At 50.4% G+C, this 57671-nt stretch carries 60 protein-coding genes and 4 tRNA genes (1 of these 64 only partly in view); 5 read left to right on the forward strand and 59 right to left on the reverse strand.

The genetic code is table 11. The features are described from left to right. The 9 genes from recN to nusB all read right to left on the reverse strand — a co-directional run. Positions 1-1564 carry the 5' portion of a DNA repair protein RecN gene (gene recN, locus DW922_RS07185; protein WP_118726176.1) on the reverse strand. The gene continues 101 nt to the left of window position 1, outside the view, so 1564 of the gene's 1665 nt are visible here — the first part of the coding sequence; its start codon is at positions 1562-1564; its stop codon lies beyond the left edge, outside the window. An 18-nt stretch (positions 1565-1582) separates the two neighbouring features. Further along, positions 1583-2035: an arginine repressor gene (gene argR / locus DW922_RS07190; RefSeq protein WP_118720198.1), complete on the reverse strand. Its 453-nt coding sequence runs from the start codon at positions 2033-2035 to the stop codon at positions 1583-1585. A 12-nt stretch (positions 2036-2047) separates the two neighbouring features. Beyond that, a complete protein-coding gene (locus DW922_RS07195) occupies positions 2048-2875 on the reverse strand; it encodes an NAD(+)/NADH kinase (RefSeq protein WP_118720196.1) in 828 nt (275 codons plus the stop codon). An 11-nt stretch (positions 2876-2886) separates the two neighbouring features. Next, positions 2887-3696: a TlyA family RNA methyltransferase gene (locus tag DW922_RS07200; RefSeq protein WP_118726177.1), complete on the reverse strand. Its 810-nt coding sequence runs from the start codon at positions 3694-3696 to the stop codon at positions 2887-2889. A 20-nt stretch (positions 3697-3716) separates the two neighbouring features. Then, a complete protein-coding gene (gene dxs, locus DW922_RS07205) occupies positions 3717-5639 on the reverse strand; it encodes a 1-deoxy-D-xylulose-5-phosphate synthase (RefSeq protein WP_118726178.1) in 1923 nt (640 codons plus the stop codon). 82 nt (positions 5640-5721) lie between these two features. Beyond that, positions 5722-6609 (reverse strand): polyprenyl synthetase family protein, encoded by an 888-nt coding sequence (locus tag DW922_RS07210; protein ID WP_118726179.1) that lies wholly within the window; start codon positions 6607-6609, stop codon positions 5722-5724. Further along, a complete protein-coding gene (xseB, locus tag DW922_RS07215) occupies positions 6596-6847 on the reverse strand; it encodes an exodeoxyribonuclease VII small subunit (protein ID WP_243032105.1) in 252 nt (83 codons plus the stop codon). Before xseB ends, DW922_RS07210 begins: the two co-directional genes overlap by 14 nt. Positions 6848-6906: 59 nt before the next feature. Continuing rightward, complete coding sequence (gene xseA / locus DW922_RS07220; RefSeq protein WP_118726180.1) at positions 6907-8136, reverse strand: exodeoxyribonuclease VII large subunit; 1230 nt, start codon at positions 8134-8136, stop codon at positions 6907-6909. 1 nt (position 8137) lies between these two features. Beyond that, positions 8138-8590 (reverse strand): transcription antitermination factor NusB, encoded by a 453-nt coding sequence (nusB, locus tag DW922_RS07225; protein ID WP_118720192.1) that lies wholly within the window; start codon positions 8588-8590, stop codon positions 8138-8140. Positions 8591-8889: 299 nt separating this feature from the next. Between nusB and DW922_RS07235 the strand changes: the two genes are divergently transcribed. Continuing rightward, positions 8890-9321 carry a DMT family transporter gene (locus DW922_RS07235; protein ID WP_118726181.1) on the forward strand — a complete coding sequence of 144 codons (432 nt, stop codon included), beginning with the start codon at positions 8890-8892 and terminating at the stop codon, positions 9319-9321. Positions 9322-9402: 81 nt separating this feature from the next. Here DW922_RS07235 and DW922_RS07240 read toward each other — a convergent pair whose 3' ends face one another. From DW922_RS07240 to DW922_RS07345, 22 genes are all read right to left on the reverse strand, one after another. Then, complete coding sequence (locus DW922_RS07240; RefSeq protein ID WP_118726182.1) at positions 9403-10440, reverse strand: cytidylate kinase-like family protein; 1038 nt, start codon at positions 10438-10440, stop codon at positions 9403-9405. 15 nt (positions 10441-10455) lie between these two features. Continuing rightward, positions 10456-11802, reverse strand: coding sequence for a sodium:proton antiporter (locus DW922_RS07245; RefSeq protein WP_118720184.1), 1347 nt, complete (start codon positions 11800-11802; stop codon positions 10456-10458). A 361-nt stretch (positions 11803-12163) separates the two neighbouring features. Further along, positions 12164-12499 (reverse strand): Asp23/Gls24 family envelope stress response protein, encoded by a 336-nt coding sequence (locus DW922_RS07250; protein ID WP_118531089.1) that lies wholly within the window; start codon positions 12497-12499, stop codon positions 12164-12166. A 212-nt stretch (positions 12500-12711) separates the two neighbouring features. Next, a complete protein-coding gene (locus DW922_RS07255; RefSeq protein WP_243032106.1) occupies positions 12712-13509 on the reverse strand; it encodes a SpoIIIAH-like family protein in 798 nt (265 codons plus the stop codon). 15 nt (positions 13510-13524) lie between these two features. Next, complete coding sequence (locus tag DW922_RS07260) at positions 13525-14097, reverse strand: stage III sporulation protein AG (protein ID WP_243032109.1); 573 nt, start codon at positions 14095-14097, stop codon at positions 13525-13527. After that, positions 14000-14593 carry a stage III sporulation protein AF gene (locus tag DW922_RS07265; protein WP_182436873.1) on the reverse strand — a complete coding sequence of 198 codons (594 nt, stop codon included), beginning with the start codon at positions 14591-14593 and terminating at the stop codon, positions 14000-14002. The genes DW922_RS07260 and DW922_RS07265 overlap by 98 nt, the downstream gene beginning before the upstream one ends. 46 nt (positions 14594-14639) lie before the next feature. Continuing rightward, positions 14640-15839 (reverse strand): stage III sporulation protein AE, encoded by a 1200-nt coding sequence (locus DW922_RS07270; RefSeq protein ID WP_118726183.1) that lies wholly within the window; start codon positions 15837-15839, stop codon positions 14640-14642. Beyond that, positions 15836-16222, reverse strand: a complete 387-nt coding sequence (locus DW922_RS07275; protein WP_118720176.1) for a SpoIIIAC/SpoIIIAD family protein — start codon at positions 16220-16222, stop codon at positions 15836-15838. The genes DW922_RS07270 and DW922_RS07275 overlap by 4 nt, the downstream gene beginning before the upstream one ends. Positions 16223-16230: 8 nt before the next feature. Then, the gene (gene spoIIIAC / locus DW922_RS07280) at positions 16231-16425 is read right to left on the reverse strand and encodes a stage III sporulation protein AC (RefSeq protein ID WP_118720174.1); all 195 of its coding nucleotides are present in this window, start codon (positions 16423-16425) and stop codon (positions 16231-16233) included. 12 nt (positions 16426-16437) lie between these two features. Further along, positions 16438-16962, reverse strand: a complete 525-nt coding sequence (locus tag DW922_RS07285) for a stage III sporulation protein AB (RefSeq protein WP_243032120.1) — start codon at positions 16960-16962, stop codon at positions 16438-16440. A 2-nt stretch (positions 16963-16964) separates the two neighbouring features. Next, positions 16965-17930, reverse strand: coding sequence for a stage III sporulation protein AA (spoIIIAA, locus tag DW922_RS07290; protein WP_182436872.1), 966 nt, complete (start codon positions 17928-17930; stop codon positions 16965-16967). A 118-nt stretch (positions 17931-18048) separates the two neighbouring features. Beyond that, a complete protein-coding gene (locus tag DW922_RS07295) occupies positions 18049-18795 on the reverse strand; it encodes a hypothetical protein (RefSeq protein ID WP_118726184.1) in 747 nt (248 codons plus the stop codon). A 40-nt stretch (positions 18796-18835) separates the two neighbouring features. Next, positions 18836-19315 carry a 23S rRNA (pseudouridine(1915)-N(3))-methyltransferase RlmH gene (rlmH, locus tag DW922_RS07300; protein ID WP_118726185.1) on the reverse strand — a complete coding sequence of 160 codons (480 nt, stop codon included), beginning with the start codon at positions 19313-19315 and terminating at the stop codon, positions 18836-18838. After that, positions 19312-20298: an alpha/beta hydrolase gene (locus DW922_RS07305; RefSeq protein WP_118726186.1), complete on the reverse strand. Its 987-nt coding sequence runs from the start codon at positions 20296-20298 to the stop codon at positions 19312-19314. Before DW922_RS07305 ends, rlmH begins: the two co-directional genes overlap by 4 nt. Positions 20299-20374: 76 nt before the next feature. Beyond that, the gene (locus tag DW922_RS07310) at positions 20375-21841 is read right to left on the reverse strand and encodes a hypothetical protein (RefSeq protein ID WP_195715023.1); all 1467 of its coding nucleotides are present in this window, start codon (positions 21839-21841) and stop codon (positions 20375-20377) included. 18 nt (positions 21842-21859) lie between these two features. Further along, positions 21860-22558 (reverse strand): response regulator transcription factor, encoded by a 699-nt coding sequence (locus DW922_RS07315; protein ID WP_118726187.1) that lies wholly within the window; start codon positions 22556-22558, stop codon positions 21860-21862. A gap of 15 nt (positions 22559-22573) precedes the next feature. Then, positions 22574-23356, reverse strand: coding sequence for a helix-hairpin-helix domain-containing protein (locus tag DW922_RS07320; protein WP_118726188.1), 783 nt, complete (start codon positions 23354-23356; stop codon positions 22574-22576). Positions 23357-23572: 216 nt separating this feature from the next. Then, positions 23573-24574 (reverse strand): glycoside hydrolase family 25 protein, encoded by a 1002-nt coding sequence (locus DW922_RS07325; RefSeq protein WP_118726189.1) that lies wholly within the window; start codon positions 24572-24574, stop codon positions 23573-23575. A gap of 178 nt (positions 24575-24752) precedes the next feature. Beyond that, positions 24753-27185, reverse strand: a complete 2433-nt coding sequence (locus DW922_RS07330) for a homocysteine S-methyltransferase family protein (protein ID WP_118726190.1) — start codon at positions 27183-27185, stop codon at positions 24753-24755. 157 nt (positions 27186-27342) lie between these two features. Next, entirely contained in the window at positions 27343-27996 is a 654-nt protein-coding gene (locus DW922_RS07335) for a vitamin B12 dependent-methionine synthase activation domain-containing protein (protein ID WP_118720162.1), read from the reverse strand. Positions 27997-28082: 86 nt separating this feature from the next. Then, positions 28083-28940 (reverse strand): methylenetetrahydrofolate reductase [NAD(P)H], encoded by an 858-nt coding sequence (gene metF, locus DW922_RS07340; RefSeq protein ID WP_118720160.1) that lies wholly within the window; start codon positions 28938-28940, stop codon positions 28083-28085. A gap of 28 nt (positions 28941-28968) precedes the next feature. Further along, positions 28969-29373: a hypothetical protein gene (locus tag DW922_RS07345; protein WP_118726191.1), complete on the reverse strand. Its 405-nt coding sequence runs from the start codon at positions 29371-29373 to the stop codon at positions 28969-28971. Positions 29374-29594: 221 nt separating this feature from the next. Here DW922_RS07345 and DW922_RS07350 point away from each other — a divergent pair, with 221 nt between their 5' ends. Further along, on the forward strand, positions 29595-30557 hold the full coding sequence (locus DW922_RS07350; RefSeq protein ID WP_195715024.1) for a LysR family transcriptional regulator: 963 nt from the start codon (positions 29595-29597) through the stop codon (positions 30555-30557). Between the two features lie 10 nt (positions 30558-30567). Here the strand turns inward: DW922_RS07350 and DW922_RS07355 are convergent, their stop codons facing one another. The 21 genes from DW922_RS07355 to DW922_RS07455 all read right to left on the reverse strand — a co-directional run bounded on the left by DW922_RS07355 (position 30568) and on the right by DW922_RS07455 (position 47710). Then, complete coding sequence (locus DW922_RS07355; RefSeq protein WP_118720154.1) at positions 30568-30756, reverse strand: hypothetical protein; 189 nt, start codon at positions 30754-30756, stop codon at positions 30568-30570. Positions 30757-30765: 9 nt separating this feature from the next. Beyond that, the gene (locus DW922_RS07360; protein ID WP_347560278.1) at positions 30766-32073 is read right to left on the reverse strand and encodes a UxaA family hydrolase; all 1308 of its coding nucleotides are present in this window, start codon (positions 32071-32073) and stop codon (positions 30766-30768) included. A gap of 21 nt (positions 32074-32094) precedes the next feature. Next, positions 32095-32433 carry a UxaA family hydrolase gene (locus tag DW922_RS07365; protein WP_118726193.1) on the reverse strand — a complete coding sequence of 113 codons (339 nt, stop codon included), beginning with the start codon at positions 32431-32433 and terminating at the stop codon, positions 32095-32097. A gap of 12 nt (positions 32434-32445) precedes the next feature. Beyond that, on the reverse strand, positions 32446-33192 hold the full coding sequence (locus DW922_RS07370) for a PIG-L family deacetylase (protein WP_118726194.1): 747 nt from the start codon (positions 33190-33192) through the stop codon (positions 32446-32448). Between the two features lie 259 nt (positions 33193-33451). Further along, positions 33452-34732: a S41 family peptidase gene (locus DW922_RS07375; protein WP_243032113.1), complete on the reverse strand. Its 1281-nt coding sequence runs from the start codon at positions 34730-34732 to the stop codon at positions 33452-33454. An 89-nt stretch (positions 34733-34821) separates the two neighbouring features. Continuing rightward, positions 34822-36141 carry a M23 family metallopeptidase gene (locus DW922_RS07380; RefSeq protein ID WP_118726196.1) on the reverse strand — a complete coding sequence of 440 codons (1320 nt, stop codon included), beginning with the start codon at positions 36139-36141 and terminating at the stop codon, positions 34822-34824. A gap of 2 nt (positions 36142-36143) precedes the next feature. After that, complete coding sequence (gene ftsX / locus DW922_RS07385) at positions 36144-37052, reverse strand: permease-like cell division protein FtsX (RefSeq protein ID WP_118720148.1); 909 nt, start codon at positions 37050-37052, stop codon at positions 36144-36146. Then, positions 37042-37728, reverse strand: a complete 687-nt coding sequence (gene ftsE, locus DW922_RS07390) for a cell division ATP-binding protein FtsE (protein ID WP_118726197.1) — start codon at positions 37726-37728, stop codon at positions 37042-37044. The genes ftsX and ftsE overlap by 11 nt, the downstream gene beginning before the upstream one ends. Before the next feature lie 2 nt (positions 37729-37730). Further along, positions 37731-38819 carry a helix-turn-helix domain-containing protein gene (locus tag DW922_RS07395; RefSeq protein ID WP_118726198.1) on the reverse strand — a complete coding sequence of 363 codons (1089 nt, stop codon included), beginning with the start codon at positions 38817-38819 and terminating at the stop codon, positions 37731-37733. A 192-nt stretch (positions 38820-39011) separates the two neighbouring features. Further along, positions 39012-39602 (reverse strand): class I SAM-dependent methyltransferase, encoded by a 591-nt coding sequence (locus DW922_RS07400; RefSeq protein WP_118726199.1) that lies wholly within the window; start codon positions 39600-39602, stop codon positions 39012-39014. A gap of 10 nt (positions 39603-39612) precedes the next feature. Beyond that, on the reverse strand, positions 39613-40446 hold the full coding sequence (locus DW922_RS07405) for a S1-like domain-containing RNA-binding protein (RefSeq protein WP_118544063.1): 834 nt from the start codon (positions 40444-40446) through the stop codon (positions 39613-39615). Between the two features lie 166 nt (positions 40447-40612). After that, complete coding sequence (locus DW922_RS07410; protein ID WP_118726200.1) at positions 40613-41335, reverse strand: acyl-ACP thioesterase domain-containing protein; 723 nt, start codon at positions 41333-41335, stop codon at positions 40613-40615. A gap of 247 nt (positions 41336-41582) precedes the next feature. Then, positions 41583-41654 (reverse strand) — tRNA-Gln (locus tag DW922_RS07415). 28 nt (positions 41655-41682) lie between these two features. After that, positions 41683-41754 (reverse strand) — tRNA-Gln (locus DW922_RS07420). Between the two features lie 28 nt (positions 41755-41782). Further along, positions 41783-41854: transfer RNA gene (locus DW922_RS07425), tRNA-Gln, on the reverse strand. 28 nt (positions 41855-41882) lie between these two features. Further along, positions 41883-41954, reverse strand: a tRNA-Gln gene (locus tag DW922_RS07430). A 140-nt stretch (positions 41955-42094) separates the two neighbouring features. Further along, positions 42095-43726, reverse strand: a complete 1632-nt coding sequence (locus DW922_RS07435) for a hypothetical protein (RefSeq protein WP_118726201.1) — start codon at positions 43724-43726, stop codon at positions 42095-42097. 6 nt (positions 43727-43732) lie between these two features. Beyond that, positions 43733-44263, reverse strand: a complete 531-nt coding sequence (locus DW922_RS07440) for an RNA polymerase sigma factor (RefSeq protein WP_118721398.1) — start codon at positions 44261-44263, stop codon at positions 43733-43735. 114 nt (positions 44264-44377) lie between these two features. Further along, complete coding sequence (locus DW922_RS07445) at positions 44378-45565, reverse strand: cation diffusion facilitator family transporter (RefSeq protein ID WP_118726202.1); 1188 nt, start codon at positions 45563-45565, stop codon at positions 44378-44380. 35 nt (positions 45566-45600) lie between these two features. Then, the gene (truA, locus tag DW922_RS07450) at positions 45601-46452 is read right to left on the reverse strand and encodes a tRNA pseudouridine(38-40) synthase TruA (protein WP_118726203.1); all 852 of its coding nucleotides are present in this window, start codon (positions 46450-46452) and stop codon (positions 45601-45603) included. A gap of 91 nt (positions 46453-46543) precedes the next feature. Next, positions 46544-47710, reverse strand: a complete 1167-nt coding sequence (locus DW922_RS07455; protein WP_118726204.1) for an aminotransferase class I/II-fold pyridoxal phosphate-dependent enzyme — start codon at positions 47708-47710, stop codon at positions 46544-46546. Between the two features lie 309 nt (positions 47711-48019). Here DW922_RS07455 and DW922_RS07460 point away from each other — a divergent pair, with 309 nt between their 5' ends. Continuing rightward, positions 48020-48850 (forward strand): deoxyribonuclease IV, encoded by an 831-nt coding sequence (locus tag DW922_RS07460; RefSeq protein WP_118726205.1) that lies wholly within the window; start codon positions 48020-48022, stop codon positions 48848-48850. 3 nt (positions 48851-48853) lie between these two features. Here DW922_RS07460 and DW922_RS07465 read toward each other — a convergent pair whose 3' ends face one another. From DW922_RS07465 to DW922_RS07495, 7 genes are all read right to left on the reverse strand, one after another. After that, on the reverse strand, positions 48854-50248 hold the full coding sequence (locus tag DW922_RS07465) for an MATE family efflux transporter (RefSeq protein WP_118726206.1): 1395 nt from the start codon (positions 50246-50248) through the stop codon (positions 48854-48856). Further along, positions 50238-50840: a cytidylate kinase-like family protein gene (locus tag DW922_RS07470; RefSeq protein WP_118544105.1), complete on the reverse strand. Its 603-nt coding sequence runs from the start codon at positions 50838-50840 to the stop codon at positions 50238-50240. The genes DW922_RS07465 and DW922_RS07470 overlap by 11 nt, the downstream gene beginning before the upstream one ends. Before the next feature lie 262 nt (positions 50841-51102). Further along, positions 51103-51615, reverse strand: a complete 513-nt coding sequence (locus DW922_RS07475; RefSeq protein WP_118726207.1) for a GNAT family N-acetyltransferase — start codon at positions 51613-51615, stop codon at positions 51103-51105. Positions 51616-51768: 153 nt separating this feature from the next. Next, positions 51769-52398 (reverse strand): flavodoxin family protein, encoded by a 630-nt coding sequence (locus tag DW922_RS07480; RefSeq protein ID WP_118726208.1) that lies wholly within the window; start codon positions 52396-52398, stop codon positions 51769-51771. A gap of 147 nt (positions 52399-52545) precedes the next feature. Next, positions 52546-53382 (reverse strand): bifunctional 5,10-methylenetetrahydrofolate dehydrogenase/5,10-methenyltetrahydrofolate cyclohydrolase, encoded by an 837-nt coding sequence (locus DW922_RS07485; protein WP_118726209.1) that lies wholly within the window; start codon positions 53380-53382, stop codon positions 52546-52548. Positions 53383-53490: 108 nt separating this feature from the next. Next, complete coding sequence (locus DW922_RS07490; RefSeq protein ID WP_118726210.1) at positions 53491-54120, reverse strand: cyclodeaminase/cyclohydrolase family protein; 630 nt, start codon at positions 54118-54120, stop codon at positions 53491-53493. Between the two features lie 172 nt (positions 54121-54292). Further along, positions 54293-55726 carry an aspartate ammonia-lyase gene (locus DW922_RS07495; protein WP_118544076.1) on the reverse strand — a complete coding sequence of 478 codons (1434 nt, stop codon included), beginning with the start codon at positions 55724-55726 and terminating at the stop codon, positions 54293-54295. Positions 55727-55970: 244 nt separating this feature from the next. On the opposite strand from DW922_RS07495, the gene DW922_RS07500 reads away from it, so the two are divergent. Together DW922_RS07500 and mscL are read left to right on the forward strand one after the other, a co-directional pair. Further along, a complete protein-coding gene (locus tag DW922_RS07500; RefSeq protein ID WP_118726211.1) occupies positions 55971-56900 on the forward strand; it encodes a LysR family transcriptional regulator in 930 nt (309 codons plus the stop codon). A 226-nt stretch (positions 56901-57126) separates the two neighbouring features. Then, complete coding sequence (gene mscL / locus DW922_RS07505) at positions 57127-57594, forward strand: large conductance mechanosensitive channel protein MscL (RefSeq protein WP_347560280.1); 468 nt, start codon at positions 57127-57129, stop codon at positions 57592-57594. Positions 57595-57671 lie beyond the last annotated feature (77 nt).

The following is a 57671-nucleotide window of genomic DNA, read 5'->3' on the forward strand; positions in this document are numbered from 1 at the left end:
CCGTCACCGTATCCTTCTCATTCAGGCGCAGAATCCGTGTTTTTGTGCTCTCACCGTCTGTCGATTTTTTAATCTCAAAATGGCAGTCGGCCATGGATGCGATCTGCGGCAGATGGGTGATACAGATCACCTGGTGGTTTCTGGATATCACAGCCAGCTTTTCCGCAACCTTCTGTGCCGTGCGGCCGCTGATTCCGGTATCGATCTCATCGAAAATCAGGGTTGGAATGTCATCGCTGTCTGCCAGCACCGTCTTGATCGCCAGCATGATACGGGAAAGCTCACCACCGGATGCCACCTGTCCAAGGGAACGTTCCGGTTCGCCGGGGTTTGTGGAAATGACAAACTCTGCCTCATCAAAGCCATTTGCCGTGTAGTGCGGCAGGCGGCGAAATTCCATGGAAAAACGCACATCCAGAAAATTTAAGTCGATGAGTCCCTCGCGGATCTTTTCGGTCAGCTTCTTTGCTTCCTCCATGCGGACCTTTGACAGTTCCTCGCTCACCGCCTCCAGGCTTTCTTCTGCCTTTTGGTATTTCTGTTCCAGTCTGGCGCGGTACTCGTCAAAATGCTCCAGCTGCTCCAGACAGTTTTTCTTTTCTTCCAGGGATTTCTGGATCTTTTCTATGGTTTCCCCATATTTTGCCTGCAGTCCACGGATCAGGTCCAGCCGCTCCTGGGTTTTCTGAAACGATGCTTCATCAAAATCAAGCTGCTCTAAGTATTCCCCGATCGCATGGTGGGCATCCGACAACACAGCCTCCGCATCGTAAAGCTGGTCCTGTATTGCTTTTAATTCCGGATCAAATTCTGCCACCTCGCTGACCTCGTGCAGGGCATTTCCCACACCTTCCGAATCTACCGCACGGTATGCAGCTGAAAGATTTTCGATGATCCGCTTTGCGTTTGCATATTTTTTATAATTTGCCGCAAGAAGTTCCTCTTCCCCTTCTTTTAAACCGGCATTTTCAATTTCTTCAATCTCAAAACGCAGAAAATCGGCTTCTCTTCTGCGGCTCTCACTATCTGTATCAAGCTGCTCCAGTTCTCTCTTAAGACAGGTATATTCCCGATACAGGGATTCCGTCTGTAATTTCAGCTCAAGAACACGGGATTTTGCGTAGATATCAAGAATTTCCAGATGCTTTGACGCATGGAGCAAAGACTGATGCTCATGCTGTCCATGAATATCGATCAGAAGAGATGTGATCTGTTTTAACCTGGCCGCCGTAACCGTCTCATCGTTAATACGACTCATACTGCGGGATGGCATGATCTTGCGGCTGATGATCAGGATGCCGTTTTCATCGGGTACGACATCCAGCGCACGGAGCGCTTCTTCTTTTTGCGGATCCACCGAAAATACAAGCTCCACATAAGCATATTCCGCACCGCTCCGGATCATCTCTTTCGAAGCTTTCTGGCCAAGCGCCAGATTGACCGACCCGATCATGATGGACTTTCCTGCACCGGTCTCGCCGGTCAGGATATTTAAGCCATCTTCCAGTTCCACATCTGCCGCCTCGATCAGCGCCAGATTTTTTACATGCAGTTCCAAAAGCATTTCTGCACCTCCTTTTGCCTAACGGGCCAAGATCAGTTTTTTCAGTTTTTCCATCAGCAGAATGGTATCGTCCACGCTGCGCACTGCACACATGATGGTGTCATCTCCTGCGATGCAGCCCACGATCTCATGAAAGTGGATCTCATCCAGCGCTGCTGCAACCGCCATCGCCATGCCAGACACTGTCTTGATCACAAGGATATTCTGCGCCATATCCATGGAAACATATCCATCTTTTAAGATGCGGATATATTTGTCACTAAAAGCGGTCTGGTTCTGCATGACCATATAGCGCTGGCGTCCGTTTTCAGACTGTATCTTTGTCAGCTTCAGTTCCCGGATATCGCGGGAAACCGTTGCCTGCGTTACCTTATAGCCTTCCTGATTCAGACGCTCTGCCAGCTCCTCCTGGGTTTCAATCTCATATTTTCCGATCAGTTCCACAATTTTGCTGTGACGTTCCAGTTTCATTTATTACCTCCGTTAGATGCGGTCCATTTTCTGTCTGATATTTTCAAGGAATGATACATTTTTTAATTGGATCAGCGTTGTATACTGCGGTGCGCGGCAAATTTCCAGCCGTTCCCCGCAGTGGAGCGGAAATGCCTGATCCCCGTCAAATACAGCCGAGTACGACTTTCTTCCAGTCCAGTTTACCAGGCGGATGCTGACACGGTCCTCCGGGGAAAGCACGATGCTTCTCGCATTCAGGGAATGGGAGCAGATCGGGGTCAGAAGCATCAGCTCGGCCCCCGGCGCCACGATCGGTCCACCGGCTGACAGATTATACGCAGTAGAACCTGTAGGGGTTGCCGCAATGATTCCATCTGCCATATATTCGTTGAAAAATACTCCATTCACATAAACCTGGAAATGCAGTACCTGCAATACATCCTGCCTGGTCAGAACGATCTCATTTAAAGCAATGCCTTTGACTTTTTTTTCTGCCCCTACGACACTGCCTTCCAGCATCATGCGCTTTTCCAATGTAAAAGAATCTGTCAAAAGAGCATCCAGTACCGGATCGAGGGCTTCTTCCCTCGACACCTGGGTCAGGTAGCCAAGATGTCCCATATTAATTCCCATCATGGGAAGATCGAGACTGATCAGATCTCTGGATGCCTGGATCAGGGTACCATCTCCGCCAAGTGTGATCACACACTCCGTGTCAGACGGAACCTGATCCGCCCTTGTATATCCCCGGTTATGCGTGCAGTATGCACCGCGGCGGATCAGTTCTTTTTCTATTTTTTCCGCTGCATCCAAAGCTCCTGGTTTCGACGGATTCGCGATCAGATAAAAATGTTTCATAAACTCTCCTGTTATTTGTCCAGTTCTCCGTGAGCCGCATCGACAATGGCTTTTGCGTCGACCTGATACTCCGTGTAGGTTTGTCCATCTGTATGATTCTGAAGATAAAGCAGATATTCGATATTGCCCTCCGGCCCCTTGATTGGGGAATATTCCAGATTCAAAATTTCAAATCCAATGCTCACCGCAAATTCGATCACCTTCTCAATAACTTCCAGATGCGTGCTCTTTTCACGGACCACGCCCTTCTTTCCAACCTTCTCCCGCCCTGCTTCAAACTGTGGTTTGATCAGGCAGACGATCTGTCCGTCATCGGCAAGAAGCGCCTTCACCGGACCTAATACCTTCGTCAGGGAGATAAAGGAAACATCGATGGAAGAAAAGTTGAGCTTATCTGCGATATCTTCCGGAGTTACGTAACGGATGTTGGTCTTTTCCATGCATACGACCCGCGGATCGTTGCGGAGCTTCCAGTCTAACTGGCCGTGTCCTACATCGACCGCATAGACCTTCACTGCGCCATTTTGCAGCATGCAGTCGGTAAAGCCTCCCGTGGAAGAACCGACATCCATACAGATCTTATCTTTTAATTCCACGCCAAAATGCGTCATGGCCTTTTCCAGCTTCAGGCCGCCGCGGCTGACATATTTTAATGTTGCGCCGCGCACTTCGATGTTTGCAGTCTCCTCAAACATGGAGCCCGCCTTATCTTCCTTCTGTCCATCTACATAAACAATGCCCGACATGATAATGGCTTTCGCTTTTTCTCTGGAAGCGGCAAGACCTTTGTTCACGATCAGGATATCCAGTCTTTCTTTCATGTATCTTCCTCTTTCTGTTTCTATTTCTGATTTTCCTGCATTATTTCATGAGACTGCGCCTCAGACAACCTCTCATCCAGCGGTTTCCACGCGTTTCGCATCGTGCGGATCACAGAATCACTGTCAATGCCCAGCCCCTCGCGCAGGACTGACACATTGCCATGCTCCACATACGCATCCGGAAGTGCGATATTCAATACTTTAACCTGTGGGTAACGCTCCTGCACATAAGCCTTCACCTGCAGGCCATAACCGCCCTGAAGCACATTCTCCTCCAGTACCACAAGCAGCTCATGGTCTGCTGCCAGCCTGTCTGCCAGATCATAATCCACCGGCTTGATAAAACGGCCGTTGGCAAGTGTGCAGTTAAAACCTGCGTCTTTTAATTTTTCCCGCACATGCTCTGCCGTGCTGACCATGCTGCCGACTGCAAGCAGGGCAATGCGGCTGCCCTCGTAAAGCAGTTCCCCTTTTCCGTACTCAACCGGCTGATTGAAGTCTTTTAAGCCGCGGTAAGCCTGCCCACGCGGGTAGCGGATCGCGATCGGGCCATCGTAATGGCAGATTGCAAACTCCAGCTCCTGCCGAAGCTCCCACAAGTTTTTCGGAGCCATAATGCTCATATTCGGAATACAGCTTAAATAGGACAGGTCAAAAATGCCCTGATGGGTCTCCCCGTCACTCCCGACCAGTCCCGCCCGGTCTAATGCAAAGACCACCGGCAGGTTCTGGATACAGACATCGTGAAGCACCTGATCAAAGCCTCTCTGCAAAAAGGAGGAATACACGGCAACGACCGGTTTTAAGCCGGCTGCAGCCATACCCGCCGCAGAGGTTACCGCATGCTGTTCTGCAATTCCCACATCAAAGAAACGGTCCGGATACTGTTTGGAAAACGCTTTCAGACCGGTTCCATCCGGCATGGCTGCCGTAACCGCAACCAGTCGTTTTTCGGTTTCCGCAAGCTGACAGATTTCCTTGGAAAATACATCCGTGTACGTCGGATAAACCTTTTCCTTCAATGACTTTCCGGTTGCAATGTCAAACGGATCGATTCCATGGAACCGGGACGGATTCTTTTCTGCCGGTGCATACCCTTTTCCTTTTTTCGTCAGGACATGGACCAGCACCGCATGCTCCATTCTCCGGGCTTCCCGGAATGTTTTTACCATGGCTTTGATATCGTGCCCGTCCACAGGTCCCAGATACGTCACGCCCATATTTTCAAAGAGCATTCCCGGAATAACTAACTGCTTGATGCTGTCTTTGGTACGGCTGATCTGCTCTACCAGTCCGGCACCAACCACCGGAACTTTTAACAAGGTCTCCGATACATGGCGTTTCAGCGCATTATATCTGGTCCCGGAACGCAGACCGCTTAGATATTTTGACATGCCGCCCACATTTTCTGAGATGGACATGTTATTGTCGTTTAATACAATGATAAAATTCTTTTTCAGGTGAGCCGCATTGTTCAATGCCTCGTAAGCCATGCCACCGGTCAGGGCTCCATCGCCGATCACGGAAATGACTGCATAATTCTCTCCTAACAGATCCCGCCCCTGGGCGATGCCAAGACCTGCAGAAATGGATGTGGAGCTGTGTCCGGTATCAAACGAATCGTACGGGCTTTCCTTGCGTTTCGGAAACCCGCTCATTCCCCCGTACTGCCTCAGTTCATCAAACATTTCCCGGCGTCCGCTTAAGATCTTATGGGTATAGGACTGATGCCCCACATCCCAGATGACTTTATCCTTTGGCAGGTCAAATGCCAGATATAAAGCAATAGTCAGCTCCACCACACCCAGATTGGAGGCAAGGTGTCCGCCGGTCACACTGATCTTTTCGATCAGAAACTGCCGGATCTCTGCCGCCAGGGTCTTAAGCTCCTCCGTGTTTAATTTTTTCACGTCCCACGGACCTTCAATGTGTTCCAGAATCATGGTTTTTGCAACTCCCTGTTTCTTTCCTAAAGTAATTTGTAACTGCCTGATATCCCCCAGTTACAGTATTTACATATAGCTCTTATTTTTTCCGTTCCACCAGCATCGTGATCAGGTTTTCAAGGAACGGATTTTCACCTGGCAGCTGTTTTAGCAGCGTTACCGCACGGGCAGAGATCTCTGCCACGTCTTCTCTTGCCTTGTCCAGGCCAGCCAGCGTTACATACGTAGTTTTCTGGTTCTTTTCATCGCTTAAGACCGGTTTTCCGAGTTCTTCGCTGGTGCTTGTCACATCGAGGATATCATCCTGGATCTGGAATGCCAGACCGACAGCAGACGCAATCTCCTCTACGCGGCTGATCTCTTCTTCAGATGCACCGCCCAGAATAGCTCCGATCATCATGGAAGCCTCCAGGAGTGCCCCGGTCTTTAAACGGTAGATAAAGTCCAGCTTTTCCTGCGGGATTGGTTTTCCGGTCAGCTCCACATCGACTACCTGGCCGCCGATCATACCGTAGATGCCGGTTTTTTCTGCCAGAACGCCAATCGCCCTTGCGGCACGGTCCGGATGAGCAGTCATGGCAAAGGCTTTGGATGCTGTCTCAAACGCATAGATCATCAGCGCATCCCCGGCCAGCACAGCCATGTCATAGCCGAATTTTTTCCAGGTTGTCGGAAGTCCCCTGCGCAGCTCGTCATTGTCCATGCACGGAAGGTCATCATGGATCAAAGAGGAGGTGTGGATCATCTCCATGGCTGCCATAAAGGGCTCTACTGCCTTTTCCGTCCCGCCAAACAGACGGTAGGTCTCCTCCATGAGCATGGGACGAAGGCGCTTGCCGCCGGCCCGAACACTGTAATTCATGGCTTCAAAAATCGTCTTCTGATGCCCCTCTTCCTCCGGGAGATAGCTCTCTACAACTTTCTCTACCTCACCGGTCCTCTTTTTCAGTTCCTCATGCATCTCCATCTTCCTCAGTCCCTCCCTGCAGGATGATCATCTGTTTTTCTACTTTATCGATCTTGTCGTTGCAGGCCTTCACCAGCTTCATGCCTGCCTCATAGCAGGCAAAGGATTCCTCCAGCGTGCTGTCCGGTGCCTCCAGCTTTTCCACAAGCCCGTCCAGCTCTGCAAAGATCTGTTCTATTGATTGTTCCATGTCTGCTGCCTCTCCTTCTGCCGTTGCTGTTCCCATCTGTGTGCCCATCAACTGATTTTCCGTTTAGGAACTTCCTGCCTGCGCACAGTAACAATACCGGCCGTTTTTCATGTCTCCGGTGGGCATGTTTCCGGGATTTCATGTTCTTCTGTCTCCAGCACCCTTGCCCGGACCGTTCCATCCGAAATACGCAGGGTAATGGCTTCTCCCGGTGCCGTCTGGCGGACACTCTCTAAGCGTTTTCCCCTTTCATCGGTTACAAAGCCAAAGCCAGCGCTGATCCTTTCTAACGGGGACAGCCCGTGAAGACGACTTCCCAAAAGAGCCAGCCGGTGGCGTGACCCGGTTACCTTCTGTTCCATGACCTGCCTTAAGGCATCCTGGATATCTGCCAGACGCTGTCTCTGCTCCCGCAGTGTGCGCTCCGGATCATGGAGCAGAAGCTTTAGCCGGTACTGCTCCGCCCGGTAGCGGAAAAGCTCTGTTTTCCGTTCCATGGCCTGCCCGAGTGCCTCCTGGTAAGACAGCCGTGCCGCTTCAAACTGGCGGTAATCGAACACAGCCAGCTCTGCCGCTGCCGACGGGGTCGGTGCCCGCAGGTCTGCCACATAATCTGCAATGGTCACATCGGTCTCATGCCCCACTGCCGAGATGACTGGTGTCGCACAGTCAAAAATAGCCCTCGCCACAATTTCTTCGTTAAACGCCCACAGATCCTCGATGGAGCCGCCTCCGCGGCCCACGATCAGTACGTCCAGCCCCAGCTTATCTAATGCGCGGATGCCTCTGGCGATGGAAGCCGCAGCCCCTGCACCCTGCACCAGCGCCGGATATAAAACCAGCTGGGTATAAGGGTTTCTTCTGGCTGTGATATTCATGATATCCCGGATGGCTGCCCCGGTCGGTGCTGTTACCACGCCAACCCTTTTTGCATAATCCGGAATGGGCTGCTTATACTCCGGTGCAAACATGCCCATCTCCTCCAGCTCATCGCGCAGCTTTAAGAAGCGCTGGTATAAGTCACCGCGTCCCTCCTGCTCAATCTTTCTGGCATAAAGCTGGTATTTCCCGTCGCGCTCGTAGACCTCGACCGACCCGGTCACTACTACCTGGAGACCTTCCTGTAACTGAAAAGAGAGACCTTTCCTCTGGCCGGCAAACATCACTGCCGACAAAGTTCCGGTCCCGTCCTTCAGCGTAAAATAAATATGTCCTGATGTGTGATACTTGCAGTTTGAGACCTCGCCCCGCACCGTGATCCGGCTGAGGGCAAAGTCCTGGGCAAACATATTTTTGATGTAGGAATTCACCTGGGAAACAGAATAAACACTGGCCATATTATGCCTCGGTCACCAGCTTCGCCAGAACACCGTTGATAAACGCCGGTGAATCCTTTCCGCCGAATTTCTTTGCAAGGTTTACTGCCTCATTGATTGCAACCTTGGAAGGTACCTCGCTGTCATATAACATCTCGTAGAGAGCCTGGCGCAGGATGGTAAGCTCTACCTTTCCCATACGTCCGGTCTTCCAGCCCTGTGCCACCTCGTCGATGCGGGCATCTAACTCCGGGATCTTGCCGGCAATGCCTTCCACACGGTCTGTCAGGAAGGTGCGGTCTACCTCTTTCATGTCGACGTTGTGGACCACCTCTTCTTTTCCGTTGTCGGCTACGTCATCCTCCTGTGGGGCGTCAAAGTACTGCTCCACCTGGTCTTTTATTTCTTCTGCCGGGTAAAACTCTACTCCGAACAGGATCTTAAAACAATGCTCACGCATTTCTCTTCTGGTCATCTATCCTTTATCCTCCTGCTTGCAAGGGGCACAAAACCGCCGTCTCTGCACTGTCTGCAAAGCCATCTGGCCGCACCACTGCCAATCTTACGCATTATCATACCACATTTTTTTCAGTTTCACAACGCTGTTTCCTTTCATCGCATAAAAATCGTTGCCGGGCAGCTGCTGTTCATGCCTTGCACAGACAGCAACGCATAAAAACTGCCGCATAAGACACACTATCCCATGCGGCAGTTCCGTTTTGTTCTTTTGCGGTTCACGCATTGCGCAAACTTTTTTCTCCAGGAGGTACTGTTATGTTTGGATTTTTTGTTGCCCTGATATCCGGCGCCCTCATGAGCATCCAGGGCGTGTTGAATACCGGCCTGACCCGGCAGACCGGAATCTGGCTTTCCGCCGGATGGGTCCAGCTCACCGCGTTTTTCACCTGCATGGTATTCTGGATCTTTTCCGAACGGGTTCCCGTCTCTGCCCTGTTTACCGTTCGCCCCTGGTACATGATGCTTGGAGGCATTTTCGGAGCCTTCATCACTTACACGGTAATCCGGAGCATGGACGGCCTTGGCCCGGCCAAAGCAACGCTCTTTATTGTCGTGACACAGATCATCGTGGCTTATGCCATTGAACTGTTTGGATGGTTCGGGGTGGAAAAAGCCGCGTTTGAGTGGAGAAAAGCCATCGGCGCCCTGATCGCCATCGGCGGGATCGTACTGTTCCACAGCAGATGAGCTTCCTCCGGCTGCTACACACGGAGCCCGCCATCTGCTGTTTCGCAAACGGCCGGCACCGGTGCCTTTTCATGGGTACACTTACTTCGGAGCGTTCATCTTTCCTTCCCGGTCCAGCATCCTGAGGATAAAATCGACTGAGCCGTCAATTCCGTAGGCTGCACTGTTTAAGCACAAATCATAGTTTGCGGCATTGCCCCATTTTTTTCCGGTAAAGAAGCGGTAATAATTCTGGTGCTGGCAGTCCAGCTGCTTTAACAGATGCTTTGCCTGCTTCTCATTTAAGCCCGGGTGCACCTCCATGGTCCGGCGCAGGCGCTGCTCAAACGGTGCTGTGATAAAGATGCTGATGTGCGGGATGCGGTTATTGGTTAAGATCACATCCGCACAGCGTCCCATCACGATAAAGTCTTCCTTCTTTGCCATATCGCAGATCAGGTCACTCTGGTTAAAGAATACGGCATCTCGCTTGTTCAGGCCGTGGTAGCGGTTAAACCCGGTTGCCCAGTCCTTCAATGTCAGCTTCTTCGGTTTTTCAAAAGCAGCCTCCTGGTCGGCTTTATCAACAGCCTTGCCAGGATATCCGGCTCTGTCTACCACTTCATCCTTCTCCGCTTCCAGCCGTTTTAAAACCGCGGAGAAGATTTCTGCATCATAATAATTGATTCGCAGGCGGTCTGCCAGGGTAAAGCCGATTTCATTCCCTGCACAGCCATACGTGCGGCTGATGCAGATGACCAGATGGTCGTTTCCCGAAAACCGGTGTTCCAGGTTTAAAGCATTTAAGCTGGCCATGTTCTGGTCCAGAACATCACCGCCGCCAAAGCTGGTCGGCATCGCAATGATCTCATGCAGAATGCTTGTGTATTCCCGCATGATCATGGAACGGCTCTCCTTATCCGGGATAGTCCGCGCCATGTTACTGATCAGTGCAAGCTCACTTCTGATCTGGTGCCCGCTGTCGCGCTGCATCATTAACTGTACCAGCTCCGTCACGCAGCGTTCCCGGTCACGGTTGAACACACGGCCAAGGGAAGATCCAAGACAGCTATAAACCTCTGCATCCAGATCGTAGATGCGCTCCGCAAGCTCGCGGAGACTTTCCTGTGTATATTCCATAGTCTCTTTCCCTCCTTATAAAAAGAATACCAGCATGTCCAGAATAAATACCGGAACCAGAAATGAAACAGACCAGAGCAGGTACCCGAAAAACGAAGGCATGCGGATACCGTTCTCATCCGAAATCGATTTTACCATAAAGTTCGGTGCATTGCCGATATAGGTATTGGCGCCCATGAAGACTGCACCGCAGGAGATTGCCTCCAGCATGGCGACCGGAACGGTACCGAGGATCGTCGGCATTCCTTCCGTAAAGCCCAGCGCACCGGCTGTCGTGAGGAATACCAGATAGGTCGGTGTGTTGTCCAGAAAGCTGGAGAGGCATCCCGTTGCCCAGAACATCTCAAACGGCTTGGTCAGTCCAAGGCTTGCGCCGTTCGCCTTTAAGATCATAAGAGCCGGCTGCATGGTGATGAAAATACCGACAAACAGTATAGCAACCTCATGGATCGCACCCCAGGTAAAGTGGTTCTTTCTGCGGATTTCCGGGCTGGTTGTCTTAAAGGACAAAAATGCTGCTGCCAGGATGATCACAACCTCGATCAGGGCCGGGTAAGTCAGTGTCACTTCCCCAAACAGATGGATTCCGCGCACAGCACCCTCTGCATCCTGAAATGCTGCCATGCCCGGAAGGGTTCCGCTTAAGATCACGGCTGCCACGATCATAACCAGAAATACCAGGTTGTGAAGTCCCATAATGTGAACCTCGGTACCCGGCTTGCTGATGTCAGGCTTTAAGCCCTCTGCAATGTCCTTCCGGTAAGCGCGAAGGTCCAGGAAATAAAAGACCGTCAGCAGGATCACTACATTAAATAAAAGTACCGGTAACAAATGCAGGCTCCAGAAAAACGGGACTCCACGCATAAAGCCCATCAGAAGCGGCGGGTCGCCGATTGGGGTCAGGCATCCGCCGATATTGGAGATCAGGAAAATAAAAAATACCATGATATGGCTTCTACGTTTTCTCCACGCGTTCATCTTAATGACCGGGCGGACCATCAGCATGCTGGCACCGGTTGTTCCGATCCAGCTTGAAAGCATGGTTCCGATCAGCAAAAGGCCTACATTGATCCGCGGGGAACCGGCAAGGTCTCCCTCCAGGGTAATATTACCCGAAACGCAAAAAAGTCCGAACAGCAGAATGATAAAGGTCAGGTAATCGTCTACGATACACTCTAACACCTTCTCAAAAGCCTGTCCAGGGCCATAAACAAATGCAAAGGGCAGCACAAACAGCAGTGACCAGAATACGACCGCATGCGGCTGGTGTGCTTCCCACCATTCTGCCTTCACCAGCGGAAGCACCGCGATGCAAAGCAGAAGTCCTGCAAATGGAATACAAAATGCAAGATTCATCATCATTTCCTCCTTTGTCTGTTGCTGTTGCGTAAACACACGGCAACGTTTGTCTTCCTGTTTAGTCTCCAGCCTCGCGCACCCAAAATACGCTGCAGCTGTTCTCTTTTCGGAAACAGTGATGGATTATAGCACCTTTCTTACCAAAATGTAAGCATAGATATTTTATTATCAGTTTTCTTTACGGTATCTTTACACAATGGACCAGCCAATCAGCAGGCGCAGCACTAGCGCCCCTGACATGCAGCTTAAAATAAACTAATGAAAAAAGGACCAATCCTCACGGACGGTCCCCTTTTCCTGTTTTTCGTAACTGTACAGTACCTTCACAGTCACGGTTTTTCTTTTGATTCCTTCTTCTTTCTGCCTACTGCTCGTTAATGTTGACTCCGGCAATACGGATATTAACATCCAGCACGGTGAGGCCGGTCATGTTTTCGATCGCAGACTTTACACGGTCCTGGACACGCTCGCTCACGTCCGGGATGTTATAGCCGTACTTGATGTTTAAGGAGAGGTCAACCGATACATGCTCCTCGGTCACATCTACCTTCACACCCTTGGACAGGTTCTTCATGCCAAGCTTACCAACCAGCTCGTTGGTGATGTTTCCTGCCATGGAGTCCACACCGTCTACCTCGGTCGCTGCGAGGCCTGCAATGATAGCCACCACTTCATCTGCGATGCGCACCTCGCCCATCATCTCTTTTTCATATAATTTATGCGTATTTCTTCCTTCTAACTCTGCCACAGTATTCCCTCCTCAGATCAGACAGGTTCCTGGCTGCATTTCTGTTTTTCCAGCCTGCCGCCCGGAATCTCTTTTGTTTATAGTATAGCAAATCTGCCCTGTTTTGCAAAGAGTATTTTCAGTCCAGAAAATCCCTGCCTGCAAACAGCAACTGTACCGTAGCGTCAGTCTTCCAGGTTTAAAAGCGTGATAATGATATTTTCTGCCCCAACCTCCGTTTTTCTTTTCACAATATCCTCGATCTGTGCACGCTGCTGGTCCGTGATGGATGGTGCATTGATCACCACATCCACCTTTCCGTCACTTAAGCTTACGACCGGGTCTGCAAAACCACGGGCCTGCAGAAGGGTTTCTGCCGCATTTTCCTTTTCTGCGACCGCTGTCATGGCGATCATGTTCTGGATTGCCTCCTGCTTGGCAGCCTCATCGATACTGGTATTGTTGATGATGGAATTTAAGGCTTCCTTGTTTCTCGCCCGGATCTGCTCCCGGTTCAGCTGCACATTTGCTATGTAGTCCGACACCGTCAGCCCGCTGGTTAAAACTGCCTCCCCAGGGTTTTCCATACCGGTTTCCTCCCCATCCCAGCTTTCGATCTCGGCAAGGTCACTGCCAGGCTCCGCCTCTGCAAGGGTTTCGCCCTGTGAAAGCGCTCCTCCCTGCATTGCTTCGGCCTGCAGCATTTCTCCCTCCGCCTGAGGCTGTGCCTCTCCGGTCACATCTGCATAGCTTTGCCCGGCCTTCTGGTTTTCTGCCATCAGCTCTTCCTCTGAGATATCAAAGGTCCCCGCCTGGTATATCCCGTTCCCGCTGCTGGCCTCAAGCTCCCGTTTTCCCGCATAATTCAAATATCCGGCAGCAGCGATCATGATGGCCAGGGTCGTAATGATGATCTGGTTTCTCCGGAACAGCTTTTTCATATTGATATCCTGTTTTGGTGTTCCTTCCCGTTTCAGCTTCATACCGACGCTCCTTTTTTACTCCACCCGCTTTAGCACTTTTATCTTATGCGCCGGAAGTCCGAATAATGACTCCATGGCTTCCGAAATTTCCGCCCGCACGGAGGCACTGCCGCCGCCGGACGCACTGATGACGATACCGGAAATCTCCGGATAGATTTCTTTTGCCACGACCGGCTCCTGGCCGCTTCCGCTTCCGGTCAGTACTGTGCTGTGCTCCTGGTCCATGCTTTCCACCACGCGGTCTGTTCCACCTCCTTTTTCCGTTGTCGTGGATCTGGAGCTGCTGTTATCCACCTGGATCACCTTTTCCGAGGATGCTTTTAATACGATCATGACATCGACCTCACCAACGCCCCATACGCCACGCAGGATTTCCTTTACCCGCTGCTCCAGCTCCTGTTCATATGCTGCTGCATCCTGCTGCGTCACCACAGACTGCCCCTGCGTGGCAGCTGTTTCCTTCGATGCAGGAAATGCGATCTTGCTGTTTTTATTCCCTGCCGGAAATGTCAGAATGCACAGGATCACCCCCACCGTCAGCAGAAAGATCCACCGGTCTCTCCCCTGCGGCAATTTCAATTTCCACATACCGCTCCTCCAGCCCATAATACTCCTGAATCTTGTTTGACAGCTGTTTTTCTTTGTCTGTGTCAGACTGCGCCGGAAGTACTGCAAAGATCCGCATGACCTTGCAAAAGCTTTCCCCGTCCTCCTTCCTGCCGATCTGTACCCTGCAGGAAAGAAGGGAAAGCCCGCAGTCTTCTGCCAGTCTCCGGACATCCTGACCGACCGCCTCCTCGTATTGTGCCAGAAGATGCTCCATGCGCTCTTCCCCCGCCGCATCCAGTCCGTCCGGCAATTGCCCGGCTTCTTCCCGGACGATCAGGCCCTCATAGCTGCGTGCCAGGATTTCCTCCAGGCCAGAGCTCTCTGCAAAGGGCTCCACTGCCAGAAGGACCAGGACCATTCCCGCAAACAACCGGATATATTTTCCATACTTATCTCCCGGCAGCAGATTTTCCAGCACCGACAAAAACAAAAAAAATGCAGTCAGGTTCCGGATCCATTCATAAACTGCTGCCACACGCACGCCTCCTTCTGCCATTTTCAAACATATTAAAATTGCTTCATCAGGATGCCAGATATGCTGCATTGGTTCCCTGGCAGATCAGCGCCAGGGTCACAGCAAATAATAAAAAACCTGATGCCGCTACCGTCAGAAGCAGCTTCTGTGCCTCCGCGGCCCCGCCAATGCAGGCCACCAGACGCTTGTCTGCCACCGGCTGCAGCACAGCCGCTACCCCACGGTAGATCAGATACAGCACAAACAGCCTTGCCAGCGGCCAGACAGAAAGCAGGAACAAAACCAGGACTGCTGCGGCCCCCAGCGTATTTTTGATCAGCACACCGGAGCCAAGCATCAGCTTTGTAAGTGCACCTGCCCCATCCCCAACACCCGGAATTGCCTGCAAAAGGCGCTGGACCCCAGCATTCCTGATAGAATCCGCATAGGGAAGCACCATCCCCTGGATCAGCTGAAAGCCGATCACAAGACCGATCAGCGACCGGCTTGCCCACAAAATCCCGGTCTTAAAAAGCTCCAGCAGCTTAGACAGCATATCCTCCCTGGTCATAGAACCTGCCACTACCGCCAGAAAATAAATCCGCACAAGGGGAAGCAGCAGCCCTGCATACAGCCTTTGCACCCCTGCGATCAGAAACAGGGCGGCCTCATACCATGCAGCCGAGGAAAGCCCTGCACCAGACCAGACCACTGCCGCAAAATAGGACGGAAGCAGAACCTTCATAAACTGGATCTGGCGTTCCAGCACCTTCGCCGCGGCCCCTGCACTCTCCCCAAACACGGCAGCAAGGATCGCAAATGCCAGCAGATAGGTCAGGAAAAATCCGGTTTCTGCCATCTGTCCGCCGGAAAACACATCGGAAAAGCCGGCAAATAGGGCTCCGAAAAGGCCCAATGCCAGAAGCCGTCCCGCCATACGGTTTTTCCCCTGCAGTTCTCCCAAAAGCTCTTGTCTAAGTGCCTCCATACAATAAGAAAGCAGCTCCTTTGTATTCCCTGCTGCCAGTGTCTCTGAAAGCTCCCGAAACGAAGCCTGCCGCCCGGAGGTTTTCAATTCCTGCTTTAAGTACGCCTCAATTTCTTCCATTCCGGTAAGCCCGTCCCACACAAGTGCAGACTCTGCCGCTTCCTGCGTTTTCACGGCTTCCGCATGCATCTCCATCGCCCAGGCACGCCCATAAGGAGAAAGCAAAAGCCCCAAAAACACGAGAAGCAGGATGCAGCCTCTGCATACCTGCCGTCTCATGTCAGAAGTCCCTGCAGCGTATCCAACAGGGCCAGGATCACCGGAAGGCTCACAGCCAGAATGGAGAGCTTTCCGAAAATTTCAATCTGGCTGCCCAGTGCGCCATACCCGGCATCCTTGCAGATTCCGGAGGAAAACTCCGCGATGTAGGTAATCCCTGTCATCTTCAGGAGCGTATTCAGATACACCGGATTGATGCGGATCAGCTCCTGTATTTTCTGCAGTCCATCCAGGATTCCCTTTAATCTCATACTTCCGTAGAAAAAGATCACACAGGCCGCAGCCATCACCAGATATATCCCGTATTCTCCCTTCAGGCTTTTTAGCTGGACTGCAAAAAGCACTGTCATGATCCCGATGATCCCTGCCGTTACAACTGTCATGCCGCCCCCTATAATGCAAACAGATTTTTCATGGTTTCAAATAGATCATAAATGTACGGCACCAGCCAGAACAGTACCAGCACAAGGCCGGCCAGACTGGTCAGAAATGCCTGTTCTTCCCGTCCGCTGTGCCGGAGGACCTGGCAGATCACCGATACCAGGATCCCAACTGCGGCAATTCGGAAAATCAGATTTACCCCCATAGGTACCCTCCATCAGACCAGGATCACAGCCAGAAACAAGCCTCCCATGATTCCAAGGCTCGTATAAAGACGGCAGCGCTCCTGCCTGTGCTCCCGAAGGACCCCAAGCTCTGCATCGACCTGCTCCAGATAAAGAAGCAGCGTGCGTTCCTGGGTTTCCCGGTCTAAAAAGCCAAGATGCTCTCCCAGTGCAGCCAAAGTCTGCCTGTCCGTCTTGGAAAGTGCCGTATCGTTCATGCGAAGGACCGCCTCCTTCCAGATACTGTTAAATGGTTCTCCTGGTTTTTCTGCCAGGCTGGCAGCTGTCTCCAGAAACAGGCTTCCCAGTGCCCCACCAGAGCGTTTTCCCACCGTTTCCAGCGCCTCCGGAAGCGGTGCACTGGCATATAATATCTGTCCTTTCAAGAGGAACACCATCTGCTTTAGCTGTTCCAGCTCTGCGATACGTTTGCGGTAATGGCCTGCAAACCAGATCCCGCAGCCTGCCGCTCCCCATAAAATGCAGGCAGCTCCCAAAAGCTTCATCCATCCCTGCATACTCAAAAGCATTCACCTCCCACCGGGTACAGCCTGCAGCCTCTGGAATCGTAGATTTCCCCAATATTGCCTACCTTTCCCCTGTTATTCAGGATCACATAACGCTCAAACCATTTTTCGAGGACCATTTTCCTGAGGACCGGTTTTTGCTTAATGTCCTCAATGGAGCTTCCATGTACGGTCGCCACCAGCTTGCAGCCGCAGTTCATTACGTATTCGATCGCCTCCAGATCCTCCCGGCTTCCGATCTCATCCACCGCGATCACCTGGGGGGACATCGTCCGGATCAGCATCATCATTCCCTGTGCCTTGGGACAGCAGTCTAGGATATCGGTCCGGATCCCCAGCTCATTCTGTGGGATTCCCTGGTAGCAGGCTCCGATCTCAGACCGCTCATCGATCACCCCGATGGTCAGTCCCGCATGTTCCGGACTCCCGTTTGATACCTGCCGGATGATATCCCGAAGGAGCGTGGTCTTTCCGCACCGCGGCGGTGAAATGATCAGCGTATGGAAGATCATGTCCCGGTCATACAGATACGGAAGCACTGCCGCTGCACAGCCCTTTACCTGATGCGAAAGCCTTACATTGATGAAAGAAATAAACTTCATGCTCCGGATGCCATGTCCATCGGTGATGGTCTTTCCTGCAATGCCAATGCGGTGCCCACCCTGGATCGTGATAAAGCCCTGCCTGATCTCCTCCTCAAATGCGTATAAGGAATAGCTGCTCATATAATCCAGGGTTTCCTTCAGCGCTTCCCTTGTCACGAGATACGCTTCCTCTGCCTTCATGCTTAAATTTCCTTCCGGTGTGATGTAATACTCCCGGTTGTTGCAGATCATCAGAAGCGGTGCATGGACCCGCAGGCGTATTTCCTGCACCTGGTCGAAATCCACCATGACCTGCTTTAAGATCACCCGGATATCTTTTGAAAAGATTTTGATCAGTTCTTCCCGCTTATCCAAAAATCACCCCTCCCCTACATAATATATATGAGGGAAGGGGTGATTTATACCCGGACCTTGTCTGTGTTCTTTTATTTTTAGCTGCTTATGCGCTGCACAAACAGCAACCGGTTTTTATTTACTGCTGCAGTGCCCCGGAAGCATCAAAACGGTAAGCGGCACCGTCAATGGTGTATTCCCCGACTGCCATGGCTCCGCTTCCTGTGCAGTAATAACGGCTTCCATTCCAGTCGATCCAGCCAGTCTGCATATATCCCTGTGCATCGAAGAAATACCAGGTTCCGGTTGCAGGCTCCTGCCACCAGCCACCCTTCGGATAGCTTCCGTCCGCATTCTGGTACCACCAGCGTCCGCTTCCATCCTCCTGGATCCATTTTGCCTGGCGTACGATAGAAGCCTCTTTCTCCTCCGCAGCTGACCCGTCTTCTTTTTTACCAGGTCCGCCATTCTTTAACTGGGAGGTGCTTCCACCATTCTTGATCATATCCGCAAAGTCTGCTGAAACATAGGTTTCCTCAGAATCCTCAGACCAGTAACCATCCGTGAATTCCTTGGAATTCGATTTCGCCAGCGCACGTACCCGGAAGGTATAATCGCCTTCTTTTGTCATCTTTTTTTCCATGTCAAAAGAGTCCTTCTTCGTCTTGATGCTCTCCACCTGGCTTTCATTGCAGTAGAGACGGACCTCATACTGGTAAGCATCGTCTATCTTTTCCCAGTTGGCTGTAGTTCCGTCATCGCCCCAGTAAAGGTCTGTCACGGTGTCCAGTCTGGTTTTTGAGGCTGCAAACGCAGTAGCTGCCCCCATCACGGTCAGAAGACCTGCTGTTACGGCCAGCGCGATCTGTTTTTTCCAGTTTTTCATATGAATCCCCTCTTTTATTTTATTTATTATTTTTTCAGTCTTATTTATGGTATGGCTCTTTATGGATGATCCGGTAGCTGCGGTAGATCTGCTCTAATAAGATCACCCGCATCAGCTGGTGCGGAAATGTCATTCTGGAAAAGCTTAAGCGGTAATCGGCCCGGTTCAGCACGGCCCCGGAAAGCCCCAGAGAACCACCGATCACAAAGACCAGCTGGCTGACGCCGCCAATTCCAAGCTTATCGATCTTCTCTGCCAGCTCCACGGAATCGAGCATCTTTCCGTCGATTGCCAGCGCAATGACAAACGCACCGTCCTTGATCTGCTCCAGGATCCTTTTTCCTTCTTTTTCCTTGATCTGCTGCTCTTCTGCTTCACTCGCTTTATCCGGCGTTTTTTCATCTGCCACCTGGATGATCTCAAGCTTGCAGTACCGGCTCAGACGCTTCGCATACTCTGCGATTGCATCTGTATAAAACTTTTCTTTGATCTTTCCTACTGTCACCAGTGTGATTTTCATGCTTCGCTCCTGCTTCTCTCCCGCCCGGATTTTACCCGTTTGACGGTTTTTCCTTCTTTTTTCCGTTCGATCCGGTAGATCACCTCTAGAAAACGGCCGACCTCCTCCCAGGCATCCCGGCTTTCCGGGATCAGCCGCAGCGCCATCTGGAATACATGGAACATGCCCTCATAAACCGTTACCCGGAGCTTTCCATGCGCCTTGCGGACCTTATCGGCCGCCCGCAGGGTATCGTCCAGGAGCACCTCCTCACTTCCCACCTGGAACAAGACCGGCGGAAGCTTCTCAAAGCTGCCAAACAGCGGGGAAATATACGGATTCTTTGGATCTTCCGAACCGATATAGCTGCTGTGGAACAGCATATTATCTGTCGTGCCGCCAAACTGGGGATCCCGGTCAAAATTCGTTTGGTACGATGCCCCGCTGTTGGTCAGGTCGGTCCATGGAGACATGACCAGCACTCCGGCCGGAAGCTCCATTCCATGGTCACGCAGATACATCACCAGGGCGAGCGCAAGACCGCCGCCCGCCGAATCCCCTGCGACCACGATCTTACCGGCCTCGTAATGCTTTTCCCCGATCAGCCACTGGTAAGCCGCCACGGCATCCTCAAGGGCAGCCGGGTATGGGAATTCCGGTGCTACCCGGTAATCGGCCGTCAGCACATCACCACCAAAGCTTCTTCTGGAATACTGTACAGCAAAATCACGGTAAATATTCTTCATGGGACCTATATAGCCGCCTCCGTGAAGCTGCAGCACAACCCGTCCGGTACAGACCCCCGTGGGACGGAGATACTCCATCTTAAAATGCTCCATACCAATGATCTCGTATTCGTAATCCGGCGGGCAGACCCATGCAGGCTCCTTAGGGTCCATCCGGTATTCCCCGGTCTGGATCTTGTGCCCCATAGCGGAATCCATCATATTTTTCATCATGTCCCGCACCAGTTTTCCACGCAGGCTTATTTCTCTGTTTTTCAAACTAGTCTACTCCTTTTTAAGCCCTGTCCTATTTTCTAAGCATAACTGTTTGGTACCTTCCCAGTTACTCCTAAGCTTATATATGCAGGCGCCGTTTCAATTCCTCTTTCCAGCTTCTGCGCCCGCTTACATAATCACGGATTCCCTTTGCCGCATCAACTCCGGTATTTCCTACCTGCTTTGCCATGCGGGTTGCCTTTTCCTCTGCACCTCCCCGGCGGATCAGTACCTTGCGGATCCGCGGATAGATTTCCCGTTTTGCCGCAGCAGAAAGGTCATTTCCCTCAAAGCGGACCGATACACCGTCCTCCTTCAGCTTGCCAAAAAACTGCTTCTGCAGACGGCTGTCCGCAAACACGGAGGTAAAGGTGATCACCATTTCATCCTTGTAGGCGCACACCGCACATTTGACCGGCTGGCGGCGGGAAACCCCGATCATTAAATGGAACCTCTCGATCAGGTCTGCATATTCCGGCTCCATGGAGACCGGACCAATGTTCGACAGCGTCATGGTGTAGGCGCGGTCCTTTAAGCGGAATACCAGGGAAAGTGCCGGAACTTTCAGAAAGAGCGGAATGGCACGCAGATACCACTTTTTCTCATTCGAAACGTTGTAAGCAATGCTCTCCGCCAGCTTTTCTTTATCGATCTTTCTGTCCATCTGGCTGCTAACCTTCTGGAGCAGTACCTCAAATGGGATATCCGGATTGCGGAAAAGCCAGCCGATCATGGTAACGGCGAAGAAGTTTGCCATGGTATCGGAGCCGAAAAAAGCGCGCAGATTGATCGGCAGGTTTAAAACAACCGCCCTCTTACTGCTTCTTCCGCCTAAATATTCCTGCCAGATCGACCAGATCAGGACTGCTGCCAGATATTTGGTAATGCTTACGCCATGCTGCCTGCAGACCTTCTTTAGCTGGCTGACCGGAACATAACCATGCAAAACCTGGCCACTTCCAAGCGGCAGATAATGCCCCTCCAGCTGATAGGCCGGCTTCGAACTGTAGCTGCGCGGCTTTCCGTCGTCACCATGCTCTAAATAGCTGTCCTGCACATGGAATACTTCCTGTTTCCGGATGTTTTCATCGTCCCAGGTCATAAACTGGGAAGCGCCCGCTGCCAGTCTTAAATACTGCCTGGTCAGGCACTTCAGGAAATTTACCGCTCCCAGCCCGTCTGTCAGCGCATGGAATACCTCCAGATTGATCCGTTTTTCGTAATAGGTTACCCGGAATAAAAAGCGCTGGTTCCCATGCGGATCAATGAACCGGCAGGGATAGGTATTCTCCCGCTTTACCTGCGGGATCCTGTCGTTTTCCTCAAAATAATACCAGAAAAGCCCCCGGCGCAGCTTCACCCGGAAATTCTGGATCTCCGGCAGGATGTCTGTCAGTGCCTGGCTTAGGATCTCCGGGTCCACCTTTTCTTTTAAGGTAACCGAGATCCGGAATACCTGGCTTACATTTTCATTTGCGATGACCGGAAAAATCTTTGCGGTATTATCCAGCCGTCTCCAACGTTTTTTCCATATGTTCTGTCCCATACTGCTCTACCTCTTGTTCTAGGCTCTAAAATAATAGCCGACGCCCCACTTGGTATGCACGTATTTCGGATCGCTCGGGCTTGGCTCGATCTTCTCGCGCAGACGTCTGACATGAACATCTACCGTGCGCACATCGCCAGATTCTGATGCCTTATTGCCCCACACAAGAGCCAGGAGGCTTTCCCGGGAATACACCTTATTCGGGTTGCAGACCAAAAGCTCCAGAAGATCAAATTCCTTTGCCGTCAGATTGATCTCCTTTTCCCCGATAAAGACCCGACGGCCCTCACGGTCAAGCTTTAAGTCCCCGGCAGTGACCATCTTGTTCTCTGCCTCTTTTCCCTTACCGGATTTCTTGGAATTTCTCCGCATGATCGCTTTGATGCGGGCTTTCACCTCAAGAATATTAAACGGCTTGGTCACATAATCGTCGGCACCGTATTCCAGTCCCAGGATCTTGTCCATATCCCCGCCCTTGGCAGTCAGCATGATGATCGGCATCTCGGAAAATTCCCGGATTGCCTGACAGACCTCAAAGCCATCGTACTTCGGCAGCATGACGTCCAGAAGCACAACATCGTACTCCGTCTGCTTCGCAAGATTGATTGCCTCTTCTCCATCGTATGCGCAATCCACATCCATTCCGTCCTGTTCCAGACTGAAACGAATGCCCTTCACGATCAGTTTTTCATCATCAACCACCAGAATCTTTGCCATGTTCTCACCTATTCCCTATACTGTAATGTTATCTTTAATTTTTTGAAAAGCCGTGTCCTTGATGCCCGGCACCTTCATGATATCTTCAATTTTTGTAAAACCGCCTGCCTCCTGCCGGTAGCGGACAATGTCCTCCGCCCGGGAAGCGCCAATGCCTTTTAGCGTCATAAGCTCTTCCAGCGAAGCCGTATTGATGTTCACCAGCATTTTCTGGCTTCCACCGTCCGTACCTCCGGCTCCATTTCCGGCTCCGGCAGCGCCTGAAGTTTTCGCACTGCCAGCCTGAGCCTTCGCCTGCCATAACGGGTCCTTTGCCTGAGTCTTCGACGGAACCTCCAGCTTCATGCTGTCACAGACCGGCTCTGCCAGATTCAGCCAGCTTTCCGCAGCTTCCCCGGTAAAGCCTCCGGCCAGTTCAATGGCCTCGTAAACCCGCGCGCCCTCTAAAAGTGTGTAAACACCCGGGTTATTGACCTCTCCGCAGAGGTAGACGTAGCAGAGCTTCTGGTCTGTTTTTTCTGATCGTTCTGCCACACCAGATACCTCTGTGCTCCCAGACTGGCCTGCATTTTCAAACTCGCCTGCCTGTTCAGACCGCCCTGCATTTCCAGACTCGCCTGCCTGCGTGAGCCCGGAAGCTGTTTCTGCAGCTTCTGGCGCTTCTTCCGCCATGGAATCTGCTGACGGATCCCACCCTCCAGAAGTCCTGCCTCCGCTGCAGCTGTAAAAGCACCCGGCCGCCAGCAAAAATACAGCCAGCAAAAGCCATTTTAAAATGGCAGATTGTTTTTTCTTCATGTTCTTCTCTCCGTTTCCAAAGAGAATCCCAGATTCAGCCTAGTACTATTCTACCGAAAGCCGTCCACAAATACAAGCGGTATTTTCCGCAAACCGGGCTCACTTTTATAACAATATCACACAGTAACGAACAAGGGCCGAAAGGTTTCGTCCCCGCCATTCGGCGGGGACGGAACCTTCCGGCCCATTTGGACTTACTGTGAGATATTGTTTAATTTACGATTCGGATGGCGATTTGGTCAGCTGGCTCTCATCCTGTCCGGTTGCCGGAGTTGGGGAGGTGCTGGTCTGGACCGCTCCTCCTGCCTGGGTGCCAGGGCCGGTCTGGGTATCAGAAGACTGACCGGCTGCCGGGGTTGCCTGGGTCTGGCCGGAGGCCTGCATATTTACACCAGGACCACCGCTGTTTGAGGAGCCAACGGTATAGGTTTTGCTTGCAGCTGCATTGGCCAGTTCCGGATAATCATAATAGGAAACCTCAAGGCAGACATTGCCGGTAATCCCGGCTACGGTTCCGGTTTCCGTAAACTGCCAGATCTTACGGTTTGTAAATTCACCGTTTGTTCCGTAGCGGGCATACCAGATGTCATACGGGACCTGGGAGATATCGATATGCTTGGTCAGCCATTCGTTGTTGCCGTACAGCATCGGGCGGTACCCTGCATCTGCGATGGCTTTGCAGAAAATGTTTACGTGGTTTGCCAGCTCCTGCGGTGTTTTTCCGTTGTCCAACAGGTATTTGGATTCCACATCATATGCGACCGGATAAGAGACCGGATAATCCTTGATCCTATCCAGCACAAACTGCGCTTCCTGGCGCACGGTGTTCTCATCCAATGCCCTGGTGTAATAGAACACGCCGACACGGATTCCGTTCTGGAGTGCGCCTGCTATATTTTCTTTAAAATACGGATCCTCTTTCAGGTAAGGCTCTTCGCTGTCCATATAAGCCACACGGATCATGGCAAAGTTCACCCCGTCTGCTTTCATGGCTGCCCAGTCGATCGGACCAGCCTGGTTCTGGTATTTGGAAATGGTAACGCCCTTTGCAACCGCACCCGTGATCTGGGTTCCGTCGCTGCGGTAAAAATTCTGGTTTTCTATCTTTAAGGTTTCCTGTGCTGCCATGGCCGGTACTGCCGGGGTCTGCAGGGCAAAGAACCCGCAAAGAGCCAGCGCCGCCAGGCATCTGCCTGTGTTTTTCTTATGAAATAACATGAAAAAATCTCCCTTCTGCCTGATTATACTTTTGTCATGTGTTTTAGTGTAATCCAGATGGAAAGGAGATTCAATTTCTATTCTTTTAAAAATTTCTTACTATTTTGTATGTTTGCAACACGAACGCCTTTGACGCAAGCTTTTGATACAGGCTTTTGATGCAGATTTTGACACCAGCCTACGTAAACACCTGCTCCGCATAATTCACGGATGCCATCGCGTCGCGGCAGTACTGGTCTGCCCCCATGGTATCGGCATACTCCTGGGTCAGCACGGCGCCGCCCACCATAACCTTGACCCATGGTGCTTTTTCGCGAAGCTGTACAATGGTTTCTTCCATGCTTGGAACGGTTGTCGTCATCAGCGCAGAGAGACCAACTAACTGAATGTGTTTCTCCACTGCGGTCTCCACAATCGTCTCCGGCGGAACATCTTTTCCGAGGTCCAGTACGTCGTAGCTATAGTTTTCCAGAAGGACCTTTACGATATTTTTTCCGATATCGTGAATATCCCCCTTTACCGTAGCCAGGATGATGGTTCCCTTCTTCTCCTGCTTCTGACCGCTGGCATCCATCTTCTCTTTGATGATCTCAAACGCGCCTTTCGCTGCCTCCGCGCTCATCAGAAGCTGCGGCAGGAACATGGTGCCTTTCTCAAAACCTTTTCCCACGACATCGAGTGCCGGGATGATCTGGCTGTTGATGACATCCAACGCATCCTGGGTTTCCAGAAGTTCTCGCGCCGCATGTACAGCCTGATCCTTCAGGCCTTTTACAATGCTGGCATGCAGATCAGAAGTTCCCTGACCGCCTGCTGCTCCGGCTGCGCTTCCTGCTGCCGAACCGCCATTTCCAGTCACCGCACTCTGTCCCAGGCTTGCTACCTGACCGCTGTAGACGGAAATGTACTCACTGCACTGCGGGTCTAAATTCATCAGCGCGCGGAAGCTGTAGTACGCACGCATCATCGCCTCAGAATTCGGGTTGATGATCGCAGCGCTTAAGCCATTCTGCATCGCCATGGTGAAGAACGCCGCGTTGATGATCTCTCGCTGCGGAAGTCCGAAGGAAATATTAGACACACCTAAAATGGTCTTTCCGTGGAGTTCATCACGCACCCGTCGTAATGTTTCCAGTGTCGTGATGGCGCCCTGGCTGTCTGAACTTACCGTCAGGCAAAGCGCATCGATCACGATATCTTCCGGTCCGATGCCATACTCGGCTGCGGTCCGGTAAATCTTCTTTGCTACCTCAATACGGCCTTCCGCGGTTTCCGGGATACCGCCCTCATCCAACGCCAGTGCTACCACAACACCACCGTATTTCTGCACCAGCGGGAATACGGTGCGCATGGATTCTTCTTTCCCATTAACGGAGTTGATGAGCGGCTTTCCGTTGTATACACGCATAGCCCGCTCCATGGCCTCTGCATCGGTCGTGTCAAGCTGGAGCGGCAGGTCGATGATGCTCTGCAGTTCCCGCACCACTTCCTCTAACATAGACGGCTCGTCGATTTCCGGAAGACCTACGTTTACATCCAGCACATGGGCACCGTGATCCTGCTGGGTCACACCTTCGCGGAGAATGTATTCCAGGTTGTGGTCACGCAGGGCCTGTTTGAACTTGGATTTTCCGGTCGGATTGATGCGCTCTCCGATGATGACCGGATTTTTGCCGATCTCCACTGCCTGTGCAAACGAGGAAACCACAGTACGGTTCTTTTTCGTAACCGGAACCGGCTGTTTATCCCGGCAGCGTTCTGCCACCATGCGGATATGCTCCGGCGTGGTACCACAGCAGCCGCCCACAATGCGGGCACCCATATCCACGATTTCTTCTACGGTCTTTGCGAAATGCGCCGCATCGATATCGTAAACGGTCTTTCCATTCTCGCTTCTTGGAAGACCTGCATTCGGGTTGATCATCACTGGAGTGGAAGAAACCTCCAGAATATCCTTCAGGATTTCTTTCATCTGAACCGGACCAAGTCCGCAGTTCATGCCCAGAACATCCACGCCAAGGCCCTCTAACATGGCTACGATCGAAGCCGGGCTTCCGCCGGTTAACAGCTTTCCGCGCTCATCGAAGGTTACCGTGACAAAGATCGGGAGATTACACCCTTCCTTTGCCGCCAGCACCGCTGCCTTGGTTTCATAGCTGTCGCTCATGGTCTCGATGAGGACAAAATCCGCACCTGCATCCGCACCGATCTCCACCACTTCCCGGTAAATCGCATAGCAATCTTCAAAAGCCAGGTCGCCCATCGGCCTTAGCAGCTTTCCGGTCGGTCCCATATCCAGACCGATCCAGGCCTGCTTTCCACTCTGGCGGATCGCTTCTTTCGCGTTTGCTACTGCCGCGCGGATCACCGGCTCCAGTTGAAACTCGGTTGTTTCATTGTATTTTAAGCGGTCAACACCGAAGGTATTGGTTGTCACGATATCCGCGCCAGCCTCCAGATAAGCCTTATGGATCTTCACAAGTTCCTCCGGGTGGGTAATGTTCCAGGTGCCCGGAAGTTCTCCCGGTTTTAAACCCGCTTCCTGTAAAAGGCTTCCCATTCCTCCGTCACAAAACAGGATGCGTTTCTGTAATTCCTGTAATATATCCATAACCAAACTCCTTCGTGTTTTCATTTTTTTGCATTGTCAGGCAAACAATGACCGTTGCTACTTTGTATATCTGCCTTGTCTCAAACTGCATGAAAAGGCAAACGAATGCCGCCAAACACCAACTCTTGCCGCTTCGTACGCCTGTATTGTCCGAATTTTATCTGCGGTACGCACAGTCCCTCTTTGCGCAGACCTCGCATCCCTGCACCGTACAGTTTCTCGGCAAACGGCTCAGTCCGATGACCGCTGTCACCGATTTGGACGGTGCCATGAGAAGGCTGTCCGTCAGCGTCACACCAATCCTTTTTGAAAGTTCCAGTGCCGGTGCGATCTGCCGCTGGCATTCTAGCGGAAAATCCCCATAGCCCGGACTGAATCTCGGGCGCAGATACCAGCCTTTTTCCTGATAGGCTTCTTTCAGCTTCTGGTTTTCTTCGTCGCAGAAGGTCTCCAGCATGGCAACCGATGCCGCCTGCATGACCACCGCCTTACTCATCTGGATCATGTTATAGCGGTGCAGCAATACATCCACCTGACTGCCAAGCGTTGCCGCAAACAACAGGATCTGCTCACAATCCTTTAGATTCCGCTCCAGGCTTTTGCTCCTTGTCTGAAAACAGGTCATATCGATCACGTGGTCCTGAATGGACAGCGGATACTCCCTCCAGGTTACCCGCGGGGAAGCTGCCTGCTCCAGTTCCTGCTTACACTGGTCGATCAGGACTTTCGTATTTTCATCCGGTACAGTGCCATTTTTGCAGCCCAGATAGCGCAAAAGTTCCCGGTCATTCCACTGAAATGTATTTCCCATAAATAAAATTTCTCCGTAGTTTCTGGTCTCTGTTCACGCATGCAAGCCATTCAGCCCTTGCCAGTGAACAAAAATCCATATTTTCCCTACCGTATAATCTCAGAAAGGCTGTTTTTGATCTGCGCAGCCACATCCGGCTTATTCATGGAATAAACGTGAATGCCGTTCACATGGTTTGCAATCAGGTCGATGATCTGCTCCGTCGCATAAGCAATACCAGCCTGCTTCATGGCTGCAGGGTTATCCCCGAAACGGTCTACGATTGCCTTAAAGCGTGCCGGAAGGTAAGTGCCGGACATGGAACAGATGCGCTTGATCTGGGCTACATTGGTCACCGGCATGATGCCTGCGATCACCGGAACGGTAATGCCCTTCTCACGAACCCGGTACAGGTAATTGTATAAAATATTATTGTCAAAGAACATCTGGGTAGTCACGAAATCACAGCCAGCCTCAACCTTTTCCTTCAGATGCTGAATATCCTCGGTCTTGTTTACAGATTCCACATGCCCCTCCGGATAGCAGGCAGCGCCGATGCAGAAATCGCCGGATGCCTTGATCTCAGCGATCAGCTCAGACGCATAGCGGTAATCCTTCTCTACCTTGCCGTCCTTCGGGATATCGCCGCGCAGGGCCAGCACATTTTCAATGCCCTCTGCCTTTAACTGGTCCAGAACGGAATGCACCTTCTCCCGGGTAGAGGATACACAGGTCAGATGCGCTAACGGGGTTACACCCTTTGCTTTTAAAGAAGCAGCAATGTCAACTGTGTACTGGCTGGTTCCGCCGCCGGCACCGTAAGTAACGCTCATGAAAGCCGGATTCAGCTTTGCAATCTCGGAAGCGGCTGCCTCTACAGACTCATATTTATCCTCCGTCTTCGGTGGGAACACCTCAAAAGAAAGTGTCGGTTCGTTTTTTGCAAGAATATCTCTGATCTTCATCGGTATAAAATCCTCTCTTCATACTAATTTAAAAAATCCCTATCAATGCGTTCACCAGACCGCCCACCAGACTGATGATCCAGAACAGAACCACAATGAACACATACAGAAAAACCAGTTTTTTCACCGGATTTTGGGTTTTCGCATCCGTTTTTTTCGCGGTCATTTTCCTGTCAGCAGTTTCCGTTGTTCGCGGAGTGTTCACTGCAGGCTTTGCTGGTTTATATGCCGCCTTTTGCTTTCCGGTCCCGTTTTTCACAGGATCCGGGTCTTCGTTGTGATAGCTACAGTGCGTTTCATGCTCTGGATGGCGCTCATTCAGATAGTAGGTTACATTCATATACACCGGGTCCTTCACCCAGGATCTGCATGCACTGCAGTAATGGGCATGTTTCATCACCTGGTCGCACACCGGACAAATTCGCTGCATCATAAAATGGCACCCCCTCACGCGATTGCTGTTAATGTTTACGCGGTACGCAAACAATTTGTTCTTTAGTATAACATAACATTTTGATATTTTCCATGTAAGGAAGATATTATTTTCATTTTACAATTTTTTGCAGTATAATCCTTCTATATGATAAAATCTATCCTCCTTAGCTAGCAGAAAAACAAAAAAAAGACAACATCCGTGAATAGGAGCGTATGCTTATGGACTTACGACAGCTTGAAAATATCCGCATGATCGCAGAGACAAAAAGTATCAGCAAGGCGGCGAAAAAGCTCTATCTGACACAGTCGGCCTTAAACCAGCAACTGATTCACTTAGAGGAAGAGCTTGGGATCCAGCTTTTCTGCCGCGGCAGGAACCATTTCCAGATCACGGAAGCCGGGCAGATCTACTTAGACGGCGTGAACCGGATTCTGGATATCCGCAAGGACGTTTACAACCGTATCAGCGATCTTAGCCAGCTTCAGCGCGGCTCCATCCGGCTCGGGCTTATGGCAGACCGCGGCATGTCCATTTTCTGCAGTATTTACCCGCACTTTTATGAAAAATATCCGGATATCCACCTTACCCCGATCGAGGCGCCCGTTTCCGAACAGGAGCATATGATCGGTACCGGAGAACTGGATATGGGAATTATAACACTTCCCACCGAACAACTGACACGCAATAACTATACGCATATTTACAAAGAGGAACTGATTTTGATCGTGCCTGCCTCCCACCCGCTGGCCGCCCAGGGTGCCCGCTTTACCACAGAGGAAGCACTTCCAGAACTTCTTCCTGAGATCTCGCCAAAACAATTTAAGAATGATCCGTTTATTCTCATGCAAAAAACCTCCACCATGCGCAGTCTGATCGACCGCAGCCTGGAGGAGGCCGGTTTTCATCCGTCCATTGTAATGGAAACACGAAGCAGCTATTCTATTTTTAAAATGGCACAAGTCATGGGATGCTGTTCGATCATCCCACGTGCCTATGCCTGCCCGACAAAGCGTCTGGTTTATTTTTCCCTTCCTGGTCATCCGTCCTGGGACTTTGTCGCAAGTCATCCAAAAAAAATCTATTTGAATGAGCCTTGCCGTTATCTGATCCAGCTGATGAAAGATTACTGGAGCGAATCACCTTACCTGTGCGACCATAAGAAGGAAGAGGACATGGACTAAACCTTTTTCTTTAGCGGATATCTTCTGCCGGAAGTGCTTCAATCCGGCAAGTTCCAAGGTAAACCGTTTCCATGGAGGATTTCACATAGTCTACAATTGACTTTACAATAATATCGGAATTGCGGATGCCGCGGCTTCCCATGGTTACCGCGATCTGCATTCCCGGACGGATTTTTCCAGATATTGCAGAATCATCCAAACGTTCCGCTTATGCCCTGCACGGCAGCGGCACATCATCCACGTTCTGATATTTATATGGAATGTAGTATTCCTTGTGTCCAAGGCGTTCAGCATTGGTCTCCTTGCCTTCGCAGACAGCCTGTACCAGGTCTGCAAGCTCCAGGGATAATTCATCCAGGCTCTTAACACCAGAAATGGCATCTCCTGCACAGAAGTCCATATCATCTGACATACGGTTATAGGTCACGATGTTTCCGGTAATCTTTACCAGCGGGGAAACTGCACTTCCGACTACGCTTCCGCGTCCGGTAACCAGAAATACTACCTGGCATCCGATCGAGATCAGGTCCATAAGTCCCTCACTGTCGTTCGGGTTGGTTTTTCCAAAGCCCATGAAATACGGATCCGGAGTACTGTCTAACAGCCACAGGCCTTTTTTATCCGGCTTGCAGGAAACCTTAGTCACGCCCACGATCGGTTTGGTACCGCTCTTGATGGTCGCGCCCATGCTCTTTTCCTCGATCGTGCTTAAACCGCCCACAAAGTTTCCAGAGGAAATGGAAAACTGGTGAATGGAACGGCAATGATCCAGCGCTTTCTCATAGGTCGTATCCAGCTTCTCGCGGACCTCATCGGTTGCTGCGCGGTCCATAAGCATCTTCTTTAATCCAACTGCTTCCACGATTTCTTCAAAGACTGCGGTTCCGTTCCAGTCTACCAGCCGGTCAAAAAATCGTCCTACTGTGGCATTTCCTGCCAGACCGGAAGTATAATCCGATCCGCCGCACTCACAGCCCACGATCAAGTCTGCAAAACCCATCGGTGCGGTCGGTGTATTCTCCAGTGTCTTTAAAAATTCCTGAACGCGCTTCATGCCGTATTCAATGGATTTTTCTGTTCCACCCATCTCCTGAATATAGAAGCCGTCTGCTTCCTTTCCTGCCTCTCTTGCCTTCTGCGCCAATGTCTTTGGCTGAGTATACTCGCATCCAAGTCCTACACCAAGCACGGCTCCTACATTCGGGTGACGGACCAGTGCTAAAAGCATCCGCACCGCATACTGGTTATCGCAGCAGCCGGTAAAGCCGACAACCTCTACATCCTTGCGGTTTGTTCTGCGCACGATTTCCTTCGCAACAAAGGATGCACACTCTACGGTATAAACAACAAGTACTTTATTACGGATTCCCATACGGCCATCTTTTCTCACATAACCGTTCCAGCGAACGCTCTGATAATCTTTCTTCTCCATGACATTCTCCTCTTTTTCTTCGATATTCCGAATGATTTCCCGCAGCTCCATGCTGTCTGCACTGCCACGGGTTTTCTTTTTCACCGGTCTGCGACTAAACCTGCGTCAAATATACTGGGTATCGCTCGGTGCCCCGGTATGAATATCCAAGGTTGAAGAACGCGCATCATACAAACTCTTCATGTTCTGAAGATGCACCCAGCTTCCTTCCGGGATATCTGCAATGGCTTCCCCGATCACCGTTCCGTATTTCACGATCGGTGTTCCTTTTTCAATGAACTGTAATGCAACCTTATGTCCAGACATTACCGTTTCCAGGCAGTTCACACTCTTTTTATCTCCTGCCCCGTTGATCCAGGCAATTCCTGGTTCCAGATCCTCCAGTGCAGTTGCCACATTATCTTTTTCCGTTACCCGGTAAATATACTGTTTTTTCTCACTCATGTTTTTCCCCTCTCAATCCAGCTTCGTTAATGGAAGTTCGTCTCCCAGATACGGCACATAACGCTTAAATCCTTCTGCATATTTGATCGGTCTTCTTCCTCTCGACCAGTCATTTGCCTGTACGCCGCGGTTTAAAGCACAGCGGGTATAGTATTCCACCAGCTGCGGCTGTGCTGCAAACAGCTTAACTGCCTCGATCTTCTGCTCAAAAACATCTCCGATATCTACATAAGTGTCCATCTGGAAATGATTAAATTCGGAATGCGGCATTGTTGTCTCAAAGAAGAACAGATCTGGAATGAAATGCGGGTCCGTATCTGGAAGTGCACCGCGCATTCCTGCTGCGCTGATCGCACGGACCACTGCCTTTCCTACAATCTCATGGTCCATGTTGAACGGATCATCAATCCAGTGGGTCAGTACCACATCCGGTCTGAGTTTCAGGATCCGGTGACCAAGATCCCGGATCTGGTCTGCGGAAAGCACCAGCGGATAATCGCCGCAATCAAAGAAATGTATCTCTTTAACTCCAAGGAATTTCGCCGCATTCTGCGCTTCCTGTTTTCTGCAGTCCTTTACTTCCTCTACATTGGTGCCCGGGTGATTTTTCCAGTAAGCACCGGACTCTCCGTGCTCGCCAAAGGTGTAAGCAAATACCGTTACCTCCCAGCCCTTCTTCACGTACTTCAAGATCGTTCCACCCGACCGTGTGCACCAGTCAGCTCCATGTGCACTTACTACCAACATTTTTTTTGCCATTTTTACTCACTCCTGTGTTTTTCCTGTTCTGTGTTTCGTTCTATGTGACTTTTTTTATCATCTCACCACGCGATTTCTTGTGATGCCTTTATTATAAAAACAGACTTAATAAAAATCAAACGCAGGGATTTTCTAAGCTTAGTAGGAATTTTAAGATAAACAATATCGCACAGTAAACACAAATGGGCCGGAAGGTTCCGTCCCCGCCGAATGGCGGGGACGAAACCTTTCGGCCCTCGTTCGTTACTGTGTGATATTGTTACTTCAATACCTCGATCGCGGCCTGCACCTGGTTATCCCGGTCTAGCGGGACATCGTACTGTCCGATGAGGTCTTCGTCGAGCTGCTGCTCAACTTCCACATCCGGAGTCAGGCCTTTTTTGTGAAGGTCATGTCCGGCCGGAGTATAGTAGTGGGCAGTCGTGATCTTGACTGCAGAACCGTCCGTTAACGGGATCAGGCTCTGTACGATTCCTTTTCCGAAGGAGGTAGTTCCGACCAGCGTTGCTGCGCCGTAGTCCTGGAGCGCACCGGCAAATACCTCTGCCGCGCTGGCAGACTGCCCGTTGATGAGAACGACGATCGGAACATTCAGCTCATGATCGTCTGCCTTCGGGAATACGCCGTCTTCAGTATCGGTTCCCCTGATATTGTGACGGGTTTCTCCGTCCTGGCTGTAATAGCGTTCTTCCTGACCGGTCTTGGTCGCGGTGGAAAGAATGGTTCCATCGTGCTGGTTTTCCGGCAGAACATAAGCGGCCATCTCCACGCAGGAGGTTACCACGCCGCCCGGGTTGTCACGCAGATCAATGACCAGGCGTTCCATACCCTGTTGTTCCAGATCTGAAACGGCATCGATAAACTGCTCGGCCGTCACGGTGTCAAACTGGGTCACCAGGACATAGCCGGTCTTATCCGGCAGCATCTGGTGCTCTACGGTTGCCACCTCTACCATGCGTCTCTGGATATGAAGCGGGATTTCTTCGGTTCCGCGCAGCACCGTCACATCGACATAAGAGCCTTCCTCACCGCGGATGTATTCCTGAACCAGAATATCGAGCTCTTCCTCAGTCGCAGAGATATCTTTTACTTTATAAATGATATCGCCCTTCTGCATCCCGGCTTCTTCCGCCGGGGAACCCGGGAATACCCGGAGTGCCGTTACAATCCCGGTCTGGACATTCTTGCTCACCAGGACACCGATGCCGCAATACACACCAGAGGTTTCTTCGGTTAAGGAGCTGTACTCGTCCGGAGTGTAATATACTGTGTACGGATCATCCAGTCCGGCCAGCATTCCTTTATAGATGCCGGTCTCCATCTGCTCCGCATCTTCATCAAATAAGAAGTAGCGGTCTATGATCTGCTGCAATACGGAAATTTTTGCATCGACCTGCTTTAAATCCACCTGGGTGCGCACCGCATCGCTTCCGGTTTTAGAAGCTTCTGTGTCCTTAACCTGGCTTTCGATCACCGTCCGCCCGATCACGGAAATGCCGGTAGCTACGCCTACAATACCAAAGCCCGCGAGTGCAGTCACAAGGGAACCTGCTAAAACGCCTTTCCAAAATTTTGACTTTCCTTTATTTTCTTTCTCCAATGATGTCACCTCGTTTATTCTGTTTCCCTTTACGGACTCACGTAGGACTGCGGATTTACATACCGTCCGCCGGACCGGATTCCAAAGTGCAAATGGGAGCCTGTGGAATAACCGGTGGAGCCTACCTTTGCAATGGTCTGGCCCTGTTTTACCGTCTGTCCTTCCGAGGCCAGCAGCTGGGAGCAATGCATGTATACCGTATATACACCGCCTCCGTGGCTGATCATGATGTAATTTCCCGCAGAATAGCTGTAGGTCGATACGACAACCGTGCCGGATGCTGCCGCCACAATCGCTGCCCCGGTCGATGCCGGGATATCGATTCCCTGATGGTTGCTGGACGCTCCCTTGGTCGGTGAGGTTCTGCTTCCAAAACCGGAAGAAATTCTGCTGCTGGATGGACATGGCCACTTAAAGCTAATATTCCCAAGACTGGCAACATTATACGATGCGGCTTTATCCGTAGCGGAAACCTTTTTTCCCTCGGCCTCTGCTTTCTTGCGCGCCTCTTCTTCTGCCTTACGGGCTGCCTCAGCCTTCTTGCGCTCTTCTTCTTCCTTGCGCTTGATCTCCGCCTCGATCTGCTTGATCTTGTTTTCCTGCGCAGCCAGATCGGCATTGTACTGGTCTACCTGGCTCTGGGCGGTATCGATCTGACCGGCATAGCTCTGCATTTCCTTGTTTTTCTGGGCACGCAGCGTCTTGACCGACTCCTGCTTGGCCTTGGTCTTCTCCTGCATATCCACAAGCGCTGCTTTATCGTCCTTTAATTTCTGTTCTTCATCGGCGATCGCCTGGCGGGTTGCCGCATACTCATCCAGCTTTTTCCGGTCATAGCTTGACATCTTGTTGATGTACTCTGCCCGGTTCATCAGCTGCACCATATCCTCCGACTGGAACAGCATGTCGATATAGTTCGTGTTTCCCTGCTCATACATGTATTTGATGCGCAGCTTCATATCGGCATACTGCTTATTCTCGGTTGCCTTAGACTGTTCTAAGGCAATTCCGGTATCGGCGATCTCCTGTTCCTTTGTGCTGATCTGGGAGGACAGCTCATCTAACTCTCCCTCCAGCTTTGTTAAGTTTCCATCCAGCTCCTTAACGTACGCTGCCGCGTCGTTCTTTAAGCCCTCCAGGTTCTTGATGGTCGCCTGTACCTTTTTCTTTTCCTCTTCGATGGAGCTGACTTTCTTTTTCGCCGCCTCCACATCCTGTTTCGTTGCGTATGCTGTCTGGAAGGAAGACACCGCCATGGCCGCGCCAAGCAGGGCAGCCGCAATGCGCTTTCGTATTCTTTTCAGACTGCGTTTGTCCGCAGCTGTAACATCTCTATTGTTTTTATGCATGCTTACACCTTCATATACTTACGGATGGTGAAAAAACTTCCGAAAAAGCCGATTCCCACACCAAGGATCATGGCTGCCCCGATCATAAGCGGATAAATCTCCCCGACCGGAATAAAATAGAACAGGTCAGACAGCACATGGAACCGCTCAGACAGATACACAATGCCCCTTGTGTAAAGGAAATAATTCCCGATTAACGGGATCAGTGCACCGACCAGTCCGATCATCACACCTTCTACAATGAACGGTGCGCGGATCATGAAGTTGGTTGCCCCGATCAGGCGCATGATCTGGCACTCCTGCTTGCGGAATGCCGCTGCCACGGAAATGGTGTTGTTGATCAGGAATAACGATACCGCCAGCAGCACGCCGATGATCAGGGAGGATAATACCCCGATCACGCGGTTAAACCCGGCAAAGCCTGCCACAGCCGTATTGGAATAGTTGACCTGACGCACACCGTCTAAGCTCTGTAAGTAAGCCACCAGCTCATTCTGCTGGGAAATATCGTTTAAAAAGATCTCGTAGGAGGCAGAGCCTGCTAACGGGTTATCCTCCGCGAAGCCGTCTGCCAGTTCCTCGTGACCTGCAAAATATTCTTCCTTAAAGGAATTCCAGGCATCCTCCGCAGAAATATAATACATCTCACGGATCTCCGGCCGCTGGTGGATGATTTCCCCAAGGCCCTGGATGTCTTCTTCCGTTAAATCTTCATTGAACAGCACCGTAATACCAACGGTACTTTCCACATGCTTCACCATGTACTGGATGTTGGCAATAATGGAAAAAAACAGGCAAAACAAAAAAATACATGCAGAAATCGTCGCCACAGAAGCAAGCGAAAACCAGATATTTCTGCATATATTCTTCATTCCCTCTTTCATGCAATACCAGAATGTACTAATCTTCACGGTTTGATCCACCCTTTCTTTCGTCACTCACCAGACGTCCTTTGTTCAGGGTGATGACCCGTTTGCCCATCTGGTCTACAATTTCCTGACTGTGTGTTACGACCACAACCGTAGTTCCAAGTGCATTGATCCGCTCGAGAAGCTTCATGATCTCTGTCGCATTCTCATGATCTAAGTTTCCGGTCGGCTCGTCTGCAAGAAGTACCTCCGGCCGATTGATCAGGGCGCGGGCAATGGCCACACGCTGCTGCTCTCCTCCGGAAAGCTGCTGCGGATAGCTTTTGTACTTTGCGGAAAGTCCAACCAGCTTTAACATCTGCGGAACGTCTTCCCGGATCTTTCTGGTAGAAGCACCCACCACTCTCTGGGCAAATGCTACATTTTCAAATACTGTCCTGTCCTTTAACAGGCGGAAATTCTGAAATACAACGCCAAGCTTGCGGCGGTATTTCGGTATAAAACGGCGCGGCATTTTCTGAAGGTCCATATCGTTGACGATAATGCGCCCGGAGGAAGGTTCTGCCTCTTTCATCAGAAGGCGGATCAGGGTTGATTTTCCTGATCCGCTCCGTCCCATAATAAAGACAAACTCCCCGTCCTGGATGCGGATGTCAACGTCCTTTAACGCCTTGCTTCCATTCTCGTAGGTTTTGCTTATATTACGAATTTCTATCATGATTAATAATCCAGGTTCTCCATGTATTTCATATACTTTACAACCATCAGCGCGATCTTGAAGGTAATGGCATCCTCAAATACCCGAAGGTCCAGTCCGGTGCTCTTCTGGAGCTTGTCGAGACGGTAAACCAGTGTGTTTCTGTGGATGTAGAGCTGACGGGATGTCTCAGATACGTTTAAGCTGTTCTCAAAGAACTTATTGATGGTAGTCAGAGTCTCCTCGTCGAACTCATCCGGGGACTTGCCATCGAAGATCTCGCGGATGAACATGCGGCACAGCGGCAGCGGCAACTGGTAGATCAGGCGGCCGATTCCCAAAGTTCCGTATGCAACCACGTTCTTGCCATTGTAGAAGATTTTTCCTACGTCTAAGGCCATCTTCGCCTCCTTGTAGGAACGGGAAACCTCCTTGATATCGTTGACCACGGTACCGTAAGCCACACGCACCTTAGTCATAGCCTCAGAGCTTAACATATCGAGGATGACACTGGCGGTCTTATCCAGATCTGCATAGTCCTCGTTCGGCTTTACCTCTTTTACTAAAATGATGTTCTTTTCATCGACCGCGGTGATAAAGTCCTTGGTCTTGGTCGCAAACAGGCTGCGGACCGTCTCAAGCGCATTCACATCCTTCTCCTGCTTGGTCTCGATCAGGAAAACGACTCTGCGGACATTGGTCTCAATGTGTAGCTTTTTCGCACGGTTATAAATGTCAACTAACAGCAGGTTATCAAGAAGCAGGTTCTTGATGAAATTATCCTTATCGAAACGCTCTTTGTAAGCGACCAGAAGATTCTGGATCTGGAACGCTGCCAGCTTTCCGACCATGTATACATCGTCACTGCTTCCTTTTGCAAGCAGAATATATTCCAGCTGATGCTCGTCAAACACCTTGAAGAACTGGTAACCCTGGATCACCTGGCTGTCTGCCGGTGAATCCACAAAGGAAAGAATGGAATTTTCATACTCTTCTGCCTCTGGAAATGTGGAAGCCAGCACCTTGCCCTCTGTGTCGCAGATACACAGGTCAATCCTGGTGATCCCCTTCAGGCCATCAATGGTTGTCTGAAGAATCTGGTTTGAAATCATAATATTCACTCCTTAATCCTTATTTCGTAATACCGCCCCGTTTTGTAAAATCGCACAAACTTGAAAGGACCCTTATCGTATATTTTAATGCACTTTGCAGAAAAAAGCAAGCAAGTATCCAATACCTGCCTGCCTTTTTTAAAGTTTTATTGTCTATATTCAATAAAATCTTTCTAAAAAATATCCCATACATCAGGATATTTTCTTTGCAAGTACGTTCAGAAGCTTTGCTCCTTCTTCCCGGTCCTCGTCCTTCATCGACCAGAGCTTTAAGATTTCCAGACGTCCCGTTTCTGTTAAGATGCGCTCCAGCTCTTCTTTTGTGTATTCACAGAAGTACCGGCCACTTCTCTGTCCTTCAAAGTCCCCTTCCTGAAAGGAAAGGAATAAGATTCCGTTCTGGCACAGTGCCTCGGTCAGTTTTTCCAGGATAGCAGGCAGCTCCTCCTCCGGCACATGGATCAGTGCTTCGTTGCCCCAGATGCCGTCAAACGCATCGTCAAACTCCATATCCGCATAGTCCATGCACAGCACCTCCAGTCCTGTGTGGATCTCTGCAAGTTTGCACATTTCCTCGGAAGCATCCAGTGGAGTTACATCGAAGCCCTGCTCATAAAATGCCAGGCTGTCGCGGCCGGAGCCGCACCCGAGATCTAAGATGGTGTCGCCGTCGATCTCACGGAGTTCTTCTAAAAACTCCTCCCGCTGCGACTCCATGTCACGGTCTACCGTATCCTCAAAAATTCGCGACGCATACTTATTATAGTATTCTATCGTGTCCAAAACTATCCTCCTATATTCTCTCTATGGTTTTCTCCGTAATACGGATCTTATTTTCTTTCAGTAATTTGCCGACTGCACGCTTAAATGCATTCTTGCTCAGCTTAAATTCCCGCATGATGGTTTCCGGTCTCGCCTTGTCATTGAACGGCAGAACCCCATCAAACTCATCGATGACCTTTAATACCAGCTCGGCATCCTCATCCATCTGCATGTAAGCCTTCTGACGCGGGCTTAGATCCAGCTTGCCGTCATCGCGCACCTTCACAACACGCGCCTCGATGACATCGCCCAGATGGAAGTCTCCGTAGAGCTCCTTCTTCGGGATGAGTCCGTAATAGCGGTTATCGACTGCCACAAACGCACCGAGATTCTCGTTGATCTCGTAGATGGTTCCCTGCACCTTGTCATCCTTCTTGTACGGAGACTCTGCGCTCATGTAGGAATACACGTTCATGGTTGCTGCCAGTCTCTGGCTCTTGTCCACATAAAGTGCAACCAGACAGTTTTCGCCCTGACGCACCTTGTGGTTCTGCTCCTTAAACGGAAGCAGCAGGTCTTTCTCCAGTCCCATGTCGAGGAATGCGCCAATCTTAGCTACATCCTTTACGGTCAGGACTGCAGTCTCGCCAACCTGTAATTTCGGACGGTTGGTCGTTGCAATAAGGCGGTCCTGGGAATCCTTATAAACAAACACTTCCAGGCTGTCGCCCACCTTCGTGCCTTCCGGCACCTGTTTTTTCGGCAGGAGCACCGAATTCTTATCGGTCTGGCTCTCACCAAGATACACTCCGAATTCTTTTTCTCTCTGAACTACAAGGGGCTGTATCTTTCCTAATTCAATCATTTGGTTCTCTCTTTCTGGTCGTTCCTTCACGACCGCTTACCAGCCCGCAGCCATGCTGTTCACGCAAGCGTGCCCAGCATCGTGATTTTGCCGATGCTTCGCATTCCAAATCGGCAAAATCTGCTGCCACAACTGTATTGTACGGAATTTTCAGCGCAGAAAATTCCTACTCTGAACAGTAACTTCGCAGCCACACAATGGCATAAGGCTTTCCTTCTGTATCACACAGGGCTATGGTATAGCACCCTGCCTCCACGCTGACGCGTGGGATGATCTGGTCGCCAAGGACTGCCGCCTTTTTGTACTCCACCCTAAGTTCCCGGATGCAAATTCCTGCCGGCAATACCTCGCGTGCGATTTCCACATACTGGGCATTGTTCACATGGTGGTTGGTATCGATGTGATGCGCCGCCACCGCAATGACCGGATATTCCTCATATTCGGCCGGAACCGGGATCCTGCGCGGTGCATAGTCCATCGGAAGCTTTTCTTCCTGCCCGATGCCGTAAGCCGCCACATCTTCCTCCCCGACACGTACCGGACAGCCGGATTCCGTGTCAAAGAAAAACCAGTTAGAATTGGCCCGCACCAGATAATTGCCCTCCGGGTCCTGGATCGTAAAATTACGGTACCCGTAAATGCCCTTAAAATCATATGGCCAGGTACTCACCACGATCTGCTCCCCAAGCTTCGGATAACGGTCCACAATGATCTGCCAGGAAGATAACAGCCATGCACGGTGCTTCTTTGTCAGGTAATCGATTCCCTGGTTTAAATCCTCCGACTGAAACGTCGAACAGTCCTGCAGATAATTGATCACCCCGGTCAAAGAAAGCTTCCGGTCCTCATCTACCTCGCTGTAGCGCACCCGGCTGTCAAATGAATACATGGTAGTCCTCCTTCTGGTCATAACCCTTCTACTGTCTTTTCATAGCTCATTTATTCTGTAAAAAGTCCGTAAAATGGAAATCGTCCCTTATTATCTCACATTCCTCGTGGATTCACAACTGTTTTTCCAAAAGAATTGCTATAACTTTTTTTATCATGTATACGCATCTCGCAGAATGTTTTATTGTATTGGTAAAAAATTTCCTGTTATGCAAAAAAGCTTCCGAAAACCGGAAGCTTTTTCTTAGCTGGGCTACAAGGATTCGAACCTTGAAATGACGGAGTCAGAGTCCGTTGCCTTACCATTTGGCGATAGCCCAATAATAAATCGAATATGAAGTTTTTGAACTGGGCTACAAGGATTCGAACCTTGAAATGACGGAGTCAGAGTCCGTTGCCTTACCATTTGGCGATAGCCCAATAATAAATCGAATATGAAGTTTTTGAACTGGGCTACAAGGATTCGAACCTTGAAATGACGGAGTCAGAGTCCGTTGCCTTACCATTTGGCGATAGCCCAATAATAAATCGAATATGAAGTTTTTGAACTGGGCTACAAGGATTCGAACCTTGAAATGACGGAGTCAGAGTCCGTTGCCTTACCATTTGGCGATAGCCCATCGCTGCAACGAGTGTTATTATATACGATGCTGCCTGTTTGGTCAAGCACTTTTTTCAAAAAATTTTATTTTTTTCAAATTTCCTGAAAAAGTGCCTGATTTACACAGGTTTTTAAGTCCTGTTTCTTTCTTATTTTCTATCATTCTATATCATTTTTTATACTGCCGTTTTCTTCACCGGTTTGGGAATCCTTTTTCCCGGGATCCTCTTTCTCTGTTTCCGCCGTACTGCTTTTCTCGTCAGAACCATATCCAGAACCGGTTCCTGTTTCCTGTTTTTGAGGCTGCTTCCACGGCTGCTGCGTGTCTCCATTTGCGCTTGTACCTGCATTTACACTTGTATCCGCATTTGTGCTTGCATTTGTACTTGCATTTATATCAGCATTTGCGTCCGCAGTTTCCTTGTTTTTCCCACCTGCATCCTCTTTTGCGTCCCCAGAGTCCTTTTTATCTTCTTCTGAGGTTTTCAGTTCATCCGCGATCTCTGGCGTATCAAAATAGCCTTTTACCGTGGTAGCCGTGCTGTCACCCTTTCTGGTAATACCGCCCAGTACAAAGCTGTAGGTTTTTCCACCCTCCAGTCCCTTTGTCTCCACGATGCAGGAATCGCTTTCGGTTTCCCCGATCAGCGCCGCATAGGAATTTCCTTCCTCATCCCGCACTGACACCGTCGGATTCTTCCAACGGACATAGTCTTCAAAATAAATGTAGATGCGGTCTTCCTCATAATCCACATAGTCAATCTTTACTCTGCCCTGCCGGATTTCCTCGGTTTCCGGTTCTGTCTGGGAATCTGCCGGTGCTTCAGATTCAGAATGTGCGCCAGCAGCAGTTTCTGTTTTTTCTGGCAGCACTTCGGAAGCTTCCATTTCTGCACCACTGCCGGCTTCTTCCCCGTTTTCTTCCAAAACTTCTTCCGAGGCTTCTCCTGCCGGTTCTTCTACGTTTCCCGGCGTTTCTGTGTTTTCCCTGGTCTGAGAGGTTTTCGCCTCATCTGCAAACGCTCCCAGAGCCAGGGAGTTCTTCGTGATCTCCCTGGCGATTTCTTCCATATTCATGGTGGAAAGCCGTTTCATATCGTCTTTCGTCAGATTCTGGTTCTGATCGATCAGTTCCTTTAAAAAATAAGCCTTTCCATAAGAGATCCCGTAGGTATCTGCCAGACTGCGGACTTCATCCTCCTCGATCACCTGCTGGTCATAGACCACAGCATTCACCTGGTTTTCCTGCAGAGTCTGTTCGATGTCCTCCACCACGCTGCTGCGCAGCGCCGATGCCTTCCGGACACTGTCATTGCTGACAGTGACCAGGATCGCATTGTCCAGATCGTCTAAATAACCATGCGTCACCATAGAACCAATGACTGCATTGACTGCCACATTAAGCTCTACCCCTTTCAGGTCCATATCTGCCATGATGGCCTCTGCATCCTGATTGAGCGGCTCTGCCTTTAAAATGCGGTTTTTACGGCTGATGGAAAGCTCCACACTGGGGTTGACATCGATTCCGATCACCGAGTCGATCTGCCGGTTCTGGTACTGGTAATGCCAGGCACCTCCCCCCGCAGTCACCAGGCACAGACACGCTGCCGCCGCCACAGCCATACCCCGAATGCGGCGCTGCAGGGTTATGATCTTTTCCTGGCCATGATTTACTTCCGGCTTCTGCTGCGGCACAGAAAGATCAAGCTTTCCAAAAATATCCGGAGTGAGCACATCCATGGCCGATCTTAAATGCTGTTCGATTTCCTTTTTCTGCTGATTCCTGCCCATACGTACTCACCCCTCCTCTCTCAGATAATTTTGAAGTTTTTTCATGGCCCGGTTATATTTTGACAAGACCGTAGGCAGCGGCATGCCAAGCCCGGAAGCGATCTCCCGGTGCTTTAATCCTGAAGACGCATGCAAAAGAACGATCTGGCGCTCATCTTCCTTTAAAATCTCCAAAGCAGCCTTCAGCATCATCGCATCTGTCATCTGCTCAAGTGGAAGGCAAAGCTCCCCCGTCTCCTCACCAGACAATTCGTCCAGCCCGATGTCCGCCATGCGCTTCTGGTCCCGGAACTTCATATAACACAGATTCCGCGCAATGGTAAACATCCACGCAAGGGGCTTTCCCTGGGGCTTGTAGCTGCCCGCGGAGATCCAGATTTTCAGATAGGTTTCCTGCAGGACCTCTTCCGCATCCTGCGGATTCTTCAGGATCGATAATATAAAACTGTATACACTCCTGTCTGTATCCAGATAGAGCTGGTGAAAGGCTTCCCGGTCACCCTTTGCTACCTGTCTTAAAAGTTCCTCTTGCTTCAATCGACTGTTCCTTTTCCTTCCTCACAATCATTTAATGCATCCCCGGCAATTCTTATTGCAAAAAATAGCAATTTTTCCTGCCACTGGCGCCATTCATTCTGGGCTGCCCCACTGTTATCCCTGGTATTCTTCCTGCCGGTAGCTGTTTTCTACCGTAACAATGCAGGCGCAGCGTCTATCCCGCTCACGCACTTTTTCACAGACCTGCCTGGTCAGCTCTTCCCGCATCTGTCTGGTATAATCACGCGGTACTACCAGATCAAAGATCAGGTTTATGCGGGCCGGACTCTGGGCAATGCGGAAATCATGCAGCGTCAGGCGGGAATCCAGATGGAGGATCACATCGATAGCCATTTCTTTTAAAATTGCCGCCAGCTCATTGTCTGTCTCGACCGGATCCATATGGATGACCAGAAAAATCCCAAGCTTTTCCAGTGCATCCCGTTCAATCTGGTCTACCACTGCATGGGACGTCTCAATATCAACCTTGCTTGGCACCTCCGCATGGATCGATGCCATACTGCGGCTCGGCCCATAGTTATGCACGATCAGGTCGTGGCTGCCGATGATTCCGTCATAGCTTTCCACAAAATCGGAAATCTTTTTGTAGACCTCCGGGTCAATGGCCTCGCCAAGGAGCGGTGCCAGTGTATCCTTCGCAATGTTGATGCCCGCGATCAGCACCAGAACCGAAACCACCAGACCGATGATGCCATCGATATTAATATGGAAGAAGCGGAATACCAGAAGTGAGACGATCGTTGCCGAGGTTGCCCCCACATCGCCCAGGGAATCCGCTGCGGTCGCCATCATCACCGTGGAATTAATCTTCTTTCCCAGCTTCCGGTTATAGGAAGCCATCCACAGCTTGATCAGCACGGAAAGCACCAGAATCCCAACTGAAAACAGGCTAAAGCTCAGCGTTTCCGGATGCAGGATCTTTTCAACCGCTGTTTTTAAGAGTGAAAAGCCCACCTGGACAACCAGAAAGGCAACCATAAAGGCTGCAATATACTCCATGCGCCCATGTCCAAACGGGTGCTCCTCGTCTGCCGGTTTTTCTGCCATGCGCACCCCGACAAACCCAATGATGGAGGATGCCGCATCCGATAAGTTATTGAAGGCATCTGCCATAACCGAAATACTGTTTACCAGAAACCCCGCAAACAATTTAGAGCTGAATAAAAACAGGTTGCAGCAGATTCCAAGAATACTCGCTAGCATCCCGTAAGCAGTCCTCACCTTTGCATTTTCTACATTTTCATAGTCTTTTACAAACCGTTTCACTAAAAAATTGATCATGATTTTTTTAACGCCTTACCTTCCTCACACAGCCTTTACTCGTAAAATACTTTCTTCAGGCAAAGGCCTTCTGCCGGTGCCGTATAACCAGAAGCCTGACGGTCCAGTGCCGCAAGAACCTCCGGCATCGTGCCTGCATCCCGCTTTCCAAGTCCCACCTCGACCAGGGTTCCCGTCAGAATGCGTACCATATTCTGTAAAAAGCCATTTCCTTCAAATTCCAGCTTCACCAGACTGCTGCCCGCATCCTGCTTTACGTCAATCCGGTAAATGGTCCGCACCGTAGACTTTTTCATCTTTTTATTTCCGCAAAAGCTCTTGTAATCGTGGGTTCCGCAAAGCAGGTCTGCCGCTTTCTGCATGGCTTTCACATTAAGTGGCTGGCCAAGTCCATAACAGGTCCGGCGGGAAAATACATTGCGCTTTGCCCCGGTTTCGATCTGATAGGTGTAGATTTTCTTCACTGCGCTCAAGCGGGCATGGAAGCGCTCCGGCGCCGGTGTCAACTCGGTTACGGCAATATCGTCTGGGAGATACTGATTGCAGTAATCACGGATCCAGTCTACCACAGCGAACTGTTTCCGATCGTGATCCCCGTTTTTGTGCCAGTCATTTTTCTGGTTTTTTTCCTGATTCTGGCCGCCATTCTGATTCTGGCCCCCCTCCGGCTTCCACCCGTCCGGCAGGTGAAAGTTCGCCACCTGCCCCATCGCATGCACACCGGCATCCGTGCGTCCGGAGCCATGCACTTCCACAGGAAATCCCGTCATGCGCGCTAACACCTTTTCCAGCTTCCCCTGGATTGTATTTTCGGTGTTGCCCTGCTTCTGCCAGCCGTCATAGCGGGTGCCTTCATATTGTATGATCATTTTATAATTCTGACTCATAAACGCTCCTTAATCAGATAAAATCACATCAGCAGACCCAGAAATGCCGCCGAATGGCGGCATTTCGTGGCCTGCTGCTTTTTAATCAAACTTATTTTAGAATCCCACACGCCTCAATCGCAGCGATGCCCTTCTTTAACTCCGGCTCATCCTGCACGAGTGCCATGCGCACATAACCTTCTCCGGATGGTCCGAATGCGCTGCCCGGTGTAACAAGCACTCCGCTTTTCTTTACCAACTCCACTGCAAATTCTTCAGAGCTCGTAAAGGATTCCGGGACCGGTGCCCATACGAACATGGTTGCCTCCGGTTTTGGAATCTTCCAGCCGATGGCATTTAAGCCATCGCAGAGCACATCGCGGCGTTTCTCGTAAGCTGCACGGGTTGTCTCCACACAAGTCTGGTCACCAGTGATAGCTGCAACTGCTGCCTTCTGGATTGGAAGGAACATGCCGTAATCCATATTGGATTTGAGAAGCTTCAAATGCTTTACTACCTCCGGATTTCCCACACAGAAGCCGATTCGCGCGCCAGCAAGACCATAAGTTTTTGACAGGGAATTGAACTCTACGCCAACCTCTTTTGCCCCAGGGAAACGAAGGAAGCTTCCGCAATGTTTTCCATCAAATACCAGTTCACTGTAGGCATTGTCGTGAAGGACAATGATATCGTACTTCTTCGCAAATGCGATCAGCTCCTCATAGAAGGAATCCGGTGCCATAACAGCGGTCGGGTTGTTCGGATAGGAAACGATCATGAATTTTGCACGCTGTGCCACATCCTCCGGAATATCGGAAAGGCGGATCACATAACCATTTTCCTTCTTCTGCGGCATATAATAAAGCTCAGCCCCAGCCAGACGCGGACCATCTGCGAATACCGGATAGCACGGGTCCGGAACTAACACCAGGTCACCCTCATCCACAATAGACATGGCAATGTGAGCCAGTCCCTCCTGGGAACCAAGCAGGGAACAGATTTCTGTGTCCGGATCCAGTGCTACACCGTAACGGCGCTCATACCAGCCGGAAACCGCCTGCAGCAAATCTTTCTGGTCATTGATCGCGTAAATGTAATTGTTTTTATCGGCTGCCTCTTTGCAGAGCACGTCAAGAATATGTTTCGCCGGCGGAATATTCGGCGCACCGATACTCAAATCCAGCACACTCTCCCCGGCTTCCAGTCTCTGGCGTTTCATCTCGGCAAGTCTGGAGAATACACCCTCTCCAAACCGGTTCATTCTATTTGCAAATTTCATAATTTTCTCCTCCGTAACTCCGGCACATATCCAAGCTTTGCAACCGCCTGAAACATTTTGTGTCATCTCATATTTTCATAAAAGATTAGGCTTATTCTACCACAGTTTTCCACAAAAGTCTCGACTAACTTTGCTTTTCTTCCGTCTTGCTGTATACTAAGAACAGCAGATCATCGGACGCATCATGGATGCCGCCCCGATATGCAATGCAACAAAAAAGCACGTTCATCCCGGTTTGCAAAAATTCCAACCATACCAACGTGCTTTTTAAACCCAACTATAAAATTTACCGTAAAGGAGTCCATCACCATGCTTACCATCGGATGTCATCTTTCCTCCTCCCGCGGCTACCTCGCCATGGGAAAGGATGCTGTTAAAATTAATGCCAACACCTTTCAGTTCTTCACCCGCAATCCACGCGGCGGAAAAGCAAAGGATATTGACCCAGAAGATGTCGCGCAGTTTCTTGCTTTCGCAAAAGAACACGGAATCCACCAGATTCTGGCACATGCCCCTTATACCTTAAACGCTGCTTCTGCCGACGAGGGCATCCGCGGCTTTGCCCGCCGCACTATGGCCGATGACCTCTTGCGCATGGAGTACACCCCGGGAAACTGCTACAATTTTCACCCGGGGAGCCATGTCAAACAGGGCATGGAGGCCGGCATCACCTACATTGCCGAAATGCTAAATGCTATTTTAAAGCCAGAACAGACCACCACTGTTTTACTGGAAACCATGGCCGGAAAAGGAAGCGAAGTCGGCGGCCGCTTTGAAGAACTGCGCGAGATCATCGACCGCGTGGAATTAAACAGCCATCTGGGTGTCTGCCTGGACACCTGCCACGTCTGGGACGGCGGCTACGATATCGTAAACCATCTAGACGAAGTCCTCGCCGAATTTGACCGGATCATCGGTCTGGAGCGGCTTCGTGCCATTCACTTAAACGACAGCTTAAATCCTCTTGGCGCCCACAAAGACCGCCATGCAAAAATCGGGGAAGGCTGCATCGGAAAAGAAGCGTTGATCTGCGTGGTACAGCACCCGGCGTTAAAGGATCTGCCATTTTATCTGGAAACACCAAATGAATTAGATGGGTATGCGGCAGAGATTGCGCTGATGCGGGAGCATGTAAAATAAGTATCAGCGAACAGCAGCCAATTTCCTGTAACTCCTCCAGAAGTACAACACCTCTGCCACTCCCGTGATCGCCCAGGAAAAGAAATACAAAAGATACAGCGAAGTGAGTGTGTGGAAATGGGCAAAGACCGTAAATACCCAGATCACACGGAATACGCAGGATCCTAAAATGACGATGATCGTCGGCGGGATACTCTTTCCGATTCCTCTGGATGCCGCGATGGAGCAGTCCATAAATGCAGAAACCGCATAGGAAAAGCTCATGACGTAGAGACGTTCCCGACCTGCGTGGATGACGGCTTCTTCCGTTGCAAACAGCGATAAAAATTCATGCCCGAATACAAGGAACAGGGTGCCGAATGCTACTCCGATTGCAAATGCATAGGTCAGGCAGATAAAGTAGCTTTTTAACACCCGGTCCTTTTTTCCTGCGCCGAGGTTCCGGCTCATAAAGCTGGCACAGGCAGTATAAAAAGCAAACATGGAATTGTAGACCAAAGGGTCTGTGTTTGCGGCCGCCGCGTTTCCGGATACGGTAACTGCATCAAACGAATTCACGCCTGCCTGCACAAACAGATTCGCGATCGCAAAAATGGCCTGCTGCAGACCTCCCGGGATTCCAAGCATTAAAACAGCCTGTCCAGCCACCTTGTGGTAGCGGAGTTTGCTGATTTGCAGCCTGCAGACATCTCTCCGGCACCACAGGTGATGCAGGATCAGTCCCGCTGACAGATACTGCGCCATAACACTGGCAATCGCCACGCCTTCTGCCGCCATATGAAACCCGATGACAAAGACCAGGTTCATAATCACATTCAGGATTCCTGCAATAAACAGGTATACCAGCGGACGTTTTGTGTCCCCTCTGGCACTCATCACGCCGTTGCCGAAATTGTAAAGTCCCAGCGCAGGCATACCAAGGGAATAGATCCGCAAATAGCTCACGGCACCATCCAGCAGTTCTTCCTTTGTATTTAACATGAGAAGAAATGTTTTCGAACAGGTCAGCCCGATGATGCAGATCAAAAGTCCGGTCAGAAGACAGATCAGGCAGGAGGTATGGATCGTTTCCTGCGTTTCCCTCTGGTTTCCGGCTCCCAGGCTGTGGGCCACGCGGACATTGACTCCGCTTCCCATGCCAATAAGAAATCCGGTAAACAGCGTGACCAGAAGGCTGGTCGACCCAACCGATCCCAGCGCCCGGTAATCCGCGAAGCGGCCCACCACAGCCACATCGCTTAGGTTGAACATGACCTCTAAAAGCTGGGAAAAAATCAGCGGGCAGCTGAACAGAAAGATATTCTTCCAGAGAGACCCTTCTGTCATGCTGACCGCAAATGCCTGATTCTTCTTTGAATCCGTATGATTTAATTTGTCAGAGCCCTGATTACTGCTCATACAGCTTCAGACTCTCCATAATGATATCGACACAACGCTCAATTCCAAGCTTCCCGCTGTTTAAGCTCAGATGATAGTTTCTTGGGTTGCCCCACTCATTTCCGCTGTAATACTGGTAGTAATCACGGCGCTTCTGGTCAATCTGGCGCATACGGTTTTCCATCTTCTTAGCGCTTTCCTGCGGCTCTAATGCTAACATACGCTCCACACGCTTCTTCATACCAGCACAGATGAACACATGGAAGCCGTCCTCCACCAGAATATCGGAGCAACGGCCAATGATCACGCAAGGGCCTTCCTGAGCCAGCTTTTTGATGATCTGGGACTGGGCCATAAACACCTGGTCAGATACCGGAACTTCATATAAAGGAGAAAACGGATTCACGGATACATAATCGTGATCGATCCGCTCCTTGTTTCCAATAACTTCGTCGTGGCTGTGGAAGACTTCTTCGGAAATGTTGCTGTCCTCTGCCGCCATAGAAATAATTTCTTTATCGTAAAATGGAATGCCAAGCTTTTCTGCCAGACGGAACCCCACCTCACGTCCACCGCTGCCAAACTCACGGCTTATGGTAATGACTCTGCTCATAATTGTTTCCTCCTCTCCGGTATCTTTCCCATTTTCCGAGAATGCTTCACACGATTCCATGTGCACCACCCCTGCTGCATTGTTTTCGGTCACCACGCCCTTTCAAAAAGGCATGTACTGACACCGTAAACCGCACGGATACCGTGTCTCCATCTTAGCATGTTTATCCACAGAAAGCTACCGCTTCCGACAAAATTATGCACCAATTTTCCCTAATTTTGTCGCCTGCTGCAATTTCACCAGCCACAATCGGTCCATGGATTTATTCTATCCCGGTGCTCCTGGAATTTTCCAGAAATTCATACGCGATCCGCTCATCTCCATTTGCGAGATGAATGATGCCGCATCTCTGGAATCCGTTTTTTTCCAGCACGTGCTGCATCGGAAGATTATTTCTGTGCGTGTCGATCCGCAAATCCCCGCCGCTGTGCTTCGCGCACCAGCGGATGCAAAAAGATCCGGCTCCTTTTACCCGCCCCGGCGCTGCCACGCGGTGCATGATATGATAGTTTTCATTCCCGATCCAGCTTCCCTCATAGATCTTTGCGTAATCCGGATCTGGTCCTTCGGAAAAATAGAATACTCCGGCAAGGATTCCCTCTGCTTCACAGACATAGCTTTTTCCTTCGCGGATATCTGCTTCCACCTGCTCCACAGGCGGATATGTGGTTCCCCACTGGCTTCCATTTCCGGTTTTCTGCATGAAGGTTCGCGCTTCTGCGTACAACTTTAAAATTTCCGAGAGATCCTGCTCTTTTGCTTTTCTGATTTCCATTTATTTCACTCCGCTCTTCTTATTCGATTTTCCATGTACTTCTTGAAAAACAACCGATTCATTCGTTCTATGTACAGTCCGCGAAACAACCGTTTCACACTGTCACGGAAAATCATGCACCATTTTCACTCATGTTTACACAACGGTTTGAAATCAGCGGATGAAATTGGTCCTTGCCCGTTCTTCTCTTCCAGTCGGCGCGGTAATTCCGGCTTTCTTTCCAGCCTCCAGACATTTGATTACCCACGCCATGTTGCGTCCGAGGGTACGCATGGTCTGCAGTCCTTCCAGATCCTGCATCACCTCTTCCGGCTTGTTGCCATGTACCATGTTCCAGTACTGGGAACCAACCGTTACCATGTTTGTAATGCCGAAATACTTATTCAGCACATCGAAAGATGCAGTCGTTCCGCCGCGTCTTGCAGAAAGCACTGCTGCCCCTGGCTTATACGCAAAGGCACTGCCAGCGGAATAAAACAGGCGGTCCAGGAAGGAAAGCACGCGTCCACTTGGATGAGCATAGTAAACCGGGCTTCCGAAGATAAATCCATCTGCCTCTTTTGCCTTTGCAGCTACCTCATTCACCTTATCCTCACCGAACACACACTGTCCAAGCTTGCCGCATGCGCCGCAGCCAATGCAGTCCCGGATCGCATCTTTTCCAAGCTGGATGATCTCGGTCTCCACGCCCTCTTCATTCAATGCCTTTGCTGCCTCGCTCAGTGCTGTAAAGGTACAGCCATGCTCATTTCCACTTCCGTTGATCAGTAATACTTTTGCCATGTGAATCTTCTCCTTTCGTTCCATCCATTGTTTTTCGATTCGTCTTTTTATCTCTTTCAACCGGACAACCAGTTGTTCGATGCAGACAGCCGCAATCTGCCGGCATATCCTGGTTTTCCAGCCGCGGATCGTAACTCTTTCTACTTATTACAAGAGTCCTGCTGCCCGCATGAGATGCTTCGCCAGCACTGCCGTTGTCACCGCACCAACACCGCCCGGTACCGGAGTTGCCGCCTGGGCTTTCTCTAAAATGGTATCGTAATCCACATCCCCGCAGAGTTTTCCGTTTTCATCCACATTGATGCCGACATCGATCACCACTGCATCATCGCCCACATAATCGCCGTTTAACATTTTTGCGCGTCCGGCTGCTGCCACCAGGATTTCCGCATTCCGGCAGGTTCCTGCCAGGTCTTTCGTTCTGGTGTGGCAGATGGTGACAGTCGCATTTTCCTTTAACATTAACATGGAAAGCGGCTTTCCGACTACCATGCTGCGTCCCACGATCGTCACGCGTTTTCCGGTCATCGGGATCTCGGCTGCCTTCAATACCTCAATGACAGCCTCAGCGGTGCACGGAGCAAAGCCGCTGTTATCGCCTGCAAATACCTTTGCGATGTTTACCGGTGAGATTCCATCCAGATCCTTTTTCGGATTGATCATCTGCTCAATGTCCTTCTCGCAAATCTGCTTTGGCAACGGACGGAGCATGAGAATTCCAGTCACATCCGGATCCTCATTGATTTTGGTGAATTCTGCCTTAAACTCTGCATCCGAAATGTCAGCCGGATACACATAAGACTGCACGCGCAGTCCAAAATTTTCCATCTTCTTGGTTGCACCGCGCTCATAAGACATATCATCCGGGTTCTCTCCCACCCGTACAATAGCCAGTTTTGGTGCCTCCCCGGCTCTGTTTGCAAGCGCTGCCTGCACCTCTTCTTTGATCTTGGCAGAAACCTCTGCACCTTTCAATACTCGCATGGAATGTCCTCCCTTATATTCTGTCTCTCTCCGTATTTTGGAACTCTCTTCTTCTCCTTTGTGTATTTTCTATTTTAAAATACACAAAAGCCTTCAAACCACACTGCGTTATCCGACCAGCTGCTTAAGCACTTTCGCATAAATTTCATCGGCCTGTCTGGTTCCCTCTTCGATCAGCTTCTTCGCCCTTGCATTTAACTCTTCCGCTTTTTCCCGGTTCTTCATGGACTTTGTATTGATGTATACATTCATAACCGCACCGGTCAGCGCTGTTCTTGCAAACTGAACAGCCACGCCTACATCTGAAACGGCCATACGGCTGCCCTTCTCCCCCAGGAATTCCAGAAGTTCTATGGTTTCCGCTGCCTTTTCCATCATCTGAAGCGGTACCAGGCTTGCCGCAAGCAGGTTTTCTTCCATAATGCGTGCTTTTACCTGTTTTTCCTCCTCCGTAGAAGCTGGAAGACTGTAAGCCGCAGCCAGCGGTGCAAAGACTCTGGCATCCTGGTCTGCCAGATCCAGAAATTCATTCTGAAGTGCCTGCAGCTTTCCGATCAGCTCCTGCACCTCTTCTTCCACGTCTGCATATTTCTTTTTTCCAATTGTCAGATTCGATACCATCTGTCCCAGTGCTGCTGCCACCGAACCGCCCAGGGCAGACGCACCGCCGCCGCCCGGAACCGGCGCTTTCGATGCCAGTGTTTCAAGCCACAGTCCCATCAGTTCTTTTTCTATCATAATAAGGAATCCTCGCTTTCGTTCTTGCGTTCATCCTCGTGATTATAACATACCAAAAGAAAGAACGCCAGTCCGTGAGTGGATTGGCGTTCCAAAAGTCGCATTCTAAAGTCTGCACGCATTTTTTCTGTTTCGTCCCTGCTATTCCGGTAAATCAGAAAGAACAGGACTGCTATCGAAGCTGTTCCATCGGGTCTTTTCCGAGAATTCCCGGCTCTGTCATGGTGTATGGGTTCAGCACGGTATTTAACTGTTCCGCATCCATCAGACCCTTTTCCAGAATCAGATCCCGTACCTGACGGCCGGTGCGCAGTGCTTCTTTCGCAATGTTTGCTGCTGTCTCATAGCCGACATACGGACAGATCGCGGTGATGACACCGATGCTGTTCTCTACCTCTTTGCGGCAGTGCTCCTTGTTCGCAGTGATTCCGGTAATGCAGTTGTCCACCAGCGTCTTTACCGCATAAGTCAGTGTCTCGATCGATTCAAATAAATTATAGAAAATGATCGGCTCAAAGGCATTCAGTTCCAGCTGTCCGGCCTCTGCCGCCATGGTGATCGTTACATCGTTTCCGATGATATTGAAAGCAACCTGATTGACCACCTCCGGGATAACCGGGTTGATCTTGCCCGGCATGATGGAAGAACCATTCTGTCTCGCCGGAAGGTTGATCTCGCCAAAACCGGTTCTCGGTCCCGATGACATCAGACGCAGGTCGTTGGACATCTTGGACAGGTTCACGGCGCAGTTTTTCACAATGCCGGATACCGATGCATAGCTGTCGAGGTTCTGGGTCGCATCGATCATGTCATAGGACTGCACCAGCTCCTCACCGGTTAACGTGGACATATTTTTTACCACGCGGTGAAAATACTGGACATCCGCATTCAGTCCAGTTCCGATCGCGGTACCGCCCAGGTTTAAGCAGCGGATTTCTTCCTTCGCATTGTCGAACCGTCTGATATCGCGGCGGATGGCCGATGCATATGCGTGGAATTCCTGTCCCAGGCGGATCGGCACGGCATCCTGCAGCTGGGTTCTGCCCATCTTGATCACGGAATCAAACTCTTTCGCCTTGTCCATGAGTGCCTCTTCCAGGCGTTTCAGCTGCTCCTGCGCATTGCCCAGCAGCTTTAACGCTGCCATCTTTCCGCAGGACGGGAATACGTCATTGGTGGACTGTCCAAAGTTAACATGGTCATTCGGGTTGACCAGCTTGTAATCGCCCTTTTTCCCACCCAAGATCTCGATTGCACGGTTTGCAATGACTTCATTTGCATTCATGTTCAAAGAAGTTCCGGCGCCGCCCTGGATCGGGTCTACGATAAACTGGTCGTGCAGCTTTCCGGCAATGATCTCGTCGCAGGCCTGGGTAATGGCCGATGCCCGCTTCTTATCCAGCTCACCCACCTCAAAGTTGGTGATGGCCGCCGCCTTTTTGATCTGCGCCACACTGTTGATCAGTTCCGGATGCATTTTCAGCCCCGTTATATTAAAATTCTCATAAGCACGAAGCGTCTGAACCCCATAATAGGCATCCTCCGGCACTTCCTTTTCTCCGATCGAATCGTGCTCCAGACGATATTTCTTTTCCTCTTCCTTCATGTTCCTGATCCTCCCATGTATCTTTTCGTCCAAATGTCCTGCCATACAAATATTCCATGCTTCCCTGCAGGCTGCTGCCGTTTTCTGCCATCTTGTTCCCGCATTTGTGTCCCGCAGCAGAATCTCTCTTATGTGGTGCTGACATTGTTTGTTCTTGACACCAGTATAATTTGGCACTACACTATTTTCAAATACTTATAAAATCATACTTTTTATAGATATTTGTCTATATCAGGAGGAAGTTATGTTTCAGGGGATGCGTTACGTTTATGAAGTTTACAAAGAAATGAGCTTTTCGAAGGCCGCCCGCAATCTATTTATCAGCCAGCCATCATTAAGCGCTGCCGTCAAAAAAGAGGAAGCCCAGATCGGCTTCCCCATCTTCGACCGCAGCTCCAACCCTATCCAGCTCACAGATCCCGGAAAAGAATACATCCGCTCCATTGAGATCATCATGGATGTGGAAAACGGATTTCAGAATTATATCAATGACATGCGGGAGATCAAAAGCGGCTCCATCTCCATCGGAGGCACCAACCTCTTCATTTCCTATGTGCTGCCGCCGTTTATTTCCAGATTTACGGAGCGCTATCCGCAAGTTCACTTAAATCTGGTCGAAGCAACCACCTCAGAGCTGACCAAAAAGCTGTTTTCCGGCTCCCTGGACCTTCTGATCGACAACCAGAACATGGACCCTGCAGTCTACAGCAAACGCTTCTTTTGCGAAGAACACCTGCTGCTGACCGTTCCGTCCCGTCTTTCCATCAACGAGACGATGAAAAACTATGCCTTCACCGCTTCCGATATTCTGGAAAACCGGCATTTCAACTCCCGTATCCCACCGGTTTCCCTGGAACATTTCCAGAATGAAAACTTTCTCCTTTTAAAAGGTGGAAATGATACCAGAACACGAGCTGACCGGATGTTCCACAACGCGCACGTTCTTCCAAAGATCCGCTTAGAGCTGGACCAGCAGATTACAGCCTACAATCTCTCCCGGCACGGCATGGGGATCTCCTTCAGCTCAGACACCCTGATCCGCCACGTTCCGGACAGCGAAAATCTGGTGTACTATAAGCTCAACCACCAGGATGCTTCCCGGGAAGTGAATTTTTATTACAAGCGCAGCCGGTATATGCCAAAGGTGGTCAGCACCTTTCTGGATATGATCTGATCTTTGTGGGAAATTTTCGCACAATTTCCCACAATTTTTGCCAGCAAATGCTTTACCGATTATCTATAGTATCTATATCACTTATAGATAGTTGTCTATATCGTTTACGTTTACCCTTCCACAAGAAAATGTCCTTTGGCATTTTCTGGCACTTTCTTGACATTTTTGTCCTCTGATTTTATACTTATTTTAATCGATTACATAAGGGGGACTACCTATGAAAAAGATCCTGGAAGAATTCAAGGCATTCGCGCTGAAAGGCAACATGATCGACATGGCAGTCGCTGTGATCATCGGCGGCGCATTCAACGGACTGATCACCTCTCTGGTTGAAAACGTAGTCATGCCGGCCTTAAGCCTGATCACCGGAAAAATCGACTTCAGCAACATGTTTATCGCCTTAAACGGCGAACACTATACAACCCTGGAAGCAGCAAAAGAACAGACCTCTGTCATCGCCTATGGTCTGTTTGTAACCCAGCTGATTAATTTCCTGATCATGGCCTTTGTTGTATTCCTGGTCATCCGCCAGCTGAATAAACTGTACAAAAAACCGGCTCCGCCTGCAGCACCAACCGAGAAAGAATGCCCATACTGCAAGACCAAGATTGCGATCGCAGCGACCCGCTGTCCGCACTGCACTTCCATTCTTTCCGACGAGTTTCAGAAAGAGGCTGTGGAAAAACTCTCTTGACGAGTTTCTTTGTTTCTGCTAAAATACCGCAGGAACAAACAAAATCCATTTCGGTTCACGCGATGCGCAGACAGAAA

The sequence above is a fragment of the Clostridium sp. AM42-4 genome (assembly GCF_003480105.1).
Classification (GTDB): domain Bacteria; phylum Bacillota; class Clostridia; order Lachnospirales; family Lachnospiraceae; genus Brotaphodocola.

What these genes read in the sequence shown, in the direction of transcription:
- argR (WP_118720198.1), bottom strand. Translation starts at nt 2,035, where the DNA reads ATGAAACTGGAACGTCACAGCAAAATTGTGGAACTGATCGGAAAATAT.
- DW922_RS07365 (WP_118726193.1), bottom strand. Translation starts at nt 32,433, where the DNA reads ATGAGTGAGAAAAAACAGTATATTTACCGGGTAACGGAAAAAGATAAT.
- DW922_RS07270 (WP_118726183.1), bottom strand. Translation starts at nt 15,839, where the DNA reads ATGAGACGGCAGGTATGCAGAGGCTGCATCCTGCTTCTCGTGTTTTTG.
- xseA (WP_118726180.1), bottom strand. Translation starts at nt 8,136, where the DNA reads ATGGCCAGTGTTTATTCTGTTTCCCAGGTGAATTCCTACATCAAAAAT.
- DW922_RS07475 (WP_118726207.1), bottom strand. Translation starts at nt 51,615, where the DNA reads ATGGAAATCAGAAAAGCAAAAGAGCAGGATCTCTCGGAAATTTTAAAG.
- DW922_RS07435 (WP_118726201.1), bottom strand. Translation starts at nt 43,726, where the DNA reads ATGGGCAGGAATCAGCAGAAAAAGGAAATCGAACAGCATTTAAGATCG.
- DW922_RS07380 (WP_118726196.1), bottom strand. Translation starts at nt 36,141, where the DNA reads ATGCATAAAAACAATAGAGATGTTACAGCTGCGGACAAACGCAGTCTG.
- DW922_RS07325 (WP_118726189.1), bottom strand. Translation starts at nt 24,574, where the DNA reads ATGTTATTTCATAAGAAAAACACAGGCAGATGCCTGGCGGCGCTGGCT.
- xseB (WP_243032105.1), bottom strand. Translation starts at nt 6,847, where the DNA reads ATGGGCACACAGATGGGAACAGCAACGGCAGAAGGAGAGGCAGCAGAC.
- DW922_RS07445 (WP_118726202.1), bottom strand. Translation starts at nt 45,565, where the DNA reads ATGATCAATTTTTTAGTGAAACGGTTTGTAAAAGACTATGAAAATGTA.
- DW922_RS07275 (WP_118720176.1), bottom strand. Translation starts at nt 16,222, where the DNA reads ATGACAGTTGTAACGGCAGGGATCATCGGGATCATGACAGTGCTTTTT.
- DW922_RS07235 (WP_118726181.1), top strand. Translation starts at nt 8,890, where the DNA reads ATGTTTGGATTTTTTGTTGCCCTGATATCCGGCGCCCTCATGAGCATC.
- DW922_RS07295 (WP_118726184.1), bottom strand. Translation starts at nt 18,795, where the DNA reads ATGAAAAACTGGAAAAAACAGATCGCGCTGGCCGTAACAGCAGGTCTT.
- DW922_RS07410 (WP_118726200.1), bottom strand. Translation starts at nt 41,335, where the DNA reads ATGTATTCATTTGACAGCCGGGTGCGCTACAGCGAGGTAGATGAGGAC.
- DW922_RS07245 (WP_118720184.1), bottom strand. Translation starts at nt 11,802, where the DNA reads ATGATGATGAATCTTGCATTTTGTATTCCATTTGCAGGACTTCTGCTT.
- DW922_RS07255 (WP_243032106.1), bottom strand. Translation starts at nt 13,509, where the DNA reads ATGAAGCTGAAACGGGAAGGAACACCAAAACAGGATATCAATATGAAA.
- DW922_RS07260 (WP_243032109.1), bottom strand. Translation starts at nt 14,097, where the DNA reads ATGTGGAAATTGAAATTGCCGCAGGGGAGAGACCGGTGGATCTTTCTG.
- DW922_RS07465 (WP_118726206.1), bottom strand. Translation starts at nt 50,248, where the DNA reads ATGAGCAGTAATCAGGGCTCTGACAAATTAAATCATACGGATTCAAAG.
- DW922_RS07495 (WP_118544076.1), bottom strand. Translation starts at nt 55,726, where the DNA reads ATGAAGGAAGAGGAAAAGAAATATCGTCTGGAGCACGATTCGATCGGA.
- DW922_RS07240 (WP_118726182.1), bottom strand. Translation starts at nt 10,440, where the DNA reads ATGGAATATACACAGGAAAGTCTCCGCGAGCTTGCGGAGCGCATCTAC.
- spoIIIAC (WP_118720174.1), bottom strand. Translation starts at nt 16,425, where the DNA reads ATGGGGGTAAATCTGATTTTCCGAATTGCCGCAGTTGGGATCCTGGTA.
- DW922_RS07455 (WP_118726204.1), bottom strand. Translation starts at nt 47,710, where the DNA reads ATGAAATTTGCAAATAGAATGAACCGGTTTGGAGAGGGTGTATTCTCC.
- DW922_RS07285 (WP_243032120.1), bottom strand. Translation starts at nt 16,962, where the DNA reads ATGCAGGGATGGATGAAGCTTTTGGGAGCTGCCTGCATTTTATGGGGA.
- truA (WP_118726203.1), bottom strand. Translation starts at nt 46,452, where the DNA reads ATGAGTCAGAATTATAAAATGATCATACAATATGAAGGCACCCGCTAT.
- DW922_RS07335 (WP_118720162.1), bottom strand. Translation starts at nt 27,996, where the DNA reads ATGGGAAATACATTTCAGTGGAATGACCGGGAACTTTTGCGCTATCTG.
- DW922_RS07315 (WP_118726187.1), bottom strand. Translation starts at nt 22,558, where the DNA reads ATGGCAAAGATTCTGGTGGTTGATGATGAAAAACTGATCGTGAAGGGC.
- DW922_RS07405 (WP_118544063.1), bottom strand. Translation starts at nt 40,446, where the DNA reads ATGATTGAATTAGGAAAGATACAGCCCCTTGTAGTTCAGAGAGAAAAA.
- DW922_RS07330 (WP_118726190.1), bottom strand. Translation starts at nt 27,185, where the DNA reads ATGGATATATTACAGGAATTACAGAAACGCATCCTGTTTTGTGACGGA.
- DW922_RS07480 (WP_118726208.1), bottom strand. Translation starts at nt 52,398, where the DNA reads ATGGCAAAAGTATTACTGATCAACGGAAGTGGAAATGAGCATGGCTGT.
- DW922_RS07395 (WP_118726198.1), bottom strand. Translation starts at nt 38,819, where the DNA reads ATGATTTCAAACCAGATTCTTCAGACAACCATTGATGGCCTGAAGGGG.
- DW922_RS07500 (WP_118726211.1), top strand. Translation starts at nt 55,971, where the DNA reads ATGTTTCAGGGGATGCGTTACGTTTATGAAGTTTACAAAGAAATGAGC.
- DW922_RS07320 (WP_118726188.1), bottom strand. Translation starts at nt 23,356, where the DNA reads ATGAAGAAAAAACAATCTGCCATTTTAAAATGGCTTTTGCTGGCTGTA.
- rlmH (WP_118726185.1), bottom strand. Translation starts at nt 19,315, where the DNA reads ATGAAAATCACACTGGTGACAGTAGGAAAGATCAAAGAAAAGTTTTAT.
- DW922_RS07345 (WP_118726191.1), bottom strand. Translation starts at nt 29,373, where the DNA reads ATGATGCAGCGAATTTGTCCGGTGTGCGACCAGGTGATGAAACATGCC.
- DW922_RS07460 (WP_118726205.1), top strand. Translation starts at nt 48,020, where the DNA reads ATGCTTACCATCGGATGTCATCTTTCCTCCTCCCGCGGCTACCTCGCC.
- metF (WP_118720160.1), bottom strand. Translation starts at nt 28,940, where the DNA reads ATGAAGATCAGAGATATTCTTGCAAAAAACGAACCGACACTTTCTTTT.
- DW922_RS07490 (WP_118726210.1), bottom strand. Translation starts at nt 54,120, where the DNA reads ATGATAGAAAAAGAACTGATGGGACTGTGGCTTGAAACACTGGCATCG.
- DW922_RS07250 (WP_118531089.1), bottom strand. Translation starts at nt 12,499, where the DNA reads ATGATGGGCGAGGTGCGCATCGCAGATGAAGTGGTGGCTATCATTGCA.
- dxs (WP_118726178.1), bottom strand. Translation starts at nt 5,639, where the DNA reads ATGATTCTGGAACACATTGAAGGTCCGTGGGACGTGAAAAAATTAAAC.
- DW922_RS07310 (WP_195715023.1), bottom strand. Translation starts at nt 21,841, where the DNA reads ATGGGACAGAACATATGGAAAAAACGTTGGAGACGGCTGGATAATACC.
- ftsE (WP_118726197.1), bottom strand. Translation starts at nt 37,728, where the DNA reads ATGATAGAAATTCGTAATATAAGCAAAACCTACGAGAATGGAAGCAAG.
- DW922_RS07210 (WP_118726179.1), bottom strand. Translation starts at nt 6,609, where the DNA reads ATGGAGATGCATGAGGAACTGAAAAAGAGGACCGGTGAGGTAGAGAAA.
- nusB (WP_118720192.1), bottom strand. Translation starts at nt 8,590, where the DNA reads ATGACCAGAAGAGAAATGCGTGAGCATTGTTTTAAGATCCTGTTCGGA.
- DW922_RS07485 (WP_118726209.1), bottom strand. Translation starts at nt 53,382, where the DNA reads ATGCGAGTATTGAAAGGTGCAGAGGTTTCTGCCAAGATCAAAGAAGAG.
- DW922_RS07350 (WP_195715024.1), top strand. Translation starts at nt 29,595, where the DNA reads ATGGACTTACGACAGCTTGAAAATATCCGCATGATCGCAGAGACAAAA.
- DW922_RS07370 (WP_118726194.1), bottom strand. Translation starts at nt 33,192, where the DNA reads ATGGCAAAAAAAATGTTGGTAGTAAGTGCACATGGAGCTGACTGGTGC.
- DW922_RS07470 (WP_118544105.1), bottom strand. Translation starts at nt 50,840, where the DNA reads ATGAGCAGAGTCATTACCATAAGCCGTGAGTTTGGCAGCGGTGGACGT.
- DW922_RS07200 (WP_118726177.1), bottom strand. Translation starts at nt 3,696, where the DNA reads ATGAAAGAAAGACTGGATATCCTGATCGTGAACAAAGGTCTTGCCGCT.
- DW922_RS07195 (WP_118720196.1), bottom strand. Translation starts at nt 2,875, where the DNA reads ATGAAACATTTTTATCTGATCGCGAATCCGTCGAAACCAGGAGCTTTG.